At 72.2% G+C, this 54,557-nt stretch carries 58 protein-coding genes and 1 pseudogene (1 of these 59 running past the window's edge); 15 read left to right on the top strand and 44 right to left on the bottom strand.

The genetic code is table 11. The features are described 5' to 3' along the window. A protein-coding gene (locus tag ABFX51_RS39190) for a LysR family transcriptional regulator (RefSeq protein WP_346056938.1) crosses the window boundary here: on the top strand, positions 1-435 show its 3' portion. Its footprint begins 471 nt before the window's first position; 435 of the gene's 906 nt are visible here — the last part of the coding sequence; its start codon lies off the left edge, out of view; it ends in the stop codon at positions 433-435. Positions 436-471: 36 nt separating this feature from the next. On the opposite strand, the gene ABFX51_RS39185 is transcribed toward ABFX51_RS39190, so the two are convergent. The 12 genes from ABFX51_RS39185 to ABFX51_RS39130 form a co-directional block, all read right to left on the bottom strand. Continuing rightward, on the bottom strand, positions 472-1,230 hold the full coding sequence (locus ABFX51_RS39185) for an IclR family transcriptional regulator (protein ID WP_346056936.1): 759 nt from the start codon (positions 1,228-1,230) through the stop codon (positions 472-474). 30 nt (positions 1,231-1,260) lie between these two features. Further along, positions 1,261-2,238, bottom strand: a complete 978-nt coding sequence (locus tag ABFX51_RS39180) for a cyclase family protein (RefSeq protein ID WP_346056934.1) — start codon at positions 2,236-2,238, stop codon at positions 1,261-1,263. Continuing rightward, positions 2,231-2,497: a hypothetical protein gene (locus tag ABFX51_RS39175; RefSeq protein ID WP_148085745.1), complete on the bottom strand. Its 267-nt coding sequence runs from the start codon at positions 2,495-2,497 to the stop codon at positions 2,231-2,233. Before ABFX51_RS39175 ends, ABFX51_RS39180 begins: the two co-directional genes overlap by 8 nt. 24 nt (positions 2,498-2,521) lie before the next feature. Next, positions 2,522-3,943 carry a TRAP transporter large permease subunit gene (locus ABFX51_RS39170; protein ID WP_346056932.1) on the bottom strand — a complete coding sequence of 474 codons (1,422 nt, stop codon included), beginning with the start codon at positions 3,941-3,943 and terminating at the stop codon, positions 2,522-2,524. Then, positions 3,943-5,289: an RraA family protein gene (locus ABFX51_RS39165; RefSeq protein WP_346056930.1), complete on the bottom strand. Its 1,347-nt coding sequence runs from the start codon at positions 5,287-5,289 to the stop codon at positions 3,943-3,945. The genes ABFX51_RS39170 and ABFX51_RS39165 overlap by 1 nt, the downstream gene beginning before the upstream one ends. An 888-nt stretch (positions 5,290-6,177) precedes the next feature. Next, complete coding sequence (locus tag ABFX51_RS39160; protein ID WP_346056928.1) at positions 6,178-7,914, bottom strand: flavin-containing monooxygenase; 1,737 nt, start codon at positions 7,912-7,914, stop codon at positions 6,178-6,180. A 26-nt stretch (positions 7,915-7,940) separates the two neighbouring features. After that, positions 7,941-9,002 (bottom strand): SDR family oxidoreductase, encoded by a 1,062-nt coding sequence (locus tag ABFX51_RS39155; protein ID WP_346056926.1) that lies wholly within the window; start codon positions 9,000-9,002, stop codon positions 7,941-7,943. Next, on the bottom strand, positions 8,999-10,012 hold the full coding sequence (locus tag ABFX51_RS39150) for an ABC transporter permease subunit (RefSeq protein ID WP_346056924.1): 1,014 nt from the start codon (positions 10,010-10,012) through the stop codon (positions 8,999-9,001). The genes ABFX51_RS39155 and ABFX51_RS39150 overlap by 4 nt, the downstream gene beginning before the upstream one ends. A 4-nt stretch (positions 10,013-10,016) precedes the next feature. Further along, positions 10,017-11,543, bottom strand: coding sequence for a sugar ABC transporter ATP-binding protein (locus ABFX51_RS39145; RefSeq protein ID WP_346056922.1), 1,527 nt, complete (start codon positions 11,541-11,543; stop codon positions 10,017-10,019). A gap of 1 nt (position 11,544) precedes the next feature. Next, entirely contained in the window at positions 11,545-12,501 is a 957-nt protein-coding gene (locus ABFX51_RS39140) for a substrate-binding domain-containing protein (RefSeq protein WP_346056920.1), read from the bottom strand. A 50-nt stretch (positions 12,502-12,551) separates the two neighbouring features. Next, positions 12,552-13,343, bottom strand: a complete 792-nt coding sequence (locus tag ABFX51_RS39135; protein WP_346056918.1) for an SDR family NAD(P)-dependent oxidoreductase — start codon at positions 13,341-13,343, stop codon at positions 12,552-12,554. A 123-nt stretch (positions 13,344-13,466) separates the two neighbouring features. Beyond that, entirely contained in the window at positions 13,467-14,261 is a 795-nt protein-coding gene (locus tag ABFX51_RS39130) for an IclR family transcriptional regulator (RefSeq protein WP_346056916.1), read from the bottom strand. A 93-nt stretch (positions 14,262-14,354) separates the two neighbouring features. Between ABFX51_RS39130 and ABFX51_RS39125 the strand changes: the two genes are divergently transcribed. From ABFX51_RS39125 to ABFX51_RS39115, 3 genes are all read left to right on the top strand, one after another. Further along, positions 14,355-15,218, top strand: coding sequence for a transketolase (locus ABFX51_RS39125; RefSeq protein WP_346056914.1), 864 nt, complete (start codon positions 14,355-14,357; stop codon positions 15,216-15,218). Beyond that, entirely contained in the window at positions 15,215-16,201 is a 987-nt protein-coding gene (locus ABFX51_RS39120; RefSeq protein ID WP_346056912.1) for a transketolase family protein, read from the top strand. The genes ABFX51_RS39125 and ABFX51_RS39120 overlap by 4 nt, the downstream gene beginning before the upstream one ends. A gap of 135 nt (positions 16,202-16,336) precedes the next feature. Continuing rightward, positions 16,337-16,972 carry a hypothetical protein gene (locus tag ABFX51_RS39115; protein ID WP_346056910.1) on the top strand — a complete coding sequence of 212 codons (636 nt, stop codon included), beginning with the start codon at positions 16,337-16,339 and terminating at the stop codon, positions 16,970-16,972. Positions 16,973-17,053: 81 nt separating this feature from the next. Here the strand turns inward: ABFX51_RS39115 and ABFX51_RS39110 are convergent, their stop codons facing one another. The 9 genes and pseudogenes from ABFX51_RS39110 to ABFX51_RS39070 form a co-directional block, all read right to left on the bottom strand. Continuing rightward, entirely contained in the window at positions 17,054-17,458 is a 405-nt protein-coding gene (locus tag ABFX51_RS39110; protein WP_346056908.1) for a type II toxin-antitoxin system VapC family toxin, read from the bottom strand. After that, entirely contained in the window at positions 17,451-17,681 is a 231-nt protein-coding gene (locus ABFX51_RS39105; protein ID WP_346056906.1) for a type II toxin-antitoxin system CcdA family antitoxin, read from the bottom strand. Before ABFX51_RS39105 ends, ABFX51_RS39110 begins: the two co-directional genes overlap by 8 nt. A gap of 188 nt (positions 17,682-17,869) precedes the next feature. Continuing rightward, a pseudogene (locus tag ABFX51_RS39100) lies at positions 17,870-18,047 on the bottom strand (type II toxin-antitoxin system death-on-curing family toxin); the annotation flags it as partial. After that, on the bottom strand, positions 18,044-18,220 hold the full coding sequence (locus ABFX51_RS39095) for a CopG family transcriptional regulator (RefSeq protein ID WP_378332468.1): 177 nt from the start codon (positions 18,218-18,220) through the stop codon (positions 18,044-18,046). The gene ABFX51_RS39095 and the pseudogene ABFX51_RS39100, both read right to left, overlap by 4 nt. 29 nt (positions 18,221-18,249) lie before the next feature. Beyond that, the gene (locus ABFX51_RS39090) at positions 18,250-18,753 is read right to left on the bottom strand and encodes a CHAT domain-containing protein (protein ID WP_346056903.1); all 504 of its coding nucleotides are present in this window, start codon (positions 18,751-18,753) and stop codon (positions 18,250-18,252) included. Positions 18,754-18,954: 201 nt separating this feature from the next. Further along, on the bottom strand, positions 18,955-21,939 hold the full coding sequence (locus ABFX51_RS39085) for a CHAT domain-containing protein (RefSeq protein ID WP_346056901.1): 2,985 nt from the start codon (positions 21,937-21,939) through the stop codon (positions 18,955-18,957). A 3-nt stretch (positions 21,940-21,942) separates the two neighbouring features. Continuing rightward, on the bottom strand, positions 21,943-22,083 hold the full coding sequence (locus tag ABFX51_RS39080; protein ID WP_167499136.1) for a hypothetical protein: 141 nt from the start codon (positions 22,081-22,083) through the stop codon (positions 21,943-21,945). After that, positions 22,083-22,721 carry a DUF6338 family protein gene (locus ABFX51_RS39075; protein WP_346056899.1) on the bottom strand — a complete coding sequence of 213 codons (639 nt, stop codon included), beginning with the start codon at positions 22,719-22,721 and terminating at the stop codon, positions 22,083-22,085. The genes ABFX51_RS39080 and ABFX51_RS39075 overlap by 1 nt, the downstream gene beginning before the upstream one ends. 93 nt (positions 22,722-22,814) lie before the next feature. Continuing rightward, positions 22,815-23,420, bottom strand: a complete 606-nt coding sequence (locus ABFX51_RS39070; RefSeq protein WP_346056897.1) for a TetR/AcrR family transcriptional regulator — start codon at positions 23,418-23,420, stop codon at positions 22,815-22,817. Positions 23,421-23,526: 106 nt separating this feature from the next. Between ABFX51_RS39070 and ABFX51_RS39065 the strand changes: the two genes are divergently transcribed. Then, a complete protein-coding gene (locus tag ABFX51_RS39065) occupies positions 23,527-24,723 on the top strand; it encodes an FAD-dependent oxidoreductase (protein ID WP_346056895.1) in 1,197 nt (398 codons plus the stop codon). A gap of 2 nt (positions 24,724-24,725) precedes the next feature. Here the strand turns inward: ABFX51_RS39065 and ABFX51_RS39060 are convergent, their stop codons facing one another. From ABFX51_RS39060 to ABFX51_RS39015, 10 genes are all read right to left on the bottom strand, one after another. Beyond that, positions 24,726-25,457 (bottom strand): SDR family NAD(P)-dependent oxidoreductase, encoded by a 732-nt coding sequence (locus ABFX51_RS39060; RefSeq protein WP_346056893.1) that lies wholly within the window; start codon positions 25,455-25,457, stop codon positions 24,726-24,728. Positions 25,458-25,531: 74 nt separating this feature from the next. Next, the gene (locus ABFX51_RS39055) at positions 25,532-25,888 is read right to left on the bottom strand and encodes a hypothetical protein (RefSeq protein WP_346056891.1); all 357 of its coding nucleotides are present in this window, start codon (positions 25,886-25,888) and stop codon (positions 25,532-25,534) included. Positions 25,889-25,917: 29 nt separating this feature from the next. Next, complete coding sequence (locus tag ABFX51_RS39050; RefSeq protein WP_027928928.1) at positions 25,918-26,304, bottom strand: SRPBCC family protein; 387 nt, start codon at positions 26,302-26,304, stop codon at positions 25,918-25,920. A gap of 3 nt (positions 26,305-26,307) precedes the next feature. After that, positions 26,308-26,493, bottom strand: coding sequence for a tautomerase family protein (locus tag ABFX51_RS39045; RefSeq protein ID WP_346056889.1), 186 nt, complete (start codon positions 26,491-26,493; stop codon positions 26,308-26,310). Positions 26,494-26,508: 15 nt separating this feature from the next. Next, positions 26,509-27,474, bottom strand: coding sequence for a 5-oxoprolinase subunit C family protein (locus ABFX51_RS39040; protein WP_346056887.1), 966 nt, complete (start codon positions 27,472-27,474; stop codon positions 26,509-26,511). After that, positions 27,464-28,354 (bottom strand): 5-oxoprolinase subunit B family protein, encoded by an 891-nt coding sequence (locus ABFX51_RS39035; RefSeq protein ID WP_027928925.1) that lies wholly within the window; start codon positions 28,352-28,354, stop codon positions 27,464-27,466. The genes ABFX51_RS39040 and ABFX51_RS39035 overlap by 11 nt, the downstream gene beginning before the upstream one ends. After that, positions 28,351-29,715 (bottom strand): acetyl-CoA carboxylase biotin carboxylase subunit, encoded by a 1,365-nt coding sequence (locus ABFX51_RS39030; protein WP_346056885.1) that lies wholly within the window; start codon positions 29,713-29,715, stop codon positions 28,351-28,353. The genes ABFX51_RS39035 and ABFX51_RS39030 overlap by 4 nt, the downstream gene beginning before the upstream one ends. Then, positions 29,712-29,960 carry an acetyl-CoA carboxylase gene (locus ABFX51_RS39025; RefSeq protein WP_346056883.1) on the bottom strand — a complete coding sequence of 83 codons (249 nt, stop codon included), beginning with the start codon at positions 29,958-29,960 and terminating at the stop codon, positions 29,712-29,714. Before ABFX51_RS39025 ends, ABFX51_RS39030 begins: the two co-directional genes overlap by 4 nt. A gap of 45 nt (positions 29,961-30,005) precedes the next feature. Next, the gene (pxpA, locus tag ABFX51_RS39020) at positions 30,006-30,728 is read right to left on the bottom strand and encodes a 5-oxoprolinase subunit PxpA (RefSeq protein WP_027928922.1); all 723 of its coding nucleotides are present in this window, start codon (positions 30,726-30,728) and stop codon (positions 30,006-30,008) included. Positions 30,729-31,121: 393 nt separating this feature from the next. Further along, the gene (locus tag ABFX51_RS39015) at positions 31,122-32,642 is read right to left on the bottom strand and encodes a PucR family transcriptional regulator (RefSeq protein WP_346056881.1); all 1,521 of its coding nucleotides are present in this window, start codon (positions 32,640-32,642) and stop codon (positions 31,122-31,124) included. A gap of 240 nt (positions 32,643-32,882) precedes the next feature. Here ABFX51_RS39015 and ABFX51_RS39010 point away from each other — a divergent pair, with 240 nt between their 5' ends. From ABFX51_RS39010 to ABFX51_RS39000, 3 genes are read left to right on the top strand one after another with little or no spacing between them, the layout of a single operon-like run. Continuing rightward, a complete protein-coding gene (locus ABFX51_RS39010; RefSeq protein WP_346056879.1) occupies positions 32,883-33,485 on the top strand; it encodes a carboxyltransferase domain-containing protein in 603 nt (200 codons plus the stop codon). Between the two features lie 39 nt (positions 33,486-33,524). After that, on the top strand, positions 33,525-33,854 hold the full coding sequence (locus tag ABFX51_RS39005; protein ID WP_346056877.1) for a hypothetical protein: 330 nt from the start codon (positions 33,525-33,527) through the stop codon (positions 33,852-33,854). Then, a complete protein-coding gene (locus ABFX51_RS39000; RefSeq protein ID WP_346056875.1) occupies positions 33,851-34,858 on the top strand; it encodes a 5-oxoprolinase subunit C family protein in 1,008 nt (335 codons plus the stop codon). The genes ABFX51_RS39005 and ABFX51_RS39000 overlap by 4 nt, the downstream gene beginning before the upstream one ends. 53 nt (positions 34,859-34,911) lie before the next feature. On the opposite strand, the gene ABFX51_RS38995 is transcribed toward ABFX51_RS39000, so the two are convergent. The 10 genes from ABFX51_RS38995 to ABFX51_RS38950 are packed head-to-tail and all read right to left on the bottom strand — an operon-like array spanning position 34,912 to position 45,408. Then, the gene (locus tag ABFX51_RS38995) at positions 34,912-35,787 is read right to left on the bottom strand and encodes an alpha/beta fold hydrolase (RefSeq protein WP_346056873.1); all 876 of its coding nucleotides are present in this window, start codon (positions 35,785-35,787) and stop codon (positions 34,912-34,914) included. A 1-nt stretch (position 35,788) separates the two neighbouring features. Next, on the bottom strand, positions 35,789-36,472 hold the full coding sequence (locus tag ABFX51_RS38990) for an isochorismatase family protein (RefSeq protein ID WP_346056871.1): 684 nt from the start codon (positions 36,470-36,472) through the stop codon (positions 35,789-35,791). After that, on the bottom strand, positions 36,459-37,118 hold the full coding sequence (locus tag ABFX51_RS38985; protein ID WP_346056869.1) for an SRPBCC family protein: 660 nt from the start codon (positions 37,116-37,118) through the stop codon (positions 36,459-36,461). The genes ABFX51_RS38990 and ABFX51_RS38985 overlap by 14 nt, the downstream gene beginning before the upstream one ends. Next, positions 37,115-37,612, bottom strand: a complete 498-nt coding sequence (locus tag ABFX51_RS38980) for a (2Fe-2S)-binding protein (protein WP_027928908.1) — start codon at positions 37,610-37,612, stop codon at positions 37,115-37,117. The genes ABFX51_RS38985 and ABFX51_RS38980 overlap by 4 nt, the downstream gene beginning before the upstream one ends. Further along, complete coding sequence (locus ABFX51_RS38975; RefSeq protein ID WP_346056867.1) at positions 37,609-40,011, bottom strand: xanthine dehydrogenase family protein molybdopterin-binding subunit; 2,403 nt, start codon at positions 40,009-40,011, stop codon at positions 37,609-37,611. Before ABFX51_RS38975 ends, ABFX51_RS38980 begins: the two co-directional genes overlap by 4 nt. Beyond that, positions 40,008-40,871, bottom strand: a complete 864-nt coding sequence (locus tag ABFX51_RS38970; RefSeq protein WP_346056865.1) for an FAD binding domain-containing protein — start codon at positions 40,869-40,871, stop codon at positions 40,008-40,010. Before ABFX51_RS38970 ends, ABFX51_RS38975 begins: the two co-directional genes overlap by 4 nt. A 19-nt stretch (positions 40,872-40,890) precedes the next feature. Continuing rightward, entirely contained in the window at positions 40,891-42,285 is a 1,395-nt protein-coding gene (locus ABFX51_RS38965; RefSeq protein WP_346056863.1) for an MFS transporter, read from the bottom strand. Positions 42,286-42,323: 38 nt separating this feature from the next. Beyond that, positions 42,324-43,595 carry an FAD-dependent oxidoreductase gene (locus ABFX51_RS38960; protein ID WP_346056861.1) on the bottom strand — a complete coding sequence of 424 codons (1,272 nt, stop codon included), beginning with the start codon at positions 43,593-43,595 and terminating at the stop codon, positions 42,324-42,326. Beyond that, the gene (locus tag ABFX51_RS38955) at positions 43,592-44,365 is read right to left on the bottom strand and encodes a maleate cis-trans isomerase family protein (RefSeq protein WP_346056859.1); all 774 of its coding nucleotides are present in this window, start codon (positions 44,363-44,365) and stop codon (positions 43,592-43,594) included. The genes ABFX51_RS38960 and ABFX51_RS38955 overlap by 4 nt, the downstream gene beginning before the upstream one ends. Further along, entirely contained in the window at positions 44,362-45,408 is a 1,047-nt protein-coding gene (locus ABFX51_RS38950; RefSeq protein ID WP_027928902.1) for a 2,5-dihydroxypyridine 5,6-dioxygenase NicX family protein, read from the bottom strand. Before ABFX51_RS38950 ends, ABFX51_RS38955 begins: the two co-directional genes overlap by 4 nt. 149 nt (positions 45,409-45,557) lie before the next feature. On the opposite strand from ABFX51_RS38950, the gene ABFX51_RS38945 reads away from it, so the two are divergent. Both ABFX51_RS38945 and ABFX51_RS38940 read left to right on the top strand, forming a co-directional pair. After that, the gene (locus tag ABFX51_RS38945; protein WP_346056857.1) at positions 45,558-46,061 is read left to right on the top strand and encodes a MarR family winged helix-turn-helix transcriptional regulator; all 504 of its coding nucleotides are present in this window, start codon (positions 45,558-45,560) and stop codon (positions 46,059-46,061) included. Positions 46,062-46,163: 102 nt separating this feature from the next. Beyond that, complete coding sequence (locus ABFX51_RS38940; protein ID WP_346056855.1) at positions 46,164-46,796, top strand: LysE family translocator; 633 nt, start codon at positions 46,164-46,166, stop codon at positions 46,794-46,796. Positions 46,797-46,799: 3 nt separating this feature from the next. On the opposite strand, the gene ABFX51_RS38935 is transcribed toward ABFX51_RS38940, so the two are convergent. Beyond that, positions 46,800-47,360 (bottom strand): CGNR zinc finger domain-containing protein, encoded by a 561-nt coding sequence (locus ABFX51_RS38935; protein ID WP_346056853.1) that lies wholly within the window; start codon positions 47,358-47,360, stop codon positions 46,800-46,802. Between the two features lie 80 nt (positions 47,361-47,440). Here ABFX51_RS38935 and ABFX51_RS38930 point away from each other — a divergent pair, with 80 nt between their 5' ends. Further along, positions 47,441-48,586, top strand: coding sequence for an epoxide hydrolase family protein (locus ABFX51_RS38930; protein WP_346056851.1), 1,146 nt, complete (start codon positions 47,441-47,443; stop codon positions 48,584-48,586). Positions 48,587-48,667: 81 nt separating this feature from the next. Next, entirely contained in the window at positions 48,668-49,885 is a 1,218-nt protein-coding gene (locus ABFX51_RS38925; protein ID WP_346056849.1) for an FAD-dependent oxidoreductase, read from the top strand. 16 nt (positions 49,886-49,901) lie between these two features. Here ABFX51_RS38925 and ABFX51_RS38920 read toward each other — a convergent pair whose 3' ends face one another. After that, positions 49,902-50,780, bottom strand: coding sequence for an EamA family transporter (locus tag ABFX51_RS38920; RefSeq protein WP_346056847.1), 879 nt, complete (start codon positions 50,778-50,780; stop codon positions 49,902-49,904). Positions 50,781-50,858: 78 nt separating this feature from the next. Here ABFX51_RS38920 and ABFX51_RS38915 point away from each other — a divergent pair, with 78 nt between their 5' ends. Continuing rightward, a complete protein-coding gene (locus tag ABFX51_RS38915; protein ID WP_346056845.1) occupies positions 50,859-51,734 on the top strand; it encodes a LysR family transcriptional regulator in 876 nt (291 codons plus the stop codon). 49 nt (positions 51,735-51,783) lie between these two features. Here ABFX51_RS38915 and ABFX51_RS38910 read toward each other — a convergent pair whose 3' ends face one another. Continuing rightward, positions 51,784-52,641 carry a class II glutamine amidotransferase gene (locus tag ABFX51_RS38910; RefSeq protein WP_084022475.1) on the bottom strand — a complete coding sequence of 286 codons (858 nt, stop codon included), beginning with the start codon at positions 52,639-52,641 and terminating at the stop codon, positions 51,784-51,786. Between the two features lie 276 nt (positions 52,642-52,917). Here ABFX51_RS38910 and ABFX51_RS38905 point away from each other — a divergent pair, with 276 nt between their 5' ends. After that, the gene (locus tag ABFX51_RS38905) at positions 52,918-53,619 is read left to right on the top strand and encodes a hypothetical protein (protein ID WP_346056843.1); all 702 of its coding nucleotides are present in this window, start codon (positions 52,918-52,920) and stop codon (positions 53,617-53,619) included. A 50-nt stretch (positions 53,620-53,669) separates the two neighbouring features. After that, positions 53,670-54,488 (top strand): DUF1206 domain-containing protein, encoded by an 819-nt coding sequence (locus tag ABFX51_RS38900; protein ID WP_346056841.1) that lies wholly within the window; start codon positions 53,670-53,672, stop codon positions 54,486-54,488. The last annotated feature ends 69 nt before the right edge of the window (positions 54,489-54,557 follow it).

Genomic DNA, 54,557 nt, shown 5'->3' with positions numbered 1-54,557 from the left:
GGTCTGGAGTCGGAGTTCCTGGTGGCCGATCCACTGGTCCTGCTGGCGCCGCCGCCCGCGCACGCCGGGGTGGAGCGGGACGGCCTGCGCGCGCTCGCCGAAGCCGACTGGATAGCGGCCGCGGAGGGCGCCCCGTCGATCGACTCGCTGCTGCACAACTGCCGGGCCGCCGGCTTCACACCCCAGATCGCCCACCGGATCGACAACTTCGGCGACATGGCGCGCCTGGTCGAGGCCGGCGCGGGGGTCACCATCGTGCCACGGCTGGCCGTGCCGCCCGAACTGTCCCACCTGGTGGCCGGTTCGGTGGCCCACGGCACGCGGCAGATCTCGGTCAGCCGCCGCCGCGGCACGGCCGGCCACCCCGCCGTGGCCACCGTCGCGCACGCGCTGAAAGCGGTGATCCGCGACCGGGCGCCCACTCCCCTGCCCTGATCTCCGGTCGCGCTGTCCGGAGGCGTGCTCTCCGGCTCACGAGATGCGGCGCGCGATCGCGAGCGCCGCGCGCTGGAGTTCCACCCCAAGCTCGGGGACACGGTCTTCGGGGATATCGGCGAAGGTGCCGGTCACCTGGACCGCAGCGGTGGCGCCTGCCGGGTCGGGCACGGCGGCGGCGACCGACGCCATCCCGGGTTCGCGCTCACCGCGAGCCTGGGAGTATCCGCGGTCCCGGATGGTCTTCAGCTCGGCCAGGAAGTCGTCGCGGTCGACGAGGCCGCGGCCCGGGTGACCGAGTTTCCCAAGCTGCTCGAGGAACTCGGTCAGCTCGGTGTCGGTCAACTGCGCGGTGAGGGCCTTGCCCGCGCCGAGGTGCAGGGGCAGCCGTTCACCGATGGGCAGTTCGTAGCGCAGCGGGCTGGCGCCGTCGACGCGGGCGAGCACCACGCGGGACCAGCCGATCCGCTTGAACAGGGACGCCGTCAGACCGGTGGCGGCGGCGAGGTCGTGCAGGATCGGGCGGGCGGCGGTCAGCAGCGGACTCGTCGTGAGGTAGGCGTGCGCTCCGAAGATCAGGGCGACCCCGGGCCGGTACCCGTTCGCATCCCGTTCGACGCGGCCGCGCGCCTCGAGCACCCCGAGAATGCGCTGGGTGGTGGCGACCGGCAGCCCGGCCCGCCGGGCGATCTCGGTCAGCCGCAGGGCGTGCTGGCTCGAGTCGATGACCTCGAGGATGTCGATGGCCCGCTCGAGCGAGCGCATGCTCGTCGCGGGTTTGTCCGGCTCGGCCATGAGCCACATCTTCCCACACAGTGAGCACAGTCACCGGAGTGCGGTGGCGTTGGGCGGCGAGCCGACCCCGCCGACGAGGTGCAGGGGCTTGACGGTGACGAGCGCGTCCCACCTCCCGTGGACCCGGCTGTCGGCCACCAGGCCGGTGAGGTTCCACAGCTCCCCGAGGGGCACGCCGAGCTTGGCGATGAGCTCCTGGTGCATCATGCCCGCGTCCTCGGGCGCGCCGGCCAAGAAGGTGTCGGCGGCGACCGGCAGGACTTCGACGGCGAAGGTGTCGGTGGCGAACAACGCGACCTGGTGGTCCCACAGCCACTCCGGCAGGTCGTGGGTCTGCCGGAAGCCGGTGGCGCGGCGGGCCTCGCGGACTTCGGCGCGCAGGGCGGGTCCGGCGTCGAGGAACCAGCGCGCCCACCCGGTGTGGACCAGCACCAGGTCCCCGGGACGTACGCGTTCGCCCTGGGCGCGCAGCGCGCGGTCGAGGATGTCCACGTCCAGCGCGGGACCATGCCGGTGGTCCAGCGGCGCACCCTCGGCGGCGAGAAGTCCGGCCACGTCGATGAGCAGGCCGCGTCCGACGATCGGTTTCTCGGCCCAGCGCTGCACACCGAGCGCCGGCCGCCCCGCCCGGATGTCGTCATCGGGCACCCCGTTGTAGAAGCCGTACCCGGACGCGCGCCGGTGCCGCAGACCGTCGACCTGCGAGGTGGCCTGCAGGTAGAACTCGCGCAGCACGTCGTCGCGAGCCTCGGCGTGCGCGGAAAGCAGCTCGTGGCGCGGCGCTTTCCGCGCCCGCGCCATCGGCGGGTCGAACGCGTCGAGGGCGTGGTCGAGGCTGAAGACCGCGCCGCGCCTGACGCAGGCGAGCGCGTCGAGAACCTGCGCGGGACCGGCGAAGTTGGCCATGCCGCGTTCGGGGTCGTGCTCGAAGACGCCCCAGCTGGAGCCGGGCGGGACGTGCCCACGCAGCTGTGCATACGTGGGCACGTCCATGCGGTGGTCAGTCACGGTCGGGGTCCTGCTTGCGGTAGGAGAGGGCGAAGGACAGCAACCCGGCGACGGAGGCGCCCCCGAACGCGTAGGGAGCGACGGCCGCGGCCCAGTGGCGGGCGGCGGTGGCTTCGCCCGCGGCGAGAGTGGCGATCTGCCCGACGACGATCGCCAGTCCGGCGAGGAGGAAGAACACGACGGTGAGGGCGAAGAGGAAGGTGGCGATCCGGACTGTCCGGTTCGGACGGGAGGTGATCTGGTTCATCGTTGAACTCATGGGTCTGTTCCTTCCGTTTCGGCGTCAGACGGGGAGCACACCGACGGCGATGCCGACACCGAGGGCGAGGATGGGCAGGCAGTAGTACTTGAGCAGGGGCAGGAAGGTCTTGACCGGGTCGACCCGGGCGATGCCGGCCGCGACGTAGATCGGCGCGCCGGAGGGCGGCGACGCTCCCTCGGTCGAGGCGAAGATCAGGACCGCTGCGGCGGCGATCGGCGCGGGAACGCCGGCGCCGGCCAGGGCGGCCACCGCGACGGGCCCCACCGCGGCCATGGTCGCGCTCGCGGTGAGCGGGATCGCGATGGCCACGATGATCACGCCGATCGCGATGGCCATGATCCACGCGGGCGCGTCGAGCCCGGACAGCACGGTCTCCAGCTGCCCGGCGAGGCCGAGATCGGCCAGGACGTTGGAGGCGGAGAACGCGGCGACGATGGTGATGCCGATGACGCCGAAGGACGGCGCCGCCTTGCCGATGACCGACCACCACCCGGGGGCGGTGCGGGGCAGGTGCTTGCGGCCGAGGAATAGCACCAGCGCGATCATCAGCACCGGGATCCAGGTGATCAGGCTGATCACGTCCGGCATCGAGTAGGGCTGCGCGGGCAGTTTGGTGCCGTCGGCGAGTGCGACGGGCTTCTTCAGGGCCTCGCCGACGCCGGAGTAGGTGCCCAGCGCTTCGGCGACCGGGCCGCGGGTGAGCAGCAGCGGGACGAGGATCGGCAGGAACAGCAGCAATGAGGTCCATCCGGAACGCAGGCTGCGGCCGAACGGGATCCGGTCGCTCTCGGCGATCGGTTCGATGCCGTTGCGCCGGATCAGGAACCACGACAGCACGATCCGGTAGCCCAGGCACCACAGTCCGGCGATGGCGAGGGGTTTGACGATCTCGTCGGCCTGCATGATGCCCTGCGCGGCGAGCCCGCCGACGAGGATGAACATGGTGGCCGAGAACGGGAACGTCACGCCCATCCCGGCGCCGCCGGCGACCACGGTGGCGGCAAGTTCGGGCTTGACGCCGGACCGTTTCATCCACGGCACGGTCACCGAACCGACCGCGGCCGTGACGGCGGCGCCGACGTGGGCGATCGCACCGAAGATGCCCCCGGCGACGGTCGCCGTGTAGACCGGGCCGCCACGCAGACGCCCGAGGACGGAGTTGAGCAGGTCGATCAGCTTGTCCAGCACCGGGGTCTTGGCGAGCAGGTAGGACATGAACACGAAGGCCAGCCCGGCGAAGGTGACCTCCTCCTGCATCGAGTCGACCACCGCGTGCTCGATGGCCGACCACGCGGATCCGCCGTCCTCGGTGCCGCCGAACACCGCGAACCCGCACACGGCCACGAACCCGAGGATCATCGCCTCACCGATGTTGCGCTTGAACACCGCGTTCCACACGATGATCACCGCGACGAACGCGAGCAGTGCCCACACCCCGGCCATCACGCGGTCCCGGCGAGGATCGCGGCGCGGCGCTGCGCCTCGTCGGCTTCCACGGCGCGGCCCCCGAGGAGGCTGGCCGCGGCCTCGGCCGCGGGGATCACGATGACGCCGTCGTCGTCGCCGACGACCACGTCGCCGGGCCGCACGACCACCCCGCCGACCGCGACCGGCACGTCCACCTGGCCCGGGCCGTTCTTGTACGGTCCGGCCGGGCAGGCGCCGCGGGCCCACGCCGGGAAGCCGATCTTCTCCAGTTCGCTCACGTCGCGCAGCACCCCGTCGGCCACGATGCCCCGGACCCCGCGGCGCTTGGCGCGCTCGGCCATCAGCTCGCCCAGCAGCGCCCGGCTGGTGTCGCCGCCACCGTTGACGACCAGCACGTCACCCGGCCGTGAGCAGGCGATCGCCCTGTGCACCGCCAGGTTGTCGCCGTGGGGCACCCACACCGTCCGGGCGCGCCCGACCACTCGAGCGCCCTTCCACAGGGCGCGGATTCCGCCATCGAGCATGCCCATACGATCGCGTGCGTCGCCGATGTTGGCGACGGCGAGTCCCTCGAACTCCGGCCACAGGTCCTCGGCCGGGGCGAGCGCGGCGTCCGCGCGGCCGCGGTGCACCTCCGCGGTGGCCCGGGTCATCACCGGCAGCACCCCGAGCGAATCGAGCAGCGCCGCGGCCGCGTCGGCTTCACCAGCGCGCCGGGCGGCGTGTTTGAGCGTGCCGTCGTGCAGCCGGTTCACCGCCGCGTCTCCGCCGGACAGTTCGCGGGCCATCTGCTCACGAACCCAGTCCTCCGCGCCCGCCGCGCGACCCGCCAGGACCGATTCCACGATGAGCGCGCCCAGGCCCTTCATGAAGGTGCTGCGCAGCAACTTGCGGGCCGACGCCGCACCGGGTGCTCCCCCGATGTCGTCCACGCGCGCACCCAGCTGCTCGAAGGTCGTGGCGGCCCGGGCGGAGGCGTGACCGCTGATGATCACCGGGGTGGCGGCGCCGTGGGCGGGCACCGGCCCGATCACCGCCACGTCGGCGAACCGGCTCTCGCCCACCATTCCCGCGATCGTGCGCTTGACCTCGGGCGCGGCCGCGTTCATGTCCACGTACACGGCCGCGGGCGGCAGGAACTGCGCGACCGACTGCGCGGCTTCGACCGCGGCGCGCCCGCCCACCAGGCTGAGCACCACGTCCGCGTCACGGACCGCCTCCTCCGGAGTGTCCGCGCGTTCCACCCCCGCCGGCGTCGCGTTGTCGGCGGGGTCGTACCCCGCCACGGTCCAGCCGCGCGCGACAAGGCCGGCCGCGTACAGCGTCCCGGCCTCGCCGAGCCCCAGCACCGACATCCGCATTCTGCCTCCTTGCAGGTTTCCACACAGCGGTAAGCCATCTCGTTGTGCGGATAGTATTGCCACAAGATGGGAGATGAGTCAACGGTGAGCCGCGCCGGTCCGCCGCGCCGACCACGGAAGGCGGCGCGCCTCACGGCGGTGCCGTCGGCGGCGTCGTCGAGTGGCCGGCCCCCGGACCTTGCGTATCACCACCGGGGCCGGCTGCACGTCACATCGGGGCTCGGCGCGCCCGAACTGTCCGATGTGGATTCGCGTCGTCCACTTCTTCGGAAGAACGGTTCAACGCCTCGAATTTCCGTCCACGAGGCCGGCTCCTCTTGGCTGACGACGGTTGTGGCTGGTGGCTGGGATGCTGCTCGCCGTGCCGCGGTGTCCGGATCGAGAACTTGCCGCCGGCGCAGACTGGGAAGCCCGGGCAGACCGTTTCGGACGCCGCTGGACCAGGCCGCGCCGCCGGGCCGGTGATGTCGTGCTGCAGCGGTGGCTCGCGTCGGCCGACCATCTCGGTTGATTCCACCATCGCGCGCGCATCAGCACGCCGCCACCATCACCCGCCACCTACCCCTGATGCGCCACCGCAGCATCAACCACGTCGGTCGCTCGTTGCGACCAGCATGGGCGCTCACGCGTGCGTCCGGAACTCTCCTGGTGGAGGACAACCGAACCCTGGCCGCGTTCCTATTCGACGTCGACGGCCTGCTCGCCGGCTACTGCGGGCTCGCCCCGAGCCCCTGCTCGAGCTCATCGCCGCAGGCAAGGCCCGCGACTACCCCGCCCGCGCCCGCCGAAAAGGCCAGGTGCTCGAGGAACTGTCCCCTGAGACACACTGGCCGCGATCTTGCACCGCCGGGTGGTGGTTCCGCGCCGCGCGGCGCGGAACCACCCCGGTCATGCCTCCTGGTCGAGGCTGCGGCGCAGCTGGAAGGCCAGGACCTTGGAGTAGGTCCGGCACATCTGGAAGTTGCCTGCGGTGAACCACAGACCGGGCTGCGCGGTGTGCCGCCACATGTTGCGGACCTCGCCCTCGTCGTCGTAGCCCCAGATCGGGCCCACAGTGTCGGCGACCTCGTCCCCCAGCAGGCGCCGCACGCCCTCCTGCTGGCTCTGGTACCCGGTGGCGAGCACGACGAGGTCCGCTTCGATCACCGAACCGTCGAACATGCGCAGCCCCTCCCGCGTGAAGCGGTCCGCGTCCGACCACTGCGCCAGCCCGATCTCCCCGGAGACGATCAGGTCCGAGCACCCGACGTTGAGGTAGTACCCGCCGCCCCGGCGCATGTACTTCATCTGCTGGCCGGTCTCGTCGTGCCCGTAGTCGGTGCGGAAACCCACCCGGTGCAGCCCCTCGACCAGGTCGCGGTCCAGCTCCTTCATCCGCGCCGTGAGCTGCTTGGCGCCCACCACCAGATCGGGGTAGGGCACGGACAACCCGATCAGGTCGCTGTCCTCCAGAGTCGGCGCGGTCAGGTAGGAGGCGTCGGCCAGCGCCGCGCTCGGGTCGATGCTGACCACGGTCGTGGGGCTGCGCTGGATCATGGTGACCGAAGCGCCGTTGGCGTGCAGGTCCTGCGCCACGTCGTGACCGCTGTTGCCGGTGCCCACGACGACGACCCGCCGGCCGGCGTGGGCCGCGCCGTCCTGGTAGGCACTGGAATGCACCACCTCGCCCGCGAACTCGTCCAGCCCGGGAAGCCGCGGCACGAACGGGATCCCGCTCACCCCGGTCGCGATCACGAGGTGCCGGGGCCGCAGCACCCGCACAGTGCCGTCCGCACGCCGCAGCCGGGCCTCCCACGTACCGCTCTCCGCCGAATACGCCCCGCCTTCGAATGTGGTGCCGCCCCAGAAGTTGATCTCCATCGCGTCCACGTAGGACTCGAACCAGCCGGCCAGCTTGTCCTTGGGCACGAACACCGGCCAGGTCGGCGGGAACGGCATGTAGGGCAGGTCGTTGAGCCAGACCGCGTTGTGCAGGGTGAGCGCGTGGTAGCGCTTGCGCCAGTTGTCACCCGGGCGTTCATGGGTGTCGATCACGAGCGTGTCGACGTCGAGCTGTCCCAGGCGCGCGGCGAGGGCCAGGCCGCTCTGCCCACCGCCGACGACGAGGACGTCGGGATCGCGGTCGGCGTAGGCGCGCGCCGCCTCCCGGCGGTCGAGCCAGTTCGGGCCCCCGAACTTCGCCGAGTCGCGCTGGCCGACCGGGCGGTTCTCGCCGACCCGTTCCGGGTACCCCGCCAGCTGGTCCAGCGTGGTCAGCAGGTTCCGCGCCACGTGACCGCGCCCGGGTTCCTCGACCAGCCGCACGACCCCCGTCCCGCCGCCTGCGGTGACCTCGAACTCGAAGATCGCCTCCACGGCGTGGATCCCGTTGCGGTCGACGAACCGCGGCGGTGTGCGGCCGTCCGCGATCCGGAAGCCGGTCGCCTTCGCGACGGGCTGGCGGGCAGCCAGCCCGGTGGGCACCCCCTCCCCCGCCACGGTGTGGATGTCGTCGGTGAAGGCGACCAGGTCGCGCCAGTAGCACTCGTCCGCGAACAGCGCCGACAGGTCGGCCCCCCGGGTCAGCAGATTGCCGAACTCGTCGAGCCAGCGCTCGGCGATCGTGGCCGGGTCGGTCGTGGTCATCATCGTCTCCTGAGGGTCGCGGACGGTCACGGGATCAGGCGCAGCGCGCGCATGCGGGAGAGGTTGTCCAGGAAGCTGTCGTGGGTGTCGACGCAGTCGGTGAATCCGGCGCGGCGGATCTTGATGGTGCTCTGCACCATGTCGGCGTCGTTGGCGAGCCAGCCGTCGATGAACGGCCACGACGCCAGTGTGGACAACGGGAGCTCCCGCAGCCCGTGTTCGGCGGTGATCGCGTCCCACGCGGCGTCCTTGTCCGCCATCTGTTCGGCGAGCGGCATCGGCTGGGGTGGGGCGGCCACCATGCCGAAGAACCCGGCGAGCTCGGGCCACAGGTGCTGCCAGCGGAAGTGGTCGCCGTTGGTGACGTTGAAGACCTCGCCGCGGGCGGCCGGGCTGTCCAGCGCCCATTCCACCGCGCCGGCGACGATCCGCGCGTCGGTGGCCTGGTGCAGGGCGGTCCACGCGCCCGGTGTGCCGGGGAAGCGCAGGGGCACGCCATGGTGCTTGCTGACCGCGGCGAACACGGCCAGCCCGGTAACGAGGTTCATGGGTGAGCCGAGGCTGACCCCGAGCACCCCGTCCGGCCGCAGCACCGTCCACGTGTACCCCGCCCGTTCGGAGTCGGCCCACAGCAGATCTTCCTGGTCGTTGTAGAAGATCGGGCCGAGGAAGCGCGGATCGCTCTCCTTGGCCGGGGTTTTGTAGTGGCCGAGGTGCTCGCCGTAGGACTTGCCCCCGCCGATGAGCACGACGTGGCGCACCGTCGAGGCGCTCTCGTGCAGCGCGTCGAGGAGGTGGCGCAGCATCGCGACGTTCGGTCCGACCGTCGCCGCCATGGTCTCGCGCTCGACGTAGGCGGCGAACACGACGTGGGTGATGTCGCTCCGTTCCGCCAGCGCGGCGCTGGTGGCCTCGCGGTCGAGCAGGTCTACCCGCACGTGGTCGTCGATCACGGCGCCGCCGGGGAGGGTGACCGGGCCGCGGCGCGCCAGCGTCGCCACCGGCCGGCCGTGGTCGCGCAACCGCTGCGCCACCGCCCCGCCGATCACCCCGTGCGCGCCGACGACGAGTGTGGTTCCGGTGGTCATCGCGCTCCTCCCGCTCCGGTGCGGCGGGACCGCAGGCGGTCCAGCGCGACGGCGACGACGATGACGGCGCCCTGGATGATCTGCTGGTAGAACGACGACACGTCGAGCAGCGTCATGCCGTTGACGAGCACACCCATGATCGCGGCGCCGAGGAACGTCCCGGTCAGCGAGCCGCGCCCGCCCATCAGGGAGGTTCCGCCGAGCACCACCGCCGCGATGGCGGACAGCTCGTAGCCGCTGCCCAGGTCCGGCACCGAGCTCTGCAGCCGGGCCGAGGCGATCACCCCGCCGATCGCGGCGCATAGTCCGGACAGGACGTACACCCACACCAGCACGCGCCGGACCGGGATGCCGGCGAGCCGGGCAGCTTCGGGATTGCCGCCCACGGCGAAGATCCAGCGGCCGAACACCGTGCGGTTGAGCAGGTAACCACCCGCGGCGAAGACCGCGACCATGATCAGCACCGGGGTCGGGACGCCCAGCACGGTCCCGCTGCCCAGTGCGGCGTAGCTCAGGTCCGTGGAGAACAAGGTCGTGCCGTCGGTGCCGACATAGGTGACGCCGCGCAGATAGGTGAGCGCGGCCAGGGTCACGATGAACGGGGCCAGTCCGAGACCTGCCACCAGGACGCCGTTGACCAGGCCCACGACGACCCCGGCCGCCAGCGCGGCCGGGAGTGCGGCCACGGCCGGCACCCCGTTCAGCGACAGCGACACCGCCACGAACGCGGTGACCCCCACGGCCGAGCCGACCGACAGATCGATGCCCGCGGTGATGATGACGAACGTCAGGCCTGCGCCGAGGACCGCGGTGACGGCGATCTGCCGGGCGATGTCCAGCAGGTTGGGCACGGTGAAGAAGTAGGGCGCCGCGATCGCGAACAGGATCACGAGCACCAGCAGCGCGGACAGCACCCCGAGCCAGTCGGTCACGCTGCCCGGTCCGCGCAGCCGCCGTGGCTGGTCCTGCCGCTGCGGCCGGGCGGCTTCGGTCACTACCGTCGTTTCCATCGGATCACCTCTGTGTGAGTTCGGCGGGCGCGCCGGCGCCGGTCGCGTACCGGATGACCTCTTCTTCGGTCAGGGCCGCGCCCGACAACTCGGCGACGATCGATCGGCCGCTCATCACCAGGACGCGGTCGGCGAGGCCGAGCACCTCCGGCAGTTCGGAGGAGATGAGCAGGACGGCGACGCCGCGGGCGGCGACTTCGTTGACGAGGGCGTAGATGTCGGCCTTGGCGCCGATGTCGACGCCGCGGGTGGGTTCGTCCAGGATGAGCACGGCGGGGCGGCGGGCCAGGCACCGGGCCAGCAGCACCTTCTGCTGGTTGCCGCCGGACAGCTCGGCGACGCGCTGGTCCAGGCCGGCCGACTTGATCCGCATGCGGTCGGCGTAGCGTCGCGCGGCTGATCTGCGGGCGCCCGCAGAGGTCCGGCCCAGCCTCCGCCGCCCCAATCCGGTGCCGGTGCAGACGTTGTCGGCGACCGACATCGCGGGGAACAAGCCCTGGGTCTTGCGGCTTTCCGGGAGCATCACGATTCCCGCGGCAGCGGCGGAGGCGGGACGGCCGTTGTCGACCGGGCGGCCGTCGACGGTGACCACTCCCCCGTCGGCGCGGTCGAATCCGGCGATCAGCCGGCACAGCTCGCTGCGACCGGCGCCGACGATTCCGGCGAGTCCGACGACCTCCCCGGCCCGCACCTCCAATGTGCACTCCCGCACCGTCCGGGACCTGATCCGCTCCACCCGCAGCCGGACCTGCGACGAGGGTTCGCGGTCGCCGTGCTGGTAGAGGTTCGCCACGGGACGGCCGACCATGGAGGTCACAATCCGGTCCTCAGTGGACTTCGCGCGGGTCATGGTGTCCGCGACCCGGCCATCGCGGAGAACGGTGACGCGATCGGCGATCTGGGCGATCTCGGCCATCCGGTGGCTGATGTAGAGCAGGGCGAGCCCGGCGTCGCGCAGTTCCGCCACGATCGCCAGCAGCGCCCGGGCTTCTTCGTCGGACAGCGCCGCCGTCGGCTCGTCGAGCACCAGCACCCGCGGGTGGTCGGCGAGGGCGCGCGCGATCTCGACCAGCTGCTGCTGTCCGGTGTTGAGATCGGCCACGCGGGTATCCGGGTCGAGCGCGGCGCCCACCCGGGCCAGCGCTGCGACGGCCCGTTCCCGGGACCGTCGGCGGTCGAGCCGGCCGCCGCGGCGCCGCGGCTCGCGGCCGAGGACGATGTTCTCCGCGACGGTCAGTTCCGGCACCAGGCTCAGTTCCTGGTGTATCACGGTGAGCCCGCGCCGCCGCGCGTCACCGGGCCCGGCGAAGGTCACCGGCTCCCCGTCGACGAGCACCCGTCCGCCGTCCGGGGCGTGGATGCCGGTCAGCACTTTGATCAATGTGGACTTGCCCGCGCCGTTCTCGCCGGCCAGCACGTGCACCTCGCCGGACGTCAGGGTGAACGACACCCCGCGCAGCACGGAGTTGCCCGCGAAGGACTTGGTGACGTCCTCCAGCCGCACCACGGCCTCGTCGTCGTGGGATGCCATGTCAGCCCCAGCTCGGGTAGGCGGTCAGGGTTTGCGGCGTGACCAGCACGGTGGGGATCAGCACCGGCGCGGACGGCACCTGCTCCTTGCGCGCGAGCCGGGTCGCCAGATCGAGTCCCGTGCGCCCGAGCTTGGCCGGGTCCTGCCCAGAGGTCCCGATGATCAAGCCCTCGCCGAAGAGATCCGTCAGCTGCCGCGCACCGTCGACGCCGACCACCTTCACCCGCGCGCCCTTCTGCTGCGCGGCGAGCGCGATGCCGATCGCCGTCGGGTCGTTGACCCCGAAGAACCCGGCGACGTCCGGGTGCGCGGTGAGGATGTTGCTCGCCACGGTCATGCTCTTGTCCCGGGTCAGGTCGGCACGCTGGGTGGCGACGACCTCGATGCCGGGCGCCTGCGCGAGGGCCTGGCGGCATCCGCTCATGCGGTCGGCGATGGCGGACACCGCCGAGCCGTCCACGATCGCGATCTTCGCCCGGCCGCCGAGCTGCTCGGCGAGGTAGGCGCACGCGTCGCGGCCCGCTTGCACGTTGTCGCTGGCGACCGTGGCGTTCGCGCCGGTGGCGGTGACGTCGATGGCCACGACCGGGATGCCCGCCTGCCTGGCACGAAGCACGGCGGGTCCGATCCCGTCGGAATCCACCGCGTCGACGACGATGGAGCCCACGCGCTGGCGGACGAAGGTGTCGATCTGGTTGCTCTGGGTCGCGACGTCGGCGTTGGCGTACTGGACGGCCACGCGCACACCGGGTCCGGCCGCCTGCTCGATGGCCCGGCCCTCGGCGAGGAAGAAGGGGTTCGAGGCGGCGTTGAGCGTCACACCGATGGTGAGGTCGCCCCCGGCGGAGCCGGCGCCGGACGCGCAGCCGGCGAGTGTGGCGAGTGCCGCGAGGCCGGCCGCGGCGAGCGCGCCCGCGCGGCGCAGCGGCCGTCGGCAGGGCAGCATGCGATGAATCATGGTCGGATTTCCTTGTCTGCTCGAAAGATGAGGACGCGGCGGCCGGAGGGTCAGACGACCGGGGTCACGCCGCCGTCAACGCAGAAGTTGGCGCCGGTCACGAAACCGGCGCGGTCGGAGGCCAGGAACGTCACCATCTCGGCGACCTCGTCCACGGTGCCGAGCCGTCCCAGCGGAATGCCGTTGAGTTCGACGTAGCGGCGCAAGGCCGTCTCCCGGTCCACACCGAACTCTTCGGCGAGGCTGTCGGCGAGACCACCGGGACGGTCGTAGATGGGTGAGCGGACGAACGCCGGAGAGACCACATTGGACCGGATGCCGAAGGGTGCGAACTCGGCGGCGAGCACCTTCGACAGCATCAGCACCGCGGCCTTGGACACGCTGTAGTCCGGTAGCCGGGGGTTGGGCATGCGCGCCGCTTCGGAGGCGATGTGGACGAGGGCGCCCGCGCGGGCCTCGCGCATCACGGCGACGGCGGCGCGGGCGGCCCGTACGTAACCCATGAGGTTGAGCCCGAGGGTCGCGTCCCAGTCCGCGTCGGTGATGGCGAGGAAGCCGTCCCGCACGGGTGCGATGCCGGCGTTGTTCACCAGGACGTCGACCCGCCCGAACGCGTCGAGCGCGGCCGAGATCATGTTCTCGGCCGCGGCGGGCTCGCGCAGGTCGGCGTGCACGGCCCGCAGCCGGTCCGGGCCGGCGAGGTCCTCGAGTGGCCCGGTCCGCACGTCCGCACCCACGACCCGGCCGCCCGCGTCCAGCACGTGCCGGGCGCAGGCGAGTCCGATCCCGCCGCCCGCGCCCGTGACGACCACGACCCGACCGGACAGGTCATCGTTGACCATGAGTGCCTCCCTCAGCCGTCAGGCAGGGGCTCCACAGCCCCACAACAAGAGACACATTATCATACAAAGGACGCGTCGTCTAGTAGGTGAGAATTTGAGGAAGGCGGGGACTCGGCGCTAGGCTCAGTCGAACCGGGCGAGATTCCTGCCGGCGAGCTCAGAGCCCAGGGCACGCGACACCTCCTGGCCCGCCTCGAGGAGCAGATCGCGCCAGCGGGCGAAATCCTCGCCCAGGATCGACTCGCGCACCCCGCTGATCGAGACGGCGGCACGGACCTCCCCCCGGTAGTCGATGACCGGGACACCGATCGCCGCCACGCCCACCGTCACGTCCTGGTCGCTGAGCGCGTACCCGTCGTCCCGCGCCTGCCGCAGCGCCTTGCGCAGCGCGCCGGGCTCGGACGGCGTGGACGCGGTGAACCGCGACAAGGGCACGTTGCGGTCGAGGTAGCCCTCCCATTCGATCTCCGGCGCGAACGCCAGGAGGGCACGGGACGCCGCGCCCGCGTGCAACGGCAGCGATCCCCCGAGCTTCAGCGCCAGCGACTGCACCCGTTTGCCCGCCAGCCGCTCGATGCACACCGCGGCGTCCCCGCGGCGCACGCAGAGGAAGACCGTCTCGCCGGTCAGATCGTGCAGCCGCTCCAGGACCGGCTGGGCGAACTCGCGCTCGTCGAACCGCGCCACCACGGCGGTCCCCAGGGTGAGCAGCTTGAACCCGAGGCGGAACTGGCCGCGCCGTGATCCGTGTTCCACCAGGCCCTCGGCCTGCAGGCTGGACAACAGCCGGTACACCGAGCTGCGCGGCTCCCCCAGCGCCTCGGCGAGCTCCGCGGCGGTCGCCTCACCCTGCGCGGCCAGGTGGTCGAGCACCTGCGCCACCTTGCGCACCAGCATCACATTTCCGTCATTCGCCACCACGAGATGTTATCGCTCACCGGACAAGCCGACCAGCAGAAAAGATTCTCGTTCTATGGACAGCATGACCGTTGAGCGGTACTTTGCGATTCCATGACAGTGGTCAAGCACGATCCGCAGCCCACGCTCGCGGACCTCATCGACACGATCAGCGAGCGCGCGCTGTTCGCCCGCCTGGAGACGGTCCGGTTGATCTCCATCGCCAAGACCGGCCACTACGCCTCCGGCTTCTCCTGCGCGGAGATCCTCGCGACGCTCTACTACGGCGTGATGCGCCTGCGCCGAGGAGAGCCGGACTGGCCCGAGCGGGATCGCTTCCTCTTCGGCAAGGGCCACGCCGCGGCCACGCTCTACCCCCTCCTGGCCGACTGGGGGTTCTTCGACCCGGCGGAGCTGGACGAGTACACGCGGCTGGGCAACGCCTTCGGCGACCACCCGGACATGACCCGGATCCCGGGCATCGACTTCAGCAGCGGCTCGCTCGGCCACGCGCTCTCCACCGGCACGGGGATCGCACTGGGCACCCGCATGAAGGGGTACGACTCCAACGTCTTCGTCCTCTTGGGCGATGGCGAACTGCACGAGGGCCAGATCTGGGAGGCCGCGCTGGGCGCGGCGCACCACCGCGTGTCGAACCTGATCGCGATCGTGGACCGCAACGACCACTCGCTCGACGGCCGCATCGACACCGTCACCGGGATCGAACCGCTCGAGGACAAGTGGCGCGCGTTCGGCTGGCAGGCGCACCGGGTCAACGGTCACGACGTCGCCGCGCTGCTCGGGCTGCTGCGTCAGGTCGTCGCCGACACCACGCGCACCAGCCCGGTGGTGATCATCGCCGACACCGTGAAGGGCAAGGGCATCTCCTACATGGAAGCCGAGTTCGGCTGGCACCTGGGCTGGCTCGCCGAGCAGGACGAACGCAACGCGATCGACGAGCTGCGGAGGAACCGATGAGCGTCGCACCCGGGCTGCAGCCCGAATCCTGGCACCTGCTGACGCTGCTCGACCGCGCCCCGGGTCTGCACGCCCTGGCCGACACCCTGTCGGAACTGGTCGACGAGGGGCATCCCATCGTCGCGGGGACCGCCGATCTGAAGTACTCCAACGGCCTGGTCCGCTTCCAGGAGCGCCACCCGGACCGCTACGTCCAGTTCGGCATCTCCGAGCAGCACATGGTGTCCACCGCCGCGGGGCTGGCCACCACGGGCTGGCAGCCCTACGTGGCCACGTTCGCCTCGTTCCTCGCGCTGCTGGCCTGCGAGCAGATCCGCACCGACGTGGCCTACACCAAGCTCCCGGTCCGGCTGATCGGCCACCACGCCGGCATCACCCTCGGCTACTACGGGACCTCCCACCACGCGACCGAGGACCTCGCCATCACCCGCAGCATCGCCGGGCTGACGGTTATCGCCCCGGCCGACGCGGCTCAGCTGCGCGCGGCTCTGCGCGCCGCGGCGGACTGGCCCGGGCCGATCTACTTCCGCATCGGCCGCGGACAGGACCCGGATGTCTACAGCGGCGACGACCGGGCCTTCACCATCGGCCGGGCCGTCGAGCACGCGGCGGGCAGCGACGTGACGATCATCGCCACCGGATCGATGGTGCACCCCGCCCTGTCCGCCGCGGCGATGCTGAACGCCGAGGGGATCTCGGCCGGTGTGCTCGACATGCACACCGTGAAGCCGCTCGACGTCGCCGCGGTGTCCGCCGCCGCGGAGCGCACGCCGGTGATCCTGACCGTCGAGGAGCACAGCGTTCTCGGCGGACTCGGCGGTGCGGTCGCCGAGGTCGTCGCCGAGCAGGGCCTTTCGACACGCGTCGTGCGACACGGGCTACGCGACGAGTACGCCCTGATCGGACCGCCGACGCACCTGTACCGGCACTACGGCCTCGACGCGGACGGAATCGCCCGGGCCGCCCGGACCGCGGTGGGCTGACCGGGCCGGTGCCGGGGCCCGGCGGGGCGGACGCACGGGCCCCGGTGCCGTCCAACTTCAACCGCCTCTTCGACATCGGCGAGCACGCCACGTCCGGAACAACGCCCGGAGCCGGGACGGGTCACAATGGAGCACATGAAGAGGGGGCTTCGCCGCTGCGTGCTGGCCTTGCTGGGCGTCTTGACGTTGGCGATCCCGTCGGCCGCTGAGATGACGAGGCCTGCGCCACCGCCGGTTGCCGGGCCGCCGCCGGTCGTGCCGGGCTGCGAACAGGGTTGCGAGACGATGTTCTCGGCCGCGCTGCCGGGCGGGCACCGGCTGGACGGGCTGCACGGAGTCGGCGGCAACGTGCTGGCGTACTGGGACGGCGCACACCTCGTCGACACGACGCAGGTTCGCGGCAGCGACGGGCAACCCTACGAGCGGGTGACGGCCGGCCTCTGCGGCGCGGGGCGGTGTGCCGTCGCGTTCGAGTTCGGCGCGCACTCCGCCGCCGTCGCGGCGCTACGGGTGGACACGAAGATCACGGTGGTGGACACCGCGGTGGAGGGCGTCGCGGCCGACGTGCGGGACCTCAACGCCGACGGCCTGCCGGACGCGGCGGTGCGGCAGAGCACCTACGAGCCCAGCTTCGCGCTCGCGCCGCTGTACTGGGTGACCTACGTACAGCAGGACGACCACCTGGTGCCCACCGGCTGCACGACACCGGTGCAGGCCTACGAGGAGGCCCCGATCACCGTGGCGACCGGGGCTTGCCCGACGAACGTCTAGAACGCCAGGACGCTTTGTCGGCGCGTAGCCGTCGAGGACCGTTGGCAGGGGTCGCGCTGGCTCAGGCCCGTGGCGCGCCGACTACCGGCTGATCCCTTCGGCCAGGGAGGTCGCCCGGGCGAGACGGTGATCGGTCGTGATAACCCGCGCGTGCAGGCGCGCAGCGAGCTCGACGTAGAGCGCATCAGCGAGCCGGAGGTCAGACCGGCGCGCCCAGGCGCCGGCGGCGAGTTCGACGACCGGATGCCGCGTGAGGGGGATCGTGGCCAACGCGTTCAGCGCCACGTCGACCTCGGAAGCAGGCAGCTCACCGGCACGCTCCAGCCATCCCAACGCGGACAGGACCTCGGCATCCAGGTGCGCCGGCGCGTGCAGGACGGTACCGGCGAGCCGCTTCTTCGCGGCGGCGGCGTAGTCGGTGCCGGCCAGCAAGTCCACGAGCACCGACGCGTCCAGGACCGCGATTTCCGCCGGTGCGTCACTCATCCTCGGCACCGGCCAGCTCCGCGCGAGCGCCGTCCAAAGCCTCGACAGCAGCCTCGTGCGAGACTGTTCGCCGCGGCGACGGGAGGGCGTCCAGCCAGGCGTCCGTGGCGCGGCGTTGCAGCTCGTCCGAAATCGCCGCCTGCACCAGCGCGGATACGTTCAGGTCCGCAGCCTTGGCGCGTGCGGCCAGCTCATCGGGCACATAGACGTTCAACCTCGCCATACACACACTATACACACATGCATGAGGCACTCACGGTCCCGATTCTGGTATGCAGATTGCGGTACAGGCGGTCTGGTTCCGACGTCCTCCAGTAAATGGGGATTTGACCACTGCCACCCAGAGTGCCGTTGCACAATCGCGGCAGGGCCAACCGCTCCGCGGCCTCCGCGTACTGGAACGCGCCGGTGGAGCGGATGGTTGCGCAGGATCGACTCGAGCAGGACGGCAGCCTTGTCATGGAGTCCGGGGTAGGCGGCCTGCCCCAGCACCGACACCTTCGGGCGGTGCGCTGCGGAGTCCATCAGGCACTCCCAGATCCGGTGCGACAGTGAGCAGGTCCTCCAGATCGAGGTAGTGGCTCGTCACTGGGCCAGCCGGTCGAGCAACGAGGCGTGCCGGCTCCACCCCTTCGCGAACAGAGCCCGGCGCGCCGCGGCCTCGATGATCGCGCGCACCGCCGCCTCGTGCTCGCTGATGCCTTGGGCCTCGGCGAGCATCGCGAGCGCGCGCTCCTGCTCCGCCGTCAGGTGCACAGTCATCTCCACACGGCCATTTGATACCAGCATGCTCAGGCGCCGGAGTGGACGTGGGCTGCCCAGAGGGATGGGAGGTTCGGGTAGCGGTCCCGTAGCGCGCGGATCGTCCGGTGCACCGCCGCGGCCGCGGTTTGGGCTCCGGACGAGAGCAGGTCGGTGTAGATCTGCTGCGTCAACGACGGCGCGAGGGCGTCGTCGACCCGCCACAACGTGCCCACCACCTGTGCGAATCCGGCGATCTGGAACGCCGCCGCCGGGTGGATCGCCTCGTCGGACAGGGTTTCCGTCGTGCGGGCCGTGTCGCAGGCCGACAGGTATGCGAACTGCGCGCCGGACAGGCGGAGGCGGGACACGTCGACCACCCGCAACGGCGCCTGACCGTGCAGCACCAGGTGGCTGTCCGACGGGTTGGCCGGGTCGCTGTAGCCGTGGCAGGCGAAGTGCACCCAGCCGGCGCTCGGCAGCGCGTCCAGCACAGCTTCCCGGGTGGCGTCGCGGCCGGTCAGCACCGTGGCGCCGGCCACCCGGGCGGCCAATACCGCTAAGTTTAGGCGAGTTTCCGCAGCTCAGAGGCGTTTGGAGGCGTCGCCCACAGAGCGGTCACACCCCGACAGAACAGTTGCCTCAATTGAAGATTCCCCTCAACCGCAACGGCGACTGTCTCAAGTGGAGAACCGCCTAACCGGCGGGAACGACTGAACAGAGCCTCCGGTAACGCCCTGACCAGGTAAAACGTACTAACTTAGCGGTATTGCCCGGGCGGCGAGGAACTCCGCTTCGGCCTGGGCGCCGGGCAGGTCGGGACCGTCCGGTGTGGACGGCATCGCGACCACGAGCAGCCGGTCACCACCTCCCCGTCGCTGCGCCCGCGCGTGGGCCAGCGCCCGGACCGTCGGCGTCACCGACGAGATCACCCGGTCCACCACCGTGGGACCGCCGTCGCGGTGGTGACCGGCGGCGTGCAGCGGCAACAGGCTGAGCACCCCGACCGGCGCCCACCAGATCCGCGACGCCGCACCGAGCGAGTCCAGCACGGGGCCCGCCACGGTGTCCCACAACCATTCCAGCGTCTCGTGGATCGTGCGCTCGGCGAACAACCGCGAGTCCGGCTCCGCAGCGAGCGCGGCGCGGAACGAACGCACCCGTTGCCGCAGCGCCTCTGAACTCAGGTCAGGCAGCGGCCGGACCTGCACGCCGTCCGGGGTGAGGATCACCGCGTCGCACCGGTAGCCGCTCACGTTGACGTAGACGACCGGGCCCTCGTGCGCCTGCGCGGTCAGGTCGGCGAGCGACGGCGGCCGCAGGAACCGGTCCAGCCCGGGCAGTTCCCGGATCCGCGCGGCCAGCTCCTCCAGTTCCCCGGCGAGCGCGAGGCGGTCCCGGCTGGTGTCGGTTTCGAACTCCGCGCCGAGCGCCTCGAACTCCGCCGCCAGCTCGGGCGACCGCTCCCGCAACTCGGACAGGTCGCCGCGGCTGTCGAGCGCCTGAGCCGCGAGCACGCAGCGGCCGGACTCCAGCATGGTCACCGCGCCCTCCGGGTCGCCCGCGTCGAGCGCGCACGCGGCGGCGTCGGCCGCGAGCCCGGCGAACCGGCCCAGCCAGTACTGGGCGTCACCCCGGTCGAGCCGGCGGCCGGCGAGCTGGGGCAGCAGACCGACCGCGACGGCGTAGCCCTCGGCCGCGGACGCGGGCAACCCGCCCTCGGCGGCCAGCTCCCCCCACCTGTCGGCCGCCTCCACCCGCCGGACCGTGGGGGAGCCGGCGAACAGCGCGGCCTCGCGATACACGGCGAGCGCCTCGGCGAGCGCGTCCCGGTCGCCGAACCGCCGGAACCGCAGCCGCAGCGCGTCGGCCAGCGTGCTCAGCGTCGTCGTCCGCGAGAACGACTCGCCCTCCCGCGCCCGCACGGCTTCGCGCGCCAATGCGACGGCCTCGTCGAGGATAGGCGGATCCTCCTCACCGGCGCCGGGGCGCGCGAACCAGTCGTGCAGCGCACCGGCGAGGCCGGTGACGTAACCGGCTCGCTCCGGGCTGCCCTCGGCGGCCGCGGCCACCGACGCGCGGCGGGCGGCGATCGCGTCGCGCAAGGCGGTCTGGTTGCCGAACCGGGCGTAGGCGGTGCCCAGGACGCCACCCAGGTTCGCCAGGCGCAGCGCACGGTCGGGGTCGTCCGCCGCGGTGGCGTCGACGGCGGCGCGGTGGACGCGGATGGCCTCGTCGAGCGCTTCGGCCCGGCCGGTCCGCTCGAACCAGTCGGACAGCATGGTGGCGAGGTTGCCCAGGTGGCTGGCGTGCCCGGCCACGCGGCCGGCGCCGAGGCGGACGGATTCGCGCGCGACGTCGAGCGCGTCGGTCAGCATCCGCAGCTCGCCGGTGACGCGGAAGCGGCGGTGCAGGGTCGCGGCGAGGTTCGCGAGCAGCACTGGGTGGTCGCGGTGCCCGGCCGTCGTCGCGACGGCTTCACGGGCGGCGTCGATCGCCTCGGTCAGCGGTGCTAGCTCGCCGGTGGCGAGGAACAGCGCGTTCAGGGCGACGACGAGGTTGCCCAGGTACTGGGGCCGCCGCGGATCCGCGGTCGGCGTGTACCGGACCGCTTCCCGTTGCAGCGCCGCGGATTCGGTGAGCGCGTCCAGGTCGCCGAACGCTTCGCCGCGCTGGGCCAGCGCCGCGGCGAGGTGGTCCAGCCGCTCGGCCCGGTGCGGGTGCCCGGCCGGGGTGGCGGCGATCGCGGCGCGGCCGTGCCGGATGGCGCGTTCCAGCAGTTCCGGGTTCCGGGTCCGGCCGAACTCGGCGGCGAGCATCCCGCACGTCTCGGCCTCCACCCCGGCGCGCTCGGCCAGGCTCCCGCTGCTCACCGGTTCGGCGGGCTCGCCGGTGAGCGCGGTCCAGGCGCGTCGCGTGAACAGCAGGTTCGTGGAGAACCGCGAGTACCGCGGGTCGCCGGGCGGGGTGAGCGCGAGCAGGGTCGTGCGGGCTTCGAGCAGCTCGGCCAGGTCGTCCCGGGCGCCGGTGAGGCGGTGGCGGTCGTCAAGCAGCTGGCAGTGGAACGCCAGACGGTCCAGCTGCTCGGCCGAGCCGGCTGGGGTGAGCTCGACGCCGCGCCGCGCCGCGTCGAGGGCTTCGGGCAGGACCGCGGGATCGCCGGTGTGCGTGAACCAGCGGCGGAGCAGGACTGCGAGGAAGTGCAGGCTGCGGCTGGTGATCTCGTCGTTCGGCGCGTTGCGCACCGCGTCCCGGGCTTGCTGGATGCCTTCCCGCAGCGCGTACTCGTCGCCGGTGGCGGTGAAGACGGTCAGCAGCGCGACGACGAGGTTGTCCTGGTAGTCGGCCTTGTCCTCGGGCGCCGCGCCGTCGACGGCGCGCCGGCTCCACCACACCGCCTCGTCCAGCGTGTCCGGGTTCTGGTTGTGCTGGAACGCGGTGTGCATCACGATGCCGAGGTTGTTGGCGTGGGAGGCTTCCTCGGCCGGGCGGTCCGCCGACAGCAGGACCGCCTCCATCAGCCCGTCCACGGCTTCCTGCAGGTAGGTCAGGTCGCCGGTCTGGTGGAACCGGGTCTGCAACAGGCCGCCCAGGTTGGACAGGTACGTGGTGCGCTCGTCGCCGTCCACGGTTGCGAGCGCCTTGCGGCCGTACTCGATCGCCGTCTGGACCGAGGCCGGGTCCGGGCTGTGCCGGGCCACCCGGAACGCGTCCCAGAACCGCTCCCCCCAGCCGGTCACGGGTCAGTCCTCGGCGGCCTGCGAGGTGCCCGCGGATCCGGCGGGCGGCTCGTCGGGTTCGGTGACCTCGCGCTTGGGCGTGTAACCACGCGACACGCTTGTGCGCAGGATCTCCGCCTCCTCGGGCGTGAGTTCGTGCTCCATCAGTTCTCCTTTCCCTGGCCTGATTCGACGAACTCGAGCACGTCGAAGTCCTCCGCCCGCAGCCGCAGGCCCGCGGTCCCCTGGACGCGAGCGCCGAAGGTGCCGTCCGGGCCCATCACGCGCGCCGATTCGAGGTACAGCTCGGGCGGGTGCGGGTAGGAGGAGGCGTAGGAGCGGTGGCCGTACCAGCCGCCCGCCCAGTTGCCGTCCTTGAGGCGGACGCGGATGAAGCACGGTTCGCGGTCGCGGAAGGCGTGGTCCCAGGCGGTGGGGGTGCGCAGGTATCGCGAGCCGCGACGGCGGCGTTCCACCAGCGACACGGCGGCGGCCGCGAGCGCCGGGACGACGAGGAACAGCAGCACGGCCACCGCGCCGACGAGGCGGGGCTGCTGGGTGAAACCGGTCCAGTCGCCAGACCCGGTGCCCTTGGCGAGGCGGACGAGCGCGGGCCCGGCGACGATCGCGTACGCGGCATCGAGGGCGATGGAGGCGACGATGGCCCGCAGGACGCGCTCGCCGAGGTCGCGCTCCCCCGGCACCGGCCCGCGCCGGCGTTCCCGCACGAACTGGTAGGTGATGCCGGGCAGCACGAGGAGGACGAGCAGCGCGAGCTGCACGACCGTCGACGGTGCCTGCATCGCCTCATCCCCTCCCTCGCGCGGGCATGATCACGCTAGCGGCAACGCCTCCCTGCGCGGCGCGGAACCGCGCGGTTTCCCCCGAACGTCGGCTCAGCCCAGCAGGTACCGCACGGCGAAGGCGCCGAGGTCCAGCCCGTCCAGCCCGCCGGGGAACTCCGGCCCGTAAGCGGTGCGCACCACCATGGTCGAGAACAACATCGTGAACACCAGCCGGACCGCCGCGGGCGGGTCCGGGTGCGTCACGGGTGCGCGCAGCACGACCTCGGCGAACCGCTCCCCCACCTCCCGGCTGTACCGGGCGCCGCGGCGGTGGATCTCGGCGTCGGCGCCGGAGATGAGCACCACCGACCGCAGGAACTTCGCGTGCCGGGTGAAGATCCCGTCGAGCTCGCCGACCGCGTCCCGCACGAGCCGTTCGGGGGCCAGCCCGTCCCAGCGCCCGGCGTCGGTGAACACCTCCTGGTCGGCCCGGATCCGGGCGATGCCGTGCTCGTAGACGGCCAGGAACAGCGCGTCCTTGTCGTCGACCCGGTCGTAGAGCGCCCGCGGCGCCACGCCCGCCCGCTCGCAGACCGCGGCGATGGTGAAGGCCTCGTAGCCGCCCTCTTCCAGCAGGGCGACACCCGCGTCGAGCACGCGGTTCCACGCCTCCCGGGTGCGCTTCTGCCGCGGCGGGCGGATCACCGGACTGCCCACTGTTCTCCTCTCCCGAGCTTGACAGAAGCGTAGCGCGCACTTCATTCTTCCGTCAGATCGTATCGGTCGCTACGGTTTGACCTTCGACTCGACGAGGAGCCGGACCATGACCACCCACCGCGTCGCCGTGATCGGCGCCGGCCCGGCCGGGATGGCGACCGCGCTGTCCGTGCGCCAGGCCGGCCACGACGTCGTCCTGCTGGAGCGCTACCCGCGGGCCCGGCCGGCGGGCAACATCCTCAACCTGTGGCCACCGCCCATCAAGGCGCTGGGCCTGCTCGGCGTCGACGCGACCGACCTGGGCGCGCCGTGCCACTCGGAGTTCCGCACCGCCGCCGGCCGCACCCGCGCGTCGATAAACCTGCCCGCCGAGGTGGTGCGCGACTACGGCGGCGGGTTCATCGGGCTGCTCCGGCCCGCGTTGTACGAGCGCCTGCTGGCCGCGCTCCCGCCCGGTGTCCTGCGCGTGGACTGTCCTGTTCAGACGGTCGAGCAGGATGAGAACGGGGTGTCCCTGGCTCTCGCCGATGGTGAGGTATTGGAGGCCGACGTAGTGGTGGGCGCGGACGGGATCGACTCGCTGGTCCGGCGCACCCTGTGGGGCGAGTCGCCGAAGCGGGAGCACCACCTGCACATCTTCGGCGGCTACACCTTCGACGCAACCGCTGAACGCGGCCTGTGCGTGGTGTCCCACGACCGCACGGTGCAGGGCAGCTGGACCTCGATCCGGCACCAGGGCCGCGACGGATTCCAGTGGTGGGTGCTCACCGCGCACGACGCGGCCGCCGAGTTCACCGGGGACCTGCATGCCACCGCCACCGCCCTGGCCGCCGGGTTCGCCGAGCCGCTGCCGCGCCTGATCGCCGCCACGCCGCCAGAGCACCTGCAACGCTGGGTCCTGCGCGATCGCAAGCCGTTGAAGCAGTGGTCGCGCGGCCGCGCCACTCTCGTCGGCGACGCGGCGCACCCGACTTCGCCCTACGCCGCCTACGGCGCCGGAATGGCCATTGAGGACGGTTACTTCCTCGGCCGCAGGCTGGCCGGGGTCGACCTGTCGGGCTACGCCGCGGTGCGCCGCGCGCTGGAGGCGTTCGAGACGCCCCGCAAACCGCACACGGCGCGGCAGTCGCAGCAGGCGTGGCTGCTGGGCAAGGTGTTCCACCACGCGCCGCGCCCGCTGCGTGCCCTGCGCGACCTCGTCCTCGACCACACGCCGCTGCTGCAGAAGGTCGTCGGCGAGTCCTCTCCCCGTGAGATCCTCGACCAGCTCGACGAGATCGACCGCGCGGAGCGGGCGGTCTAGCTCTACGCCAGGCGGGTGCCGGTGAAGGCCGCGAGCTCGGACACGAGCTCGTCCTGGAACCGCTCGTCCCTGGCGGCCGCGTGCGGCTCGCGCGGCTGCTGGTGGTACCAGTAGCCGCCGGTGGTGCGGGCGCGCGGGTCGTCGCTTGTGGCGAGCCATTCCTGGGTGCGGTGCCCCTCGCGGAGGTCGTCGGGGGCGCCGGGGCCGCCCATCTTCGTCGGCACCCAGCCCGGGTCGACCGCGTTCACGGACACGCCGGGCCACAGCCGGGCGACCGCGAACGCCAGCGCCGTCACGAACAACTTGCTGTCCGAATAGGACGCCGTCGCGCGCCGGCCCGCCCAGTCCCGGCCACGCACGTCCGCCCGCCCGCCGTGGTGCATGCCGCTGCTGAGGTAGATCAGCCGCGCTCGACGCCGGATCAGCGCGGTCAGCAGGTAGGGGGCGACGACGTTCACGGGCAGGATGCGCGCGCCGGTGTAGACGCCGGCGTTGTGGATCACCGCGTCCACCGGGTCGAGGGCGTTCACCTGCTCGGCGACCCCGCGGGTCTGCCCGGGATCGGACAGGTCCCCGGTGACGGCCTCGGCGCCCCGGTCGATGAGCGCGGACACCGCGGTGAGCCGTGCGTGGTTGCGGGCGTGGAGGACGACCTGGTGCCCGTCGTCGAGCAGGGTCTGGGCGGCCAGGCGGCCGAGGCCGTCGGCGGAACCGGTGATGAAGATGCGTGCCATGGTGCCGCCAGCGTGCTACGTGCCCGCCGCCCGCGGGAAGCGCCACGCCGTGCATCGCCGCCACGGCCGCGGCTTCAGCGGCAGTAACTCGCCACCCGGGCGGCGGCCAGGACGGCGGTCAGGCTCGGCAGCCAGCGCTGCCGCGGGTCGGGCGGCACGAGCCACCGCGCGGGCCCCGGCGCGCCCGGCAACGGGATGGCGGTGCCGGAGGCGAGCACCCGGACGTCGGCAGGCAGGCCGTCCAGGTCGCCGGGCAGGACGTCGGCCTCAGCCAGGAAGATCACCACCGGCGGGACGCTCAGGGCCGCCGCGCGACAGCCCTGGCGTCCCAGGTTCTCCACCACCTGCCCGGCCCGCGCCCGTGGGACGGCCGCCGCGCCGATACCCGCTCCCAGGACCAGATCGGACCCCCGGACCGGCCATCCGAACACGCGGCGGCACTCCGCGGCACCCGGCCGGCTCACAGGAACCCTGGCAAGCCGGCCACCGCCTCGGAGATCGCCTCGTCGAACGCTCCGGCCAGGGACGCGGGTTCGATCTCGGTGCTGTAGACGACGAGCGAGCCCGCGCCGGGCACCTCGATCACGTCGACCGTGCCCAGGTGCGACTCCACGCCGAGGTCGCCGCCCACGACCCGGTACTGGAACCGCCGCAGCACCGGGTCGCGGGTCACCACTTCCTCCTCCAGCCGCGCGCCGTCGCGCAAGGTGACCGTGCGGCGGGTGTCGTCGCCGGTGGAAGCGGTCATCGCGGGGAACCAGTCAGCGATGTTCGCCGCGTCGCCGACCACCTTCCAGACGGCGTCAGGATCGGCGTCGACCAGCACGTGCGAGCGCAGTGTGGCCACGGCTCAGCCGTCCGCGAAGAGTTTGCCCGCGCGGGCCCAGTTCTCGGTGGCCACGTCGGTGAACACGATCCCCACGGAGTCCGGGGCGCACTTGCCGATCCGGCAGATCTCGCGGGTCAGCACCTCGGCCAGCTCGCGCTTCTGTTCCACGGTGCGTCCGGGGAACCAGTCGATGCGGACGTGTGGCATGGCGGTTTTTCCTTTCTAGGCGAGGAGTTCGGCGACGCGACGGCCCCGCTGTCGGTACTCCCGGCGGGCGGCGAGCGCATCGTCGAGGGTGACGTCGACGAACCGGGTGCGGGTGCCCGGCGCGGACTGGGCGGCCAGGTCGAGGTCGCAGCTGATGACGGTGGCGATCATCATGTAGCCGCCGCCGGACACCGCGTCCCGGTGCAGGATGATCGGCTCCACCCCGCCCGGCACCTGGATGGATCCGATCGGGTACGGGGCGTCGACGATGTTCGACGGGTCCTGTCCGGCGCCGAACGGCGGTGTTCGGTCGACCGTCTCCAGCTCGCCGCCCTGGTACCGGAATCCGACGCGGTCGGCGACCGGGGTCAGCGTCCAGGTCGTGTCGAGGAAGCCGCGCCGTCCGGCGCCGGTGAGCACGTGGTCGTACAGGCCCATCACGACCCGGACCTCGATCTCCTTGGCCAGGGCGGGCCTGAGCTCGTCGGGCAGCGACCGTCCGGGGGTCCCGCCGCCGGGCCCGATCGGCAGCACGTCGCCGGGCACCAGCGGGCCGCCGGACACCCCGCCGAGCTTGCCGAGACCGTAGGTGGAGCGGCTGCCGAGCACGACGGGCACGTCGATGCCGCCGCCGACCGCCAGGTAGGCCCGCGCGCCCCGTTTGACGTAGCCGAAGTCCAGGACGTCGCCTGCCCGCACGGGGAACGCCTCCCACAGCGGCCGCTCCTCCCCGTTGACCCGCGGTGGCAGGTCCGCGCCGGTGATCGCCACCACGGCGTCCTCGGTGAACAGCAGTTCCGGCCCGAGGTAGACGCATTCGAGCGCGGCGGCGCCGGGTTCGTTGCCGACCAGCCGGTTGGCGACCGTCAGCGAGTACTGGTCGAGCGCGCCGGACGGCGGGATCCCGACGTCGTAGTAGCCGCTGCGGCCGGTGTCCTGGACTGTGGTGGACAGGCCTGGTTTGCGCAGCTCAATCGGCACGGAGCACCTCCAGCAGGCGGGTGTTGACACCGTCCGGGTCGTCCAGGAACGGTTTCAGCGCGAAGTCGACCGGCCGGGAACGGATGCGGAAGGTCCCGGCCTCGACCTCGGCGACCAGGTCGTCGTAGCGGTCCCGGTCGACCGGGGCGAACCGCACGATGTCGCCGGGGCGGAAGAAGACCATGAAGTCGGCGAAGTCCGGCGCGGACTGCGACGGGTCGTAGATCGGCGCGGGCGTGATACCGAACATCTGGTACCCGCCGGCGCCGCGGACGGAGTAGATGCACCCGAAGCAGCCGCCGTGCCCCACCGTCTGCTTGGGGGTGTCGGTGCGGGGGCGCAGGTACTTCGGGACGACGAGCTGACGCTCCTGCGGCACCATCTGGTACATGAACGGCAGTCCCGCCACGAACCCGACCATCGAGGTGAACCACGGGGAACCGGAGTGCACGCGGATGAATTCGTCGGCGTCGGCGAGCCCGTTGATCCTGGCCGCGTACTCGATGTCGGTGGCGTCGGGGTCCTGGTGCCGGTCGCGGAACCGCATGAGCGTCTCGGTGGTCCACGGATCCCGGTACAGCACGGGGATTTCGACCACGCGGGTGGCGAGGCTGAAGTCGGAGGCGTCGCCGACCTTCCGCTCGATGTCGCGCAGGTGCCCGAGCAGCTTCTCGGGTTCGATGACGTCCGGGTCGTACCGCACCTGGTAGGAGGCGTTGGCCGGGCAGATCTCCAGCACGCCGTCGGGCCGGTCCGCGCGCAGCGACGTCGTGATCGCCATGGCGCGGAAGTTGGCCCGCAGGCTCATCGACTCGGCGAGCTCGACGAAGATGTGCTCGTCACCGCCCCAGCTGTAGCGGGCTTCCGCGGCGCCGCTCATGCGCTCACCCCCGTCGCCGCGCGCTGGGCCAGCCACTGTTCGAGCGTGCCGGTGCCGAAGCTGCCGTCGGCGAACCACGGCTCGTCGAGCAACTCCAGCAGCAGGCTCGTGGTGCTCGGCACCCCGTCGATGACCAGTTCGGACAGTGCCCGGCGGGACCGCGCCAGCGCGGTGGCCCGGTCGTGCCCCCAGACCACGACCTTGGCCACCAGGGAGTCGTAGTAGGGCGACACCTGGCTGCCCGGCGCCAGCCACGTGTCGGTGCGCACCCACGGACCGCCGGGCAGGTGGACGTGGGCGATGCGGCCGGGGCCGGGCATGAAGTTCTTGTCCGGGTTCTCCGCGCACACCCGGAACTCGACCGCGTGCCCGCGCGCGGTCACGTCGCTCTGCCGGATGCCGAGCTCCTCCCCCGCCGCGATGCGCAGCTGCTCGGCGACCAGGTCGATCCCGGTGATCAACTCGGTGACCGGGTGCTCGACCTGGATCCGGGTGTTCATCTCGATGAAGAAGAACTCGCCGGTCTCGTCGTCGACCAGGAATTCGCAGGTGCCCGCGCTGCGGTAGCCGACCTGGCGGCACAGGCGGACCGCCGCCGCGGTCATCTCCGCGCGGATGCGCTCGTCGATCCCCGGCGAGGGCGCCTCCTCGACGACCTTCTGCCGCCGTCGCTGCAGGGAGCACTCCCGCTCGAACACGTGGATCGCGTCGGTCCCGTCGCCGAGAACCTGCACCTCGACGTGCCGGGCGTTGCGGACGAACCGTTCGAGGTACATCCGGCCGTCGCCGAAGGCGCTGGCCGCCTCGCCGGAGGCCTGCGGGAACGCGGCCACCAGTTCGGCCTCGTCGGCCACGACGCGGATCCCGCGGCCGCCACCCCCGGCGGCGGCCTTCAGCATCACCGGGTACCCGGTCTCGCGCGCGGCGGCGACCGCGGCGGCGACGTCGGCGACACCGTCCGGGGTGCCCGGCACGGTGGGTACCCCGGCGGCGGCCGCCACCTGGCGGGCGCGCACCTTGTCGCCCATCTGCTCGATCACGTCGGCGTCGGGCCCCACGAAGGTGAGGCCGGCGTCGGCGACCGCGGCCGCGAAGGCGGCCCGTTCGGACAGGAACCCGTAGCCGGGGTGGACCGCGTCCGCGCCGGAGTCCCGGGCCGCCGACACGATCGCCTCCGGCACCAGGTAGCTCTTGGTGGCCGGGGCCGGGCCGATGTTGACGACCGTGTCGGCGAGCAGGGCGTGCTGGGCGTGCCGGTCGGCGTCGCTGGCGACCGCGACGGTTTCGATGCCGAGGTCGCGGGCCGCCCGGATGATCCGCACCGCGATCTCGCCGCGGTTGGCGATCAGCAGGCGCTTCACGACTCGACCTCGAGCACCACGAGGACCTGCCCGGCCTCCACGACGGACTCGCCCTCGGCGGCGAAGCCGACGACGGTTCCCTCGGCGCCTGCCTCCACCGGGTAGAACGACTTCATCACCTCGACCAGGCCCACCGTGTCCCCGGCGGAGACGTGCTGGCCGGGTTTGACGTAGTCCGGGCTGTCCGGGTCCGGTTTGCGGTAGAAGACGCCGGGGATCGGGGACAGGACCTCGTGTCGGGTCATCGGAGCACCTCGCTGTGACTCGTTGATGGGACGGGTGGGGAGGTTTCAGCTCAGGTACGGCTTGAGCGCCTCGTAGACGCTCTTGGCCAGGTCGACCGCGCCCGGCGTGTCGGAGTGCACGCAGATGCAGTCGGCCCGCATGGGGATGTCCTTGCCGTTGACGGAGGTGGCCACGCCTTCGGTGACGGCGCGGACCGCGCGTTCGGCGGCGAGGGCGGGGTCGTAGGCGATGTGCTCGCGGGTGATGATGAGCGAGCCGTCGTCGCGGTAGTCGAGGTCGGTGTAGTACTCGGCGATGAAGCCCTGCGGCCGACGGCCCCACACCTTTTCGTGCACCGTGCCGGCCATCCCCATGAGCGGGACGTCGAAGACGTCGGCGGCGGCGGCGATGGCGGCGGCCACCGACTCGTCCCGGGACGCCAGCCCGTAGAGCGCGCCGTGCGGTTTGATGTGGTTCAGCGGCATTCCCTCGCCCTGGAGGAAACCGTTGAGCGCGCCCACCTGGTAGACCACGGACGCGGTCAGCTCCTCCGGGTCGAGCTTCATCTCGCGGCGCCCGAACCCGTCCCGGTCCGGGAAGGACGGGTGCGCGCCCACCTTCACCGAGTGTTCCTTGGCGAGGGCGACGGTCTTGCGCATCACGACCGGGTCGGCGGCGTGGAAACCGCACGCCACGTTCGCGACCGTGATGTAGGGCATGATGCCCTCGTCGTCGCCGCAGCGGTAGATGCTGTAGGCCTCGCCCATGTCGCAGTTGATCGCAACCATTGTGCCGGATTCCTTGTCTGGTCAGGAGTGGGCGACCTTGGGGGTGTCGCCGTCGGGGTCGATGTAGATGTCGTCGCCGTCGAGCTTGACCGGGTAGCGCGCCAGCTCGGCGTGTCCGGGGTTGATGCCTTTGCAGGTGGCCAGGTCGAACGTCCACAGGTGGCTCTTGCAGGTCAGGGTCTACGGCGTCCGGATCCGCGGGCACCCAGACGAGGTAGAGGGTGCGGGAGCCGGTCACCAACTGCGGCGGATGCAGTGCCGTGCCCATTTCGCCTCCTGGTTCACCGTTGAACTTCTTGCGATGAACAGACTCGGCGAAGTGCGGCGGGGCGGGTAGTGCGCATCTTGGACAACCCGGCGGCGGCCGGTGCCACTCGGGAGTACCGGCGGACGTCAGAGCTGGTCATCGAGCTGCAGGGCGATCCACAGCTCGGCGCGGGTCGTCGGATCGTCGATCTCCCGCCCCAGCGCTTCGACCACCTTGCCCATCCGGTACCGCAGCGTGTGCCGGTGGATGCCCAGGGCCGAGGCGGACGCGTCGGACTGGCCGTTGTGGGCCAGGAAGGTCCGCAGCGTGTGGCGTAGGTCCACCTTGGAGTTGTTCTTCTTGTCGGTCAGTGGCGCGAGCAGGGCCGAGGCCCACCCGCGCGCTTCGTCCGTGTCGAGGTGACGCATCAAACCGGCGGTGGCGACGTCCCCGGCACTGGTCAGCCTCCCGGCGGTTCCGGGCGCGCTGTTGAACACCGATCGGACCTGCCGCCACGCCTCGGGCAGGTCCTTGGCGGGAGTGGGGTCGCTGACCGCGCCGCGGGCGAGGGGGATGCGGCGCAGCAGCGCTTCCAGTGTGCGGGTGTCGCCTTCGGCGGGTGGCATCAGGACGACCACCCGCCCGCGCTCCCACTCCGCCACGAGCGCGCACACGTTCCGCAACCCGTAGTCGCCCTCGGCGTGTTCGAGCAGTTCCAGCTCGTGGCCCGGGGGCACGCCGAGGATGGCCACCCGCAGGTCCCCTTCGGGCAGGTCGGTGCCCAGCGCGTGGCCGATCGAGGCGGCCAGGCGGATGTCGCCCTCCACGGCGGCTTTGAAGACGGCGAGCCGCTGCCTGCGCTCGCTGTCCAGGACTCCCCAGGCGCTGTGCAGGTCGGCGCACAGCAGGGACACCGCCGTCGTGACGATGCTCTGCTCGGCGCTGGTCAAGGGCGTGGACCGGCCGATCGCGAGGAATCCGCGGATCCGGCCGCGGACGGTGAGCGGCAGCAGCACCACGGCCTCACCGGCGACGGTCATGCTCAGGCTCGAGGACGTGCCCCGTTCCCGCAGCCGGGGCAGTTCGATGCGGATGCGGGGCACGTGCATGCGCCCGGCGGGCGCGCCCGCGCGCACCGCCCCGTCGACGTCGAGGAGCACCGTCCAGCCGCGCAGCGCCTTGGCGAGCCGCTCGACGATGGCCCGGGCGGCGTAGGACGACAGCGAAGCGCGCGTGAGGTCCCGTTGAGCGGCGACGGCGTAGGTGAGTTCCTTCTGCCGTTCGTCGGAGATGAAGTCGGCGACGACCCTGCTGATGGCCGCGAATCCGGTGTCATGGGGAACCGACAGCAGCGGCAGGCCGGTCTCCTCGGCCGCGGCGACCAGGTCCTCCGGCACGTCGGGGTAGAACGAGCTCACCCCGAACCCGAGCGCGACCGCCCCGGCTTGGGCCAGCCGCCGCACGTACTCCCGTCGTTCGGCGAAGCCGGGCGCCAGGCGCGAGCCGGTGGTCAGCACGAGTTCCCCGCCGTCGATGTAGGGCGAGGGATCGGGCAGTTCGCTGATCAAGGCCCAGGTCACCGCGCTGCGACAGGCTTCCGGCGACCCCGCGACCTGCGACAGCTTGAGGTCCGGTCGGTCGAGGAGTTTCTCGACGGTGAGCGGCATCCTTGCCTCCCGAGTGCTGGCCTGCCGGCCCGGCGGTGTGGTGGTGGTGGCCAGGAATCGTAAACCGCTCCGGCGGGCGCGCGGGTTGAACGACGGCCAAGCGATGGCGGCGCCGAAGAGGCGGAATCTCAAGCTGGACAACACCCCGCGGCGATCTGTACAAACCGGAGAACGAACCGGAACCCTCCGGCCGGGGAGAATCCGGACCGGGATCAGCGAGCGGACAGGGAGGTTCCAGGGATGTCGGCGATCATCACCACTGCCGAACCCCGTGCCGGCCGTCCGAAAGTGACCTACCGGACGGCGGGCGACCGGGCGGTGCTCGTCGAGTACGGGCACACCATCCCCGTCGACCTCAGCGTCAACTTCTTCGCGCACGCCTCGGCGCAGCGCCTCGCCGACCACCCCGTGCGTGGTGTGCTGGAAGTCGCGCCCGGGCTGAGATCGCTGCTGGTCTACTACGATCCCGCCGTCATCGGCCAGGACCGGGTCGTGGCCGCGCTGGAGGAGCTGCACGACGACATCCCGGAGCCCGCGTCGATCGTGCTGCCGAGCCGGCGGCTGACGCTGCCCATCGCCTTCGACGACTCCGCGTCCCGCGAGGCCGTCAACCGCTACCGGATCAGCACCCGCCCCGACGCGCCGAATGTCGTGGACGGCAACAACATCGACTACCTGGTGCGCTACAACGGACTGCCGAACCGGGAGGCGTTCGGCGAACGGATCCTGCGGACGGAGTGGTGGAACGCGTTCACCGGCTTCTACCCGGGCCTGCCGTCGCTGCTGCCGCTGGATCCGCGGTCGGAGATCATCGCGCCGAAATACAACCCGGCGCGGGGCTGAACGCCGGAGGGCGCGGTCGCGCTCGGCGGGCCGTGCCTGGTGATCCACCCGATCGAGTCGGTGGGCTCGTACCAGCTGTTCGGACGGACGCTGCCGATCTCGAACCTGGTGCGCCAGCCCCGCTCGCACCGGATCGACCCGATCCTGATCCACCCCGGCGACCGCATCACGTTCGTCGAGGTCACCGAAGGGGAGCTGATCGAGCTGCGGCGGCAGGTGTTCGAGGGCCGTTACGACTACGCGATCGAACCGGGCCGGTACGCGGTGGCCGACCACCTGAAGCTCGGCTCGGATCCGGAGGTGGCGGCCGAAGCGCAACGGCGGCGCGCCACCCGGTGCGCGGCGCAGGAGCTGGTGAAGGTTCCGTGAGCGCCCGATCGGCGGGCCAGGCGCTTCCCGCGCTCGAGATCATCGACCCGGGCCTGCAGACGACCGTGCAGGACTATCCGGGCCGGCGTGGGCGGCAGGCTCTGGGTTTCTTCCCGTCCGGGCCGGTCGATCCGCTCGGGCTGCAGGTGGCGAACGTCCTCGTCGGCAACCGTCCCGGTGCGGCTGCGCTGGAGATCCCGCTGGGCCGGTTCCAGGCGGTGATCCTGCGTGCCGGGCTGATCGCGATCACCGGGCCGGACGCCGGGGTGACGCTCAACGGTGAGCCGGTTCCGTTGTGGGAAGCGGTGTCCGTCGCCGAGGGGGACGTGCTGTCGTGCGCGGTCATCCGGGGCGCCGGTTATCGCCGGTATCTCGCGGTGAGCGGGGGGATCGCGGTGGACGAGGCGTTCGGCTCGCGGTCCACGTTGCTGGTGGCGGGCATCGGCGGTCACGACGGGCGGGCGCTGGAACGGGCGGACGTCCTCGACGCCTATCCGGCGGGCGGCGCCCGTCAGCGCAGGCGGATGCCGGTGTCCCTGCGCCCGCACTACACGGACAGCTGGGAGATCGAGATCCTCCGTGGCCCCCACGCCGATCCGGATTTCCTCACCGCGCAGGACTTCGAGGACTTCCTGGGCGCCTGCTGGCGGTGCGACCTGAACTCGGACCGGACCGGCGTGCGGTTCAACCCGCACCGGTTCCAGTGGGCGAGGACGTCGGGCGACGTGGCCGGCGGGCACCCGTCGAATCTCCTGGACACCAGCTATCCCTACGGCGGGATCCTCGCCTACGGTGACGTGCTCACGATCCTCGGCCCGGACAGCAACACCTCGGGCGGGTTCGCGGTGATCGCCACGGTCGCCCACGCGGCGCTGAGCAAGGTCGGGCAGCTCCGCCCCGGGCGCGACGTGGTCCGCTTCCGGGAGATCAACCTGCACCAGGCCGCGGCGATGCAGAGCCACCTGGACCAGCTGCTGGACCCACGCCACTTCGAGACCGTCTGACCCCGCGCCCGGAGGCGGTTCGCCCGGCCGTCTCACCCGTGCCGAGCGCCCAGTCAGCGTAGTTTCCGCAGCGCGTCGCGCAGGGTGGTCAGTGCGGGTTGGGGCTCGTCCCAGAACACCATGTGCCCGGCGCCGGGCACCGGCACCAGTTCGGCGGCCGGGTTGGCGCGGGCGGCTTCGGCGGCGCCGTCGGCGGTGACGACCGGGCTGTCGCCGCCGTACAGGAGCACCGCCGTGGCGGGCACGTGCGGCCAGTCGTCGAAGAAGTCCTCCGCCTCGAAGCCGGCGTGGGTGGCCGCGATCGCGGCGCGGGAGCACGACGACAGCCACCGCGCGCGCAGCTCCTGCTCGCGCCGCGGCCACCGGGGCCAGGACCGGGCGACCTCGTCCGCATCGGTGCCGCGGCGGGCCTGGTCGAGCTGTCCGAGGAAGGCCTCCAGGGTGGTGGGGTACGGGCCCCGCCCGGGGCCGCTCATCGGCGGGTCGACCAGGATCGCGCCGCGCAGCTCGTGACGGCCGGTGACAGCGGCCCGCGCCGCGATCCGCGCCCCCATCGAGTGTCCGAGCAGGATGGGCCGTCGCAGGCCGAGGCCGGAGACGACCGCGTCGACGTCCGCGGCGTAGCTGTCCAGGTCGTAGCCCGCCGGCTCGGTGTCCGCGCTGTCGGACAGTCCGCGGCCACGGACGTCGAGCACGAGCGGGCGCACGAGATCCGTGAGCTCCCGCGCCACGAAATCCATCGTGATCGCCGGGCTGGTGATGCCGGGCAGCACGAGGACCGGGACACCGTCGTCCGGTCCGTAGTCGAGCACGTGCAGCCGCACCGCGCCGGACCGGACCCAGCGGCTCGTCGCGGGAATGTCGGCGAGGTCGGCCAGCGCGGGCTGGTTCAGCGTGCGGGCGGCCGGGGACTCGGACGGGATCACCATGTCAGGAAACCTTTCTGCCGGCTCGATCCGGGGCGCCGAGGTAGGTCACGGCGTCGTCCAGGCCGATCACGTCGGCGTATTTCGCGTGCAGGTCGAACAACGCGGCGTCGTGCGGCCCACGGGCCCGGTCGCCGCAGGCTTCGCGCACCACGAGGGTGTTGAAGCCGGACTGCACGGCGTCCACGGCGGTCGCCCGCACACACCCGGAGGTGGTCGCGCCGCACACGACCACGGTGTCCGCGCCGAGACCGGTGAGCAGGGCGGCCAGCCCGGTTCCGTGGAACGCCGAGGCGCCCTTCTTCAGCACGAGGTGGTCGCTGTCGCGGCAGTCCAGCCGGGGGTCGAGCGCGACGGCGTCGCTCCCTTCGCGGAGGCTGCGCATGCCCGGCGCTTTCCGGAGCCAGGCCACGCCGTCGCCGTCGGCCTCGGCGGCGGTGTAGCTGATCGCGGTGTAGACCACCGGGACCTCACCGCGCCGGGCCGCGGTCACGAGGGCGGCGGCCGCGGTCACTTCGGCGGTGAGGTCGGCCCCGGACGGGAAACCGGGTTCGGTGAAGCCGCGGGTCAGGTCGACCACGACCAGGGCCGGGCACTGTCCACGCGGGACAGTGGCGCCGAACCCGGCCCGGTCGTAGACGGCATCGGTCTCCGCGCCGTGCAGTCCGGACGGGTCATCGACGGGCACGCTGCAACTCCTTGATCAATTTGTCCTGGGTGCGGATCCGGCCCAGCAGCCAGCCCTGGAACAGTCCCAGCGCCGCGGCGGCCGCGATCGGGGCGTACCGCTTGACGCCCGGGGGAAGCAGCATCGCCAGCCCGTCGAGGGACTCGCCGCTGTCGGCCGGGGCCGGCGTGCGCGGGGCGGCGGCCGGGCGGGGCTCCTCCCCCGGCGCGCTCAGCTGGCCGGCGAGGTTGCGGGCGAACTGGTCGAGCAACCGGGCCGACACGGCGCTGATCGCGCTCTTGCCGAACTGGGCGAGCTTGCCGCGGATGGACAGGTCGGTGCGCAGGTCGATGGTGGCGCCGCTGGGGGCCTCGCGGACGGTGAGCGTCACGTCGGCCTCGGCGTCCCCGTTGCCGTGGGTGTCCGCTCCGCGCGCCGACAGCCGCAACCGCCGCGCGGCGGTGTCGACCTCGGTGAACCGCACCCGGCCGGAGTAGGCGGCGGTGATGGGGCCGACCTTGACCTTGACCCGGCCCAGGTAGGCGCCGTCCTCCTGGCCGTCGAGGGTCGCGCCCGGCAGGCAGCCCGCCACCCGCTCGACGTCGTTGATCAGGGCGAACACCGCGTCCGGGTCGGCCGGGACGGACAGCTGGTTTTGCAGGATCACTTCGTCGCTTCCTTCTCGGTGTCACGGCGGCGGGCCGCGGTCGCCGCGATGGCGTCCACAATGGTCTGGTAACCGGTGCAGCGGCACAGGTTCGCCGAGACCGCTTCGCGGATCTCGTCGCGGTCCGCGTCGGGTTGCTGGGCGAGGAAACCCTCGGCGAGCATCAGGAATCCCGGTGTGCAGAAGCCGCATTGCAGACCGTGGTGCTCGCGGAAGGCCTGTTGCAGGTCGGAGAGCTCGCCGTCCCGGCCGAGCGATTCGACGGTGCGGATGTCGGCGTCTTCGGCCTGCACGGCGAACACGAGGCACGCGCGCACCGGTTCGCCGTCCACGAGGACGGTGCAGGCTCCGCAGACGCCGTGCTCGCACCCCGCATGCGCGCCGGTGAGGCCGAGGTCGTGGCGCAGCACGTCGAGCAGGGTCTTGCGGGGCTCGACGACGGCTTCATGCTCGCTGCCGTTGACGGTCAGGACGATCAGGTGGCGGTCGGTCATGCGGGCCTGCTCCGTTCCGGGTCGGCTGCCGCGTCGAGCGCGGCGAGCACGGTCTGCGGGTGCACCGGCGTGGTGTCGAGTTCGACGCCGGTGTGGCGCAGCGCGTCGTTGATCGCGTTGAGCACCGCGGCCGGCGCGCCGATGGTGCCGCCCTCCCCGGCGCCCTTGGCCCCGTTCTCGGTGAACGCGCAGGGTGTTTCCAGGTGGGACACGGTGATGTCGGGGATCTCGGTGGCGGTCGGCACGAGGTAGTCGATGAAGCTGGCGGCCGACGGTTCGCCGTTGTCGGCGTAGGTGACCTCCTCGAACAGCGCGCCCGCGATGCCCTGGGCGATCCCGCCGCGGCACTGCCCGTCGACGACCTGCGGGTGGATCACCACGCCGCAGTCCTCCACGCACGCGTACCGCAGGATCGTGATGCCGCCGGTGCCCGGGTCGGCTTCCACGACCACGGCGTGGGTGGCGTTGGAGAAGGTGCCGTCGCCGGGCACGTCGAAGCTCGCGGTGGCCGTGAGCGTCGGCTCGACGTCCTTGGGCAGCAGGTGGCTGCGCAGGTAGGCGACGTCGGCGATCTCCTCGAACGACGCGCGCCGGCCCGGATCGTCGATCTGCACGACGCCGCCCGCGCCGTCGAGGCGGACGTTGTCCGGCTGGGTGTCGAGCAGGTGCGCTGCGATCCGGCACAGCAGCTCTCCCAGCCGCGTGGCCGCCAGCGCCACGGCCGAGCCGCCGATGGTCACCGACCGCGAGGCGAAGGTCCCCCACCCGTACGCGATGCGCTCGGTGTCGCCCTGGCGCAGCTTCACCTGGTCGATGTGCAGCCCGAGCCGGTCGGCGACGATCTGCGCGAGCGTCGTCTCGTGGGACTGCCCGTGGTTCATGGTGCCGCTGGTGACGACGACCGAGCCGGTGGTGTCCATCCGGATCTCCGAGATGTCGAACCCGGGCACCACGGCCATCTTGCGTTTGGCGAAGGCGCCCGACCCGTACCCGGTGCGCTCCGAGAAACAGCAGAACCCGATACCGATGTGCCTGCCCTCGGCGGCCGCGGTGTCCCGGAGCTCGTACCAGCCCTCGTCGCGCAGGGTGGCTTCGGCCAGGTCCAGCGATTCCCGGTAGGTGCCGGGGTCGTAGGTGACGGCGTTGACCCCGGTGTAGGGGAACTGGGTGATCAGGTTGCGGCGCCGGATCTCCAGCGGGTCGAGACCGAGTTCGCGGGCAGCGCGCTCCATCACCCGTTCCATCGCCATCACGTACTGCGGCCTGCTGACGCCGCGGTAGGGCGCGGTGGGCGCCTTGTTGCTGGTGATGGCGCGGGCCCGGACCCGGTAGGCGGGCACCTGGTACACGCTGGGCATCTCCGCCGACGCCATCAGCGGTTCGATCCCGGCGGTGAACGGGTAGCAGGAGTAGGCGCCCATGTCGCACACGATGTCGACGTCGAGAGCGGTGATGCGCCCGCCGGCGTCGAACGCGGCGCGGGTGCGGTAGCGCTGTTCCCTGGCCAGGAACCCGGCCGTCAGCGCCTCGCGCCGGTCCTCGATCCACTTCACCGGCCGGTTCAGGCGCCGGGCCGCGGCCGCGACCGCGATCTCCTCCCGGCCGACCACGCACTTCTGGCCGAAGCCGCCGCCCATGTCCGGGACGGTGACCCGCACGGTCCGCTCGGGCACGCGCAACGAGCGGGCGAGCGCGGTGCGCACCTGGTGCGGGACCTGGGTGCACATCTGCACGAGCAGCTGGTCGTCGTGGTCGTCCCAGGACGCGATCACCCCGCGCGTTTCGAGCGGGAGGGCGTTCTGCCGTCCGCTGCGGGTGACGACCTCGACCACGCACCCGGCGTCGGCGAACGCTTCGTCCACTCCCGGGGTGTCGAACATGGACACGTCCAGCAGCACGTTGCCGGGCGCTTCTTCGTGGACCAGGGGCGCATCCTGAGCGAGCGCGGTCTCCTCGGAGACGATCGCGCCGAGCGGCTCGTAGTCCACCACGGCCAGTTCGGCGCCGTCCTCGGCGACGTAGGGGTCGCGGGCGACGACCAGCGCGACCGGTTCGCCGACGAACCGCACCTTCTCCCTGGCGAGAATCGGCATCGCGGTCGGCGCGAACTCCTCGGGCGGGCGGTCCAGCAGCGCGACGATGTCGCCGAGGTCGAGGTCGGCCGCCGTGTAGGCGGCGACGACCCCGTCGACCGCCAACGTTGCCGACAGGTCGATCCCGGTGATCCGGCCGTGCGCGATCGTCGAGCGGACGAAGCACGCGTGCAACGTGCCGGGCAGCTGGATGTCGTCGACGAAGCGTCCCCGGCCGGTGAGCAGGCGCGGGTCTTCCCGCCGGGGCACCGAGGCGCCGACCCAGCGTCCGCCTCGCCCGTCGAACTCGGGGGCTGCGTCGCTCATCGCGTCACTCCTTCCTGCCAGGCCTGGTGCAGGGCGCCGGCGACCAGGGTCCGGGTGAGCCGGCGGCGGTAGGCGCTGCTGCCGGCGGCGTCGTCGGGCGGGTCGACGGCGGCGGCCGCGGCGTCGGCGCAGTCGGCGAACAGGTCCGGTCCGGGCTCGCCCGCGGCGAGGACGGCCTCGGCCTCCGGGACCCGGATGGGCGCCGGCGCCACCCCGCCGACCACCACCCGGCTGCCGTCGCCGTCCAAGCTGACCGCGACGTCGACGATGGCGAAGTCGCCGTGGCGGCGGGCGAACTCGGTCAGTGCCGCCCGCGGCGCGGGTCGCGTGAAGCGCACCGCCGTCACGACTTCGTCCGGTTCCACGGCGGTGGTGTAGAACCCGTGGAACATCTCCGCGGCCGGGATTTCCCGCCGCCCACCTGGTCCCTCCGCGATGATCACGGCGTCGAGCAGGAGCGCGAGCAGGCACCACTCGGCGGTGGCGTCGCCGTGCACGATGCTGCCCGCCACCGTGCCGCGGGAGCGGATCGGCAGGTGCCCGACCCACCGCATGGCGCGGGACAGCACGTCGAAGCCCGGCCCCAGCTTCGCCACCTCGACCGCCCGGTGCGTGACCAGCGCGCCGATCTCCAGCTGCGCGCCGTCCCGCCGCAAGCCGGTCAGCGCCGGGTCCCGGCGCAACGGCCCCAGGTCGACCAGGGCCGTCGGCCGGGCGAGCCGGAAGTTCATCATCGGCACCAGGCTCTGCCCGCCGGCGATCAGCTTCGGCTCGTCCCCGGCCGCGGCGAGCTCGCCGAGCAGGCCGATGGCGTCGGCGACGTCGTGGGCCCGGTGGTAGGCGAACGCGGCGGGCTTCACAGTTTCGACCTCTCCTCGCTCACGGCACCTGCGTGGTTTTCGCGGGCGCCACGGGGTGCGCCGGCTCCGCGATCCGGTCGAGCTCGCGGCCGCGGGTCTCCGGCGCACCCACCATCATGAACACGACCGCGGCCACCACGAGCGCGCCCAGCACGGTGAAGGTCAGCGGCAGGCCGAGCACCGGCCACAGGAGGCTGCCGAACACCAGCGGCGCGAAGCCGGTGACGGCCCGGCTCGACGACGACGCCCAGCCGAACCCGGAGGCGCGCAGCTCGGTCGGGTACAGCTCGGACACGTAGGCGTACATCACCGGGATCACCACCAGCGCCAGCATGCCGAACGCGCCGATCGCGATCACCGCGCCGGTGGGCGAGCCCAGCAGCAGCGAGAACACCACGAGCGAGAGCGCGGCGAGTGGCCCGGCGACGGCGACGATCCGCTTGCGGCCGACCTTCTCCACGAGCAGCACGGCCACCGCGACGCCGACGATGCCCAGCGCGTTCATCAGCGCGGTGGAGGCGAAGGCCGCGATCTCGCCGAACCCCTGGGCGCGCAGGATCGAGGGCATCCAGCTCAGGGCGGCGTAGTAGACCAGCATGACGCTGATGAACAGCGACCAGGCGACCGCGGTGATCCGGGGGTTGAACGCCCACACCCGGCGCAGCTGGTCGAACGCGGCGGTGACCGCTCCCCCGCGGGTGTCCTCCACCACCGCGGGCGGGATCGAATACGGCTCAGCGGGCGCGCCCGTGCGGCGGACGAGCTCGTCGATGACCGCGCGGGCTTCCGCTTCCCGGCCCTTGCGCACCAGGTACAACGGCGATTCCGGGACTCCGCGCCGGATCCAGAACAACAGCAGCGCGGGCAGGATCATCAGCACCAGCATCCAGCGCCAGTTCCCGGACACCGGGACCAGCAACGTCGCCGTGACGGCGGCGAGGGTGGTGCCCACCGGCCACCAGCCGTCCATGGCCGAGAGCACCCGGCCGCGGTGCCGCCGCGGGGAGAACTCGCTGACGATCGCGTAGTCCACCGGGATGCACCCGCCGAGACCGACCCCGGCGAGGAAGCGCAGGGCCAGGAAGACCTCCACGTTCGGCGACAGCGCGCCGAGCACGGAGAACAGGGCGAACACCAGCAGCGTGACGCTGAACGCGCGTTTGCGGCCGATGCGGTCGGCCACGGTCCCCCACACGACGGCCCCCACCGCCATGCCGATCAGGTTGGCGGTCGCCACCAGCCCCTTCTGCCCCGGCGACAACCCGAACTCGGCCCCGACCAGTGGAGTGAGGAACCCGTTCAACGCGACGTCCCACGCGTCGAACATGTAGCCCAGCCCACCGATGAGGAAGATCTTGCCCTGCACGCTCCAGCGCCAGGGCAGGTCCTGGACGATCTGATCTCCGGTACGCATGAATCGCTCCGTTGCCGTTGTCGGCCAGTTCGCCCGCCTCAGCGCGCGAACTGGTAGTGGATGGACTCGGTGTCCGGATCGGTGAGCGGGCTGCCGTTCCAGAGCCAGTCGTAGGACACGTCGGACTCGCCGTCGAACCGGCGCAGCTTCTCGTCGCGCTCGCGCTGCTCGGGGCCGTCGGGGAGGTGGTAGAAGCTCATGTTCTGCAGGGAGGCGTCCTGGACCATCCCCGCGTGCTTGGCGCGCCGGTCGACGTAGCGGATGAGGGCGCCGTCGATCCCGTCGCGGGTGACGCGTCCCAGTTCCTCGGCGAGCACGGCGGCGTCCTCCATCGCCTGGGAGGCGCCCTGCGCCTGGTAGGGCAGCATGGCGTGGCAGGCGTCGCCGAGCAGGGCGACCCGCCCGTCCACCCACACCGGGTCACGCCGGCGCCGGTACATGGCCCACACCGACACGTCCTCGTCCTTGGCCTTCGACAACACGGTCGGGACCCGATCGTCCCAGTCCTGGTACTCCGCCGCGAGCTCGGCGGCGGTCGCCGGACCGCTCCACTCCCGTTCGATGGTCTCGCTGCACGGCACGATCGCGACCACGTTGAGGTACTGGCCGCCGCGGATCATGTAGTGCACGAGGTGCTTGTCCGGGCCGTACCAGATGGTGGAGTGGTAGCGGTCGACGAGGAACCGGGTGGCCGGGTCCTGGGCGACCAGGTCGCCGGGGATCAGGGCGCGGTAGGCCATTTCGCCGGAGAACACCAGGGTGTCGTCGAACCCGGCGAGGTCCCGGACGGCGGAGCGGATGCCGTCGGCGCCGATCACCACGTCGCCGGTGAAGCGGCGGCCGTCGGCGGTGATCACGGCCGGGCGTTCCGGCTGGGCGCGGTCCAGCTCGACGACCCGCGCGCCGGTCGCGACCCGCACCACCGGGCCGTGGCCGTCCGGGTCCACGCACGCGTCCAGCAGCACGCCGTGCAGGTCGGCGCGGTGGTAGTGCCAGTACGGGGCGCCGTAGGTGTCGGTGACCCGCTGTCCCAGCGGCAGCTGGGCGATGATGCTGCCGTCGGCCCACCGGCGGCGGACCTGGTCCTGCGGCTCGGTGCGCACCCGCTCCAGCTGGGGGCGCAGCCCCAGCCCGATGAGGATGCGGCTGGCGTTGGGGGCGGTCTGGATGCCCGCGCCGATCTCGCCGAGTTGCGGCGCCGCTTCGACCACGGTGACCCGCAGTCCGCGTTGCCGCAGCGACAACGCCGCGCACAGGCCGCCCAGGCCGCCGCCGACGATGACGACTTCGAACGACTGGCTCGCGCTCATGCCGGCCTCCTCGTCTCGTCGCCCGTGCCCGCGAGCAGCCGCCCGGCGCCGGGCACGCGCGGCTCCAGCCCGAGTTCGGTCAGGATCCGGTACGTGGTCGCGGTGGCCGCCGACAGGACCGGGAGCCCGATCTCGTCCTCGACGGGCTGGATCGACGGCAGCGACGGCATCTGCACGCACGCCGACAGCACCAGTGCGTCCACTCCGGACAGATCGAGCTTGTGGTAGTGCTCGCGCAGGTCGGCCGGGTCCAGCCGCGCCACGGCGAGGTTGTCCGGCACCTCCAGCGACAGCGCGTCCACCACCTCGACCCCGGCGTCCTCGAGGTAGTCGGCCACGGCCTTCGTGAGCGGCTTCAGGTAGGGCGTGATGATCGAGATCTTGCGCGCGCCGAGCGCGGCGATGCCGGACAGCAGCGCACCCGCGCTGGACACCACCGGCGCGGCGCAGCCCTCGGCGCGCAGGACGCGGGTGATGTCGTCCTCGGCGGTGCAGTGGTAGCCGGGTCCCTGGGCCATGATCGCCACCAGGCACGCGGTGGCGACCACGTCCGGGCGGGCGTCGGCGAGCTCGGCCGCCGCGCGCCCGGCCTGCGCGTTCATCGCACGCAGCTGCTCCGGGTCGACGTGCTGCATCCGGGCGCGCGCGGAGTGGAAGACGAACCGGTCCCCCGGCTCGGCCTCCTCACGGGCGCGCAGCATCCGCGGCAGCTCGGTCTCCATGGTGAGGTTCGAGCTGGGGACGATCATCCCGATGTGATGGTCGGTCATCGCTTCTCCGCCGGGCGCATTTCCTTGACGGTCAGCTCGCCTGCGTCGACGATCAGCTCGTCGTCGAGGTAGAGCGAGTTGCCGCGCATGGGGATGTCGAAGTGGCACGGCGTGTCGTTGGGGCCGCCGAGTTCGTTGTTGGGTCCGATGGAGAACATCACGTTGCCGTAGAAGCTGCGCAGCTCCATGCCCATGCCGCCGGGGAACTGGGTCAGGCCGTGCCAGTGGGCGCGTTCGTCCAGGCCCCAGCCCACGTGGCTCATCCCGTAGCCGCGGGGGTCGTGGAAGCTTTCGATGTAGGAGCGCAGCAGGTCGGCGTCCAAACCGGACGATCCGGCGCCGCCGCGGATGTCGCGGATGAAGCCCTCCTCGATGGTGATCTCCACCGGGGTCTGGACGTAGGTGTTGAACGGCAGCAGCACGTCGCCGGGCGAGAGCACGATCTTGCCGTCGACGCCGTCGTCGGCGCCGCCGGTGAACACGAACGCGGCGGGCCAGTGGTCCCAGCGGCCGGGGGTGTCGGTGTAGCCGTACTCCGACATGGTCGGGTACATGCCGAGCCGGTAGGTGACGTCGGTGCCCGCCGGGCTGGTGATCCGCATGGTGCTCGCCTTGGCGAGCAGCTCGGCGCCGATCTCCACCCGCTCGCGGAGTTCCTTGGTGGGCATGAGGCGGGCCAGCAGCTCGGGCGGCTCGACGGCGGTGAGGATGCGGGTGCCGGCTTCCTGGATCGCGAACTGTTCCTTGCTGAACAGCAGGAACGTGCAGTCGACGACCATGTCCACGTCCTTGAGCGCCTCGACCGCGCGGGGGATGTTCCCGAGCCCGGAGTCGCCCACCGCCCACGCGCCGGACGCGCTGGCCGGCGAGGGCAGTCGCATGTGGTAGGTCGCGGCGCCCAGCTGCTGGGCGGCCCACAGGAAGGCGTCGGCGTACTCGGCTCGCTCGCCGCCACGGGTCAGCACGACCACGGTCTCGCCCTCGTGCACCCCGGAGAACGTCAGCTGGCGCAAGCAGATGTCGTTGAACAGGTTCTGGTCCATCGTTGACCACCTCCGCCTATAATCCGAACACGTATTATCCGGATACGCAAGAGTTCGCGGTCGAGAAGCAGGACTGCAACACGAGCGCAATAGTCCGGACACGTAGGATCACGGGAAGCCGCGAGCCTGAAGTCATGGGGAGGGTCTTGATGGGTGAGCCAGTGCGGGCAGGCCGACGCGGCCGGGGAGCCCCGGCCGTCACACCGGCGCCGCCCCCGGATCTCCTGGCCGCCCCCGGCTACGGCGCCCGCCGCATGTACCAGGCCTACCTCGCCGCGTGGAACCGCCACGTGGATCCGGTGCTGACCGGTCCCCAGTTCGCGGTCCTCTCCGCCGTGCGCGCCTACCCCGGGAGCGACCAGAGTTCCCTGGCCGGGGCGGTCGCCCTGGACACGTCCACGATGGCGGACCTGTGCCGCAGGCTCGAACAGCGCGGCCTCATCCGGCGGGTCGAGTCGCCGCGGGACGCGCGCCGCAAGCTTTTGTCACTCACCGAGGAGGGCTCGACGGTGCTCACTCAGGTGAACCGCCGGGCGCGCCGCCTGGACAAGGCGCTGCTCGGTGCGGATTCGGGTGACGTCGACGTCGCGGGGCTGCTGAACACGCTGGGCGCGCGATGGGAAGCCGTGGCGGCGCTCGACGAGCTGGACTGACGACCGCTCCGCGCCAAGGGGGCGGTGCGACGGGCCTTCCCGACACTGCCTCAACCCGATTTCGTTTGAAACCGCGGTCGCGCCGCGGGCAGGATGCCGGACATGGATCTCCTCGCGATGCTGCCCGCCTTCGCCCTGGCCGTGGTCCTGATTTCGGCCTCGCCGGGGCCGGCGATGGCCCTGATCCTGCGCCGGGCGGCGGTGCGGGGGTTCCGCGGGGCGGTGCCGACCGTGCTCGGTCTCGAGGCCGGTCTTTACGTGTGGGCGTTGTTCGCCGCGGCGGGGCTGGCGGCGTTGGTCGCCGCGTCGGAGGTCGCGTTCCTCGTGCTGCGTGTCGTCGGCGCCGCGTTCCTGATCTACCTGGGGATCAAGGCGTGGCGGTCGGCCTGGCGCCCGGCCGAGCCCGCTGACGAACCTTCCGCGGCGTCGGCCAACGGCTGGGCCAAGGCGTTCGCCGAGGGCGTCATCGTCATGCTGGCGAACCCGAAACTGGCCGCGTTCATGATCGCGTTCTACCCGCAGTTCGTGCCTGACGGGCGGCCCTTGTTCGGCACGACCGCGCTGCTCGCCGTGTTCCAGGTGGCCCTGGAGACCGTGCTGTACCTGGCGCTGGCGGCCGCGGTCGGCCGGGCGGGCGGCTGGTTCCGCCGGCCCGCGGTGCGCCGCAGGCTCGACCCGATCAGCGGCACCGTCCTGGTCGCCCTCGGGCTGCGGATGGCGGCGGAAAGCCGGTGACGGTCAGCTCGCGGTGCGCTTGGCGTTGAAGCGCGCCTTCTTCTGACGGTTCCCGCACGTGTTCATGTCACACCACTTGCGCGTGCGGCTCTGGCTGGTGTCGAAGAACGCCGCCTGGCAGGTCGGCGACGCGCACAGGGCCAGCCTGCCGTCTCGCTCACCGGCGATGATGCTGATCGCGTCGTCGGCGATCACGCCGAGCGCGTCTTCCACGGCCGACGGCGAGCTGAGCCGCCACCGCCGCTCCCCCTCGGGGGTCAGCACAGCCGCCGCCCGGCCCCGGACGCTGCAGTCGTTGATGACCGCAACCGCGGCGGCGGGGAGGGCTTCGTGGATCGCGGCTGCCGTCGCGGCGGCGTGGATCGCTTCCCGCAGTTCTTTGGCGAGTTCCAGCTGGGCGGGGGTGCAGGAGTCCACGGCGAGGCCGTACACCGCCAGCCAGTCGACGAGCCGCTGCGGCGTGGGGATGCGCTCCACGGGCTCGCCGTGACGCTCCGACAACGTCCCCGTGAAGCTGGTCGCCAGCACGCTACCGAGGCGGAATTCGGGAAACCCAGCAGGCATGGAACCACCTTAGTCGGTTGCGCACCCCCGGAGCGAGGTGTTAGAACCGTCTTAGCCGGTTCGCCGATGGAGGAGGGCTCATGCCCAGCAGCGACGTGCACGCATTCGAAACCCACACGACCGACGCCGAGCTCGACGATCTGCGCGCGCGACTGGCCGCGGCGCGGCTACCCGAGCCGGAAACCGCCCGACGCCGATGGGAGCAGGGGGTTCCCCTTGCCGACCTCGTCGAGCTCGTGCACTACTGGCGCACCGGCTACGACTGGCGGTGGTTCGAGAAGCGCCTCGACGAGATCGGCCAGTTCCGCACGACCATCGACGACCTGGGGATCCACTTCCTGCACCGCCGGTCCGCCCGCGCGGACGCCACTCCGCTGATCCTGACCCACGGCTGGCCGGGAAGCGTCGCCGAGTTCGTCGACGTGGTGGACGAACTGGCCGATCCGGCGGACGCGGCCGCGCCGGCGTTCCACGTCGTGGTCCCATCGCTGCCCGGGTTCGGCTACAGCGACAAGCCGGCCACCATCGGGTGGGGCACCGAGAAGATCGCGGCCGCCTGGGTGGAGCTGATGGGCCGGCTCGGCTACCGCGAGTTCCTCGCCCACGGCGGGGACTGGGGCGGCAACATCACCACGGTCCTCGGCGGCCGGTTCCCGGAGCACGTGCTCGGCATCCACAGCACCTTCGCGGAGGGGCCGCCCGGGCTGAGCACGGACGGGCTGACGGCGGTCGAGCGCAAGTGGGCCGAGGACACCCGGCACTTCTGGCGCCACCGCGCGGCGTACGCGAAGCAGCAGGCGACCCGGCCGCAGACCATCGGCTACTCGCTCGTCGACTCGCCGGTCGGGCTGCTCGCCTGGATCCTCGACAAGTTCGCCGAGTGGTCGGACACCGAGGACAGCCCGTTCGAGACGATCTCCCGGGACCGGGTCCTGGACGACGTGACCCTGTATTGGCTGACGCGGACGGGCGCGTCAGCGGCGCGCATCTACTACGAGAGCCACAACTCGCTGGATCCGGAACTCCGGGTCGACGTCCCGTCGGCGATCACGATGTACCCGCGCGACATCGAAAAGTGCCCGCGCCCGTGGGCGCAGGAGCGGTACCGGCAGATCGTCCGGTGGCGCTCGCCGGAACGCGGGGGACATTTCCCGTCGCTGGAGGTTCCCGGGTACTTCGTCCAGGACCTGCGCGACGGCCTCGCGGCGGTCCTGGCCGCTCGTTGAGCCCAGTCCGGTGCCCACCTTCGCAGGCGAGGGTTGCGCCCCTGCGGTCCGTGGTAGTCCCGGGTCCGAGGGAGGGCGGACATGGTGGAGTGGGCCGAGGTGGTCGTGGTCGGCGCGGGGCTGGCCGGGCTCGCCGCGGCCCGGACCCTGCAGCGCGCCGGGCTGCACGTGCTGGTGTGCGAGGCCGGGGACGACATCGGCGGCCGGGTGCGCACCGACGTGGTCGACGGTTTCCGCCTCGACCGCGGGTTCCAGGTGCTGCTGCCGGCCTACCCGGCGGTGCGCGAGATGGTCGACGTCGAGGAGTTGCGGCTGCAGCACTTCACGCGGGGCGTGGTCGCGGACGGGCAGGCGCTCGCGCCGCCGTGGCGGCACCGGAGCGCGGCGCGGGACCTGCTCGCCTTCGGCGCCGGACGGCCGCGGGATGTCGCGGCCCTGCTGGCGATGTCGGCGCGGGACGTGCTCGCGCCGGCCCGCCGGCTCAAGGCGGGCGGGGATTCGACGATCGCCGAGGACCTGGCCCGCCGCGGGGTCAGCGCGCGAACGGTCGACGAGGTGATGCGGCCGTTCCTCGCCGGGGTCTTCCTGGACCGTCCACTGCGGACCTCCGCCCGGGCCTTCCACCTGGTGTGGCGGAGCTTCCTGCGTGGCGGTGGCGCGTTGCCCGCGTCCGGGATGGGCGCGCTGCCGCACCTGCTCGCCCGCGACCTGATGCCCGGGACCGTCCGATGTGGAGTGCGGGTGACCGGGATCTCCGGCGACGGCGTCACCACCGACCGCGGCGAGGTGCGAGCGAAGGCGGTCGTGGTGGCCGCGCCCGAGGTCCTGCTGGGCGTGCCCGAGCCGGACTGGCACGCGGTGACGACCTACTACTACCGGACGGGCGGCCGCCCGCCGCTGCGGCAGCCGACGCTGCTCACCGACAGCGGCGAGCTGCTGGTCAACACCGCGGTGATCAGCGCCGTCGCCCCGGGGTACGCGCCGCCGGGGCAGACGCTGGTCGCCGCGTCGGTGCCGGAACGCTGCGACACCGGCAACGAGCTGGAGCCGCACGTGCGCACCACCCTCGCGCAGGTCTACGACACGTCGACGACGGACTGGGAGCTGGTGGAGACCTACGCGATCGCGCGGGCGCTGCCGGTCATGCCGGCCGGCCACCCACTACGGCAGCCGGTGCGGCTCGCGCCGGGCCGCTACGTGTGCGGCGACCACCGGGACACCAGCTCCATCCAGGGCGCGCTGGTGTCCGGCCGCCGCGCGGCCGCGGCCGTGCTGGCGGACCTGCACTCCCGCCCGTGACCGCCGGCCGCGGTCCTCATCGGACACCCGTCTTCACCGGTCGCAGCGGCGCGGCAGGCCGTTGCCCGGCGACGATGGCCGCTAGGGCGAGCGCGAAGCCGCTCAGCTGGACCGCCCCGAGCGTCTGCCCCAGGACGACGACCCCGAGCAGCGCGGCGACCATCGGCGACAGCAGGGCGAGCACCGCGACCGAGGTGACCGGCAGCCGGGTGATCCCGCGGAACCACAGCACGTACGCCAGCAGCCCGCCGACGAGCCCGAGCCACAGGTAGCCGAGCACGGCGGGCAGGTCGACCGCGGGCGGCGCGCCCTCGACCAGGAACGTCACCGGCACCAGGAACAGCCCGCCCGCGGTGAGCTGCCAGGCGGCGAACGCGGTCGGGCCGACACCGGCGGGGCGGCCCCACTTCTTGGTGAGCGTGACGCCCAGCGCCATGGTCGCCGCACCGCCCAGGCCGGCCAGGACCCCGGCCACGTCGAAGCCGGCGGCCGGGCCGAGCACGACCAGGCCCACCCCGACGACGCCGGTCACGCCCCAGGCGAACCGCCACGCCGACGGGCTTTCCCGCAGCACCGCGACGGCGAGCACGGCCACGACCAGCGGCTGCGTCGCGCCCAGGGTCGCCGCGACCCCGCCGGGGAGCCGTTCGGCGGCGACGAACAGCAGCGGGAAGAACAGGCCGATGTTGAGCACGCCGAGCGCGGCGGCCTTCCACCACCAGGCGCCGCGCGGCAGCGTCCGGGTGACGGCGAGGGCGATCAGGCCCGCGGGCAGCGCCCGGAGCAGGCCCGCGAACATCGGGTGCGCGGGCGGCAGCAGTTCGGTGGTGACGACGTAGGTCGAGCCCCAGACCACGGGCGCGAAGGCGGCCAGTGCGGTGTCGCGGAGTTTCACGGTTCCAGTCTTGGCGCACGTGATCGATGAGTCCAACACATGTTCGTCAAGTGATCCATCGTGAGGCACGATAGATCCGTGGAACTTCAGCAAATGCGCTACGTCGTCGCGGTGGCCGAAACGGGCAGCTTCACCCGCGCGGCGCAACGGTGCCTCGTGGTGCAGTCGGCGCTCAGCCACCAGATCGCCCGCCTGGAGCGGGAACTGGGTGCGCGCCTGTTCGACCGCACCAGCCGCCGGGTACGGCTGACCGCGGCGGGAGCGGCTTTCCTGCCCGCGGCGCGGCAGTGCCTGGACTTCGCCGAGCGTGCGGCGGCGGAGGTGGCGGCCGCGGTCGGCGAGGTGCGCGGACGGCTGAGCGTCGGGGTGATCCCGACGGTCGCGGCGGTCGACCTGCCCGCCGCGCTGCACCAGTTCCGGCGGCGCTACCCGCAGGTGCGGGTCCGCCTGCGGATGGCGGCCAGCCACGAACTGGTCGAGCAGGTCCGGCAGGGCGCGCTGGACCTGGCGTTCCTCGGCCTGCCGCTCACGGCGCGGCCCGAGGGCGTGCGGGCGCACGAACTGGCGCGGGACCGGCACGTCGCCATCGTCGCGCCGGAGCACCCGCTGGCCGCCCGCGCGGAGACCGACCTGCGCACCCTGGCCGGCGAGGAGTTCGTCGACTTTCCGGAAGGCTCCCCCGGCCGCACCCAGTCCGACCAGGCCTTCGCCGCGGCGGGACTGACCCGGAACGTGGCCTTCGAGGTGACGACGGCGGACCTGATGGCCGGCCTCGTGCGGGAAGGCCTGGGTGTGGCGATGCTGCCGTCGACCTACGCGCCCGCCTTGGCGGGCGTGGCCACCGTGCCCGTCACCGACGCCCCCGCGCGGATCGAGCACCTGGTGTGGAGCACGGCCGGGCTGACCCCCGCGGCCGCCGCGTTCCTCGAGGTGCTCGGGGTGGCCGTCGGCTGACGCCGGCCACGCGCCCGGGCCCGCGTCCGCACCGGCCGCGAGGGCCCGCTCAACGGACGCTGTCCGCGGCCGCTGCCGCAGGGGCCACCGGGGTGAACGGGCGCAGCTCTTCGCGGCCGCCGTGGACGACGATGCAGGTGGATTCGGGCACCTCCCGCCACGCCCCACGCAGGTCGCCCAGCGGCTCGGACACCACGAGCCGCGCGTCGTCGGACAGCACGTGCAGCGCCGGGTTGTCCGGATACTGGTGCCGGAGCGTGGACACGTCGACGCTGTGGAACAGCGACCTCGACCGGGCCTCGCTGGAATACCGGAACGCCCACGTGGTTTCCCCGTCGGTCGTGGCGACCGTCATCTGGATCGGGTTCACCACCGAGTGGCGCCGGCCCACCTCCTCGACCAGTCCGACCGCCCGGGCCACCGCGGCTACCGGATCGTCCTCCAGGCCGAAGGTCACGGCGAGGTAGAACAGGATCTCCGAGTCCGTGGACCCCTGGATCTCCGGGAAGACCAGCGGGTCGACGGCCAGGGTGAGCTCGCGTCGCACGGCGGGAAACCCGGCGATGAGCCCGTTGTGCATCCACAGCCAGCGGCCGTGGCGGAACGGATGGCAGTTCGTCTTCTGCACCGCCGATCCGGTCGATGCGCGGATGTGCGCGAACACGTGCCCGGATTCGAGCTGCGCCGCGATCTCGCGGAGGTTGCGGTCGTTCCAGGCGGGTTCGGTGCTCAGGAACACCCCCGGGGTCGGCACGTTGCCGTACCACCCGACACCGAACCCGTCCCCGTTGGTGGTTTCCGCACCAAGGCGCGAGTGCTTGCTCTGCAGGACGAGCGAGTTCGCGGGCTTGTAGAGGAGCTCGTCGAGGCGCACGGGCGAACCGGAATACGCCAGCCAGCGACACATATCGGGCCTCCCACGTCGGCACGCACTCCCCCACTGTCGCCGCCACGCGATCCGCGGTCCTCGTCCGCGACGGGTGAGCTTCGGGTCACCCCCGCGGTGTCAGGGATCGTGCCGGGGCGGTTCGAGCACCTGGCCGCCACGGCGGCAACCCCGAGGAAGTACGCACAGCCCGCCGGAAGCCACCGCGAGTCCGGGCCACCCACGCCCCCGCACACCACCGCGTTCCTCGAGAGGCCGCGGGGGTTCCCGTCCCGCGGGCGGGTAGCCTGCGGCCCCATGTCTGGGGATCGACGTTCGGCGTGGTTTCCGTTGGCGCTGCTGGGTTTCCTGCTGCTCGGCGCCGCCGCGTGGGATCTCACCGAACACAGCGCCTGGTTCGCCTACGCGCCGATCGGCGACGACCCGCTGGTGCAGACCCGGTACGCCTACGCCCCCTACCAGCCGGAGCCGGTGTGGGAGTGGGGCACGCCGTGGCAGGTGGTCGTCGCCCTGGCGTTCCTGGGCGCGCTCGGCTGGTTCGCCGCGCGGGACAGGCTGCCGCCGCTCCGGATCGCGCTGGTGCTCGGCGCCGGGACCGCGGTGATCCTGCTCAGCACCGCGGTCACCGCGCTGGCGAAGGCGACCGACGCGCAGTTCCCGACCACCGCGCTGGGCGCCCCGCTCGCGGTGCTCGGCGCCGTGGCCGGGGTGTGGGCCGGCTTCCGCCTCGGGCCGGGGCGGCGCGTCGCGACGGCCGCCTGCCTGGTGTGCCTCACCCTGGCCGCCTACCTGTTCGGCGCGTCGGCCGAGGCCGTCGACCCGGTCACCGCCGCGCTCGGGCTGGGCGTGCTGGCCTGGTACACGCGCTCGAAGGTCCCGGCGGTCGCGGCCGCGGCGGTCCTGGTCACCGCGATCGCCTTCAGCAGCGGCACGCTCGGCCTGCTCGTGCCCGGCGCGCTCGTGCTCGCCGCCGCTCTCGCGGTGTTGCGCCCGGCTTAACCGCGACACCTCCGGGGTACACCCGATCGAGCGAGGAGGAGGTGCACCGGATGACGAGCAACGCCGGTTTGGCCACGCGGGTGCGCGGCCGTTCCGCGGCACAGGCCGCCGGGCGCACGGGCATGGTCTGCTGGGGTCTGGTCCACCTGGTGGTCGCCTACCTGGCGCTCCGCGTCGCCTCGGGGGACGGCGGCAAGGAGGCCGACCAGAAGGGCGCGCTGCAGGAGGTCGGGTCCACCGCGGCAGGCCAGGTGGTGCTGTGGCTGCTCGCGATCGGGCTGATCGCGTTCGGGGGGTGGCAGTTCATGATGGCCGCCCGCGGCTACACCTGGGTGCCCAAGCGCGGCAAGCGGATGCGCAAGCGCGTCGGGTCCGCGACGCGGGGTGTCGTGGTCCTGGCCCTGGCCTACACCGCGATCCGGCTCGCGACGGGCAGCGGCTCGGCCGGCGGCAACCAGCCGCAGCAGGAGTTCACCGCGCGGCTGCTCCAGCTGCCCGCCGGGCAGGCGCTCGTGGCGGTCGCCGGGGCGGCGGTGGTCGCGGTCGGCGTCGCCGCGGCGGTCAAGGGGTTCAAGCGCAGCTTCCTCGAGGACCTGGACCTGCCGGACCTGCCGACCGGCACCCGCAGGTCGGTCGAGTGGCTCGGCTCGGCCGGGTACGTCGCCAAGGGCGTGGTGTACGCGATCATCGGCGGCCTGCTCGGGTACGCCGCGCTGCGCTCGGACGCCGGCCAGGCGGGCGGGGTCGACAAAGCGCTCCGCACGCTCGCGGCCCAGCCCTACGGCGTCGTGCTGCTGGCCGTGGTGGCCATCGGGCTGGCGGCGTTCGGCGTGTACTGCTTCGCCGCGGCGCGCGCGCACAAGAGCTGAGCCTTCTGGCTAAGAGGTCCTAACAGATTGAGTGTTTCTTGAGTCGGCGCCAGCAGATGATGCTGCAGG

This window comes from Amycolatopsis dongchuanensis (genome assembly GCF_039542405.1).
Taxonomy (GTDB): Bacteria; Actinomycetota; Actinomycetes; order Mycobacteriales; family Pseudonocardiaceae; genus Amycolatopsis_E; species Amycolatopsis_E sacchari.
This window is presented reverse-complemented; position numbering and strand designations above follow the sequence as displayed.

What these genes read in the sequence shown, in the direction of transcription:
- ABFX51_RS39185 (WP_346056936.1), bottom strand. Translation starts at nt 1,230, where the DNA reads ATGGCCGAGCCGGACAAACCCGCGACGAGCATGCGCTCGCTCGAGCGG.
- ABFX51_RS39175 (WP_148085745.1), bottom strand. Translation starts at nt 2,497, where the DNA reads ATGAGTTCAACGATGAACCAGATCACCTCCCGTCCGAACCGGACAGTC.
- ABFX51_RS39170 (WP_346056932.1), bottom strand. Translation starts at nt 3,943, where the DNA reads ATGGCCGGGGTGTGGGCACTGCTCGCGTTCGTCGCGGTGATCATCGTG.
- ABFX51_RS39165 (WP_346056930.1), bottom strand. Translation starts at nt 5,289, where the DNA reads ATGCGGATGTCGGTGCTGGGGCTCGGCGAGGCCGGGACGCTGTACGCG.
- ABFX51_RS39160 (WP_346056928.1), bottom strand. Translation starts at nt 7,914, where the DNA reads ATGACCACGACCGACCCGGCCACGATCGCCGAGCGCTGGCTCGACGAG.
- ABFX51_RS39155 (WP_346056926.1), bottom strand. Translation starts at nt 9,002, where the DNA reads ATGACCACCGGAACCACACTCGTCGTCGGCGCGCACGGGGTGATCGGC.
- ABFX51_RS39150 (WP_346056924.1), bottom strand. Translation starts at nt 10,012, where the DNA reads ATGGAAACGACGGTAGTGACCGAAGCCGCCCGGCCGCAGCGGCAGGAC.
- ABFX51_RS39145 (WP_346056922.1), bottom strand. Translation starts at nt 11,543, where the DNA reads ATGGCATCCCACGACGACGAGGCCGTGGTGCGGCTGGAGGACGTCACC.
- ABFX51_RS39140 (WP_346056920.1), bottom strand. Translation starts at nt 12,501, where the DNA reads ATGATTCATCGCATGCTGCCCTGCCGACGGCCGCTGCGCCGCGCGGGC.
- ABFX51_RS39135 (WP_346056918.1), bottom strand. Translation starts at nt 13,343, where the DNA reads ATGGTCAACGATGACCTGTCCGGTCGGGTCGTGGTCGTCACGGGCGCG.
- ABFX51_RS39125 (WP_346056914.1), top strand. Translation starts at nt 14,355, where the DNA reads ATGACAGTGGTCAAGCACGATCCGCAGCCCACGCTCGCGGACCTCATC.
- ABFX51_RS39120 (WP_346056912.1), top strand. Translation starts at nt 15,215, where the DNA reads ATGAGCGTCGCACCCGGGCTGCAGCCCGAATCCTGGCACCTGCTGACG.
- ABFX51_RS39115 (WP_346056910.1), top strand. Translation starts at nt 16,337, where the DNA reads ATGAAGAGGGGGCTTCGCCGCTGCGTGCTGGCCTTGCTGGGCGTCTTG.
- ABFX51_RS39110 (WP_346056908.1), bottom strand. Translation starts at nt 17,458, where the DNA reads ATGAGTGACGCACCGGCGGAAATCGCGGTCCTGGACGCGTCGGTGCTC.
- ABFX51_RS39105 (WP_346056906.1), bottom strand. Translation starts at nt 17,681, where the DNA reads ATGGCGAGGTTGAACGTCTATGTGCCCGATGAGCTGGCCGCACGCGCC.
- ABFX51_RS39095 (WP_378332468.1), bottom strand. Translation starts at nt 18,220, where the DNA reads ATGACTGTGCACCTGACGGCGGAGCAGGAGCGCGCGCTCGCGATGCTC.
- ABFX51_RS39080 (WP_167499136.1), bottom strand. Translation starts at nt 22,083, where the DNA reads ATGGAGCACGAACTCACGCCCGAGGAGGCGGAGATCCTGCGCACAAGC.
- ABFX51_RS39075 (WP_346056899.1), bottom strand. Translation starts at nt 22,721, where the DNA reads ATGCAGGCACCGTCGACGGTCGTGCAGCTCGCGCTGCTCGTCCTCCTC.
- ABFX51_RS39065 (WP_346056895.1), top strand. Translation starts at nt 23,527, where the DNA reads ATGACCACCCACCGCGTCGCCGTGATCGGCGCCGGCCCGGCCGGGATG.
- ABFX51_RS39060 (WP_346056893.1), bottom strand. Translation starts at nt 25,457, where the DNA reads ATGGCACGCATCTTCATCACCGGTTCCGCCGACGGCCTCGGCCGCCTG.
- ABFX51_RS39045 (WP_346056889.1), bottom strand. Translation starts at nt 26,493, where the DNA reads ATGCCACACGTCCGCATCGACTGGTTCCCCGGACGCACCGTGGAACAG.
- ABFX51_RS39035 (WP_027928925.1), bottom strand. Translation starts at nt 28,354, where the DNA reads ATGAGCGGCGCCGCGGAAGCCCGCTACAGCTGGGGCGGTGACGAGCAC.
- ABFX51_RS39025 (WP_346056883.1), bottom strand. Translation starts at nt 29,960, where the DNA reads ATGACCCGACACGAGGTCCTGTCCCCGATCCCCGGCGTCTTCTACCGC.
- pxpA (WP_027928922.1), bottom strand. Translation starts at nt 30,728, where the DNA reads ATGGTTGCGATCAACTGCGACATGGGCGAGGCCTACAGCATCTACCGC.
- ABFX51_RS39015 (WP_346056881.1), bottom strand. Translation starts at nt 32,642, where the DNA reads ATGCCGCTCACCGTCGAGAAACTCCTCGACCGACCGGACCTCAAGCTG.
- ABFX51_RS39010 (WP_346056879.1), top strand. Translation starts at nt 32,883, where the DNA reads ATGTCGGCGATCATCACCACTGCCGAACCCCGTGCCGGCCGTCCGAAA.
- ABFX51_RS38995 (WP_346056873.1), bottom strand. Translation starts at nt 35,787, where the DNA reads ATGGTGATCCCGTCCGAGTCCCCGGCCGCCCGCACGCTGAACCAGCCC.
- ABFX51_RS38980 (WP_027928908.1), bottom strand. Translation starts at nt 37,612, where the DNA reads ATGACCGACCGCCACCTGATCGTCCTGACCGTCAACGGCAGCGAGCAT.
- ABFX51_RS38975 (WP_346056867.1), bottom strand. Translation starts at nt 40,011, where the DNA reads ATGAGCGACGCAGCCCCCGAGTTCGACGGGCGAGGCGGACGCTGGGTC.
- ABFX51_RS38965 (WP_346056863.1), bottom strand. Translation starts at nt 42,285, where the DNA reads ATGCGTACCGGAGATCAGATCGTCCAGGACCTGCCCTGGCGCTGGAGC.
- ABFX51_RS38960 (WP_346056861.1), bottom strand. Translation starts at nt 43,595, where the DNA reads ATGAGCGCGAGCCAGTCGTTCGAAGTCGTCATCGTCGGCGGCGGCCTG.
- ABFX51_RS38955 (WP_346056859.1), bottom strand. Translation starts at nt 44,365, where the DNA reads ATGACCGACCATCACATCGGGATGATCGTCCCCAGCTCGAACCTCACC.
- ABFX51_RS38950 (WP_027928902.1), bottom strand. Translation starts at nt 45,408, where the DNA reads ATGGACCAGAACCTGTTCAACGACATCTGCTTGCGCCAGCTGACGTTC.
- ABFX51_RS38945 (WP_346056857.1), top strand. Translation starts at nt 45,558, where the DNA reads ATGGGTGAGCCAGTGCGGGCAGGCCGACGCGGCCGGGGAGCCCCGGCC.
- ABFX51_RS38940 (WP_346056855.1), top strand. Translation starts at nt 46,164, where the DNA reads ATGGATCTCCTCGCGATGCTGCCCGCCTTCGCCCTGGCCGTGGTCCTG.
- ABFX51_RS38935 (WP_346056853.1), bottom strand. Translation starts at nt 47,360, where the DNA reads ATGCCTGCTGGGTTTCCCGAATTCCGCCTCGGTAGCGTGCTGGCGACC.
- ABFX51_RS38930 (WP_346056851.1), top strand. Translation starts at nt 47,441, where the DNA reads ATGCCCAGCAGCGACGTGCACGCATTCGAAACCCACACGACCGACGCC.
- ABFX51_RS38925 (WP_346056849.1), top strand. Translation starts at nt 48,668, where the DNA reads ATGGTGGAGTGGGCCGAGGTGGTCGTGGTCGGCGCGGGGCTGGCCGGG.
- ABFX51_RS38910 (WP_084022475.1), bottom strand. Translation starts at nt 52,641, where the DNA reads ATGTGTCGCTGGCTGGCGTATTCCGGTTCGCCCGTGCGCCTCGACGAG.
- ABFX51_RS38905 (WP_346056843.1), top strand. Translation starts at nt 52,918, where the DNA reads ATGTCTGGGGATCGACGTTCGGCGTGGTTTCCGTTGGCGCTGCTGGGT.
- ABFX51_RS38900 (WP_346056841.1), top strand. Translation starts at nt 53,670, where the DNA reads ATGACGAGCAACGCCGGTTTGGCCACGCGGGTGCGCGGCCGTTCCGCG.